Source organism: Kitasatospora sp. NPDC004289, assembly GCF_053602875.1.
Genome location: NZ_JBSGEL010000052.1, coordinates 1 through 55,993 on the forward strand (window position 1 = coordinate 1; position 55,993 = coordinate 55,993).

Consider the following 55,993-nt stretch of genomic DNA (forward strand, 5'->3'; position numbering starts at 1 on the left):
CAGACCATACATCGATTCCGAGGTATCACGGAAGCGATATAGCCGGGCGCTCGGCATGGCAGCATGGGCGCATGCTGAAGCTCGCCATCCTCGGGCTCCCGGACCGGCTCGGGGAAGGACTCGCCGAGCTGCGGCGCGGGCTGCTGGATGTGCTTGAGCACGATCTCCAGCACCGTCTCGCCGGTGAACGGCAGCTGCCCGGTGAGGAGTTCGAAGGCCACCACGCCGAGCGAGTACAGGTCGGAGGCCGGCGAGGACGAGCCTCCGTCGGCCTGCTCGGGGGCGATGTAGAGCGCGGTGCCGAGCACCGAGTTGGTGGTGGTGATCTTCGTGCCGGCCATCGCGTGGGCGATGCCGAAGTCGGTCACCGTGACCCCGCCGTCGCTGCGCAGCATCAGGTTGGAGGGCTTGATGTCGCGGTGCACGATGTCCCGCTGGTGGGCGGCGTGCAGCGCGTCCAGGGCGTCGGCCATCAGGCCCAGCGCCTTGGCGGGCACCATCGGGCCGTCGGCGGTGAGCACCTCGTTGAGCGGCTTGCCGTCGATGAACTCCATGACGATGTAGGCGATCCGCTCGCCCTCGCCCTCACCGGGCTCCCCGTAGTCGTGGACGTGCACGATGCCGGGGTGCTTGAGGGTGGCGAGGATGCGGGCCTCGCGGCGGAACCGCTCGGTGAAGTTGCGGTCCTCCAGCAGGCCGGGGTGCATGATCTTGACCGCGACCTCGCGCTCCAGCACGGCGTCCTCGGCCCGCCAGACGTCGCCCATCCCGCCGCCGCCGACCCGTTCGGTGAGCTTGTACCGCTCCCCGAGCACGGTCCCCCGACCCCACATGCCGCCCCCTTGTCATGGCCGGTACGGACTACTGACCGACCGTCAATTCGCGCACAGTCTGCCAGAAGCCCCTCCGGCCTCAACCCCCCAGGAGCCCCCGCAGTGCCAGGGCGTCCGGCGCCACCGCCGTGACCAGCGAGGACGCCTCCCCCGGCAGCACCATCAGCACCGCGTCCACCCCCTCCGGGACGGCCGGGGCGGGCAGCCCGACGGTCAGCAGCTGGCCCGCCGTCCGGTGTCCGCCCAGGCAGGCCGGACCGTCCCAACCGGGAGCGCCGGGGCCCAGGTCGGTCTGCTGGTCCAGGACCGTCCGGCCCGCCTGACGGACGGTCAGGCGGGAGGTGAGACGGCCGGGCGGGGCTCCCCGGTTCCAGTCGTGCGCCCGGCCGAGCACCTGCTCCTCCCGGTAGCGCAGCCGGGCCCCGGCGGCCAGCTCGACCACCGTGGTCAGCACCAGGTGGCTGCCGCTCGCGGCCACCACCGGCTCCGGCCGCCAGTCCAGCAGCGCACCCTCTCCCACCGTCAACTCCACGGCGTAGCGGGCCTCACCGCCCTCCCGCCCTGGCAGGCTGACGGTCGCGGCGGCGCTGGTGACGTACAGCGCGGCGCCCGGCCGGACGGTGGCCCGCACCGCCAGCCGGTCGCCGCCCAGCGGCGCGGCCATCGCCCCGACCAGCACCACGTGCGCACCGGGCGCGGCGCCCAGCGTGCGGCGCACCGCGATCGGGCCGCTCCCGGCCAGCTCGGGCAGCGCGGTCCCGCCCCGGCCGTCCGGCTCGGCGGTGATCCGGGTGACCGCCGAGCCGGCCAGGACGGCCCCGGCGGTCACCGCCGCTGCCACTCGGCCAGTCGGGCCCGGACCCAGGCCGCCACCGGTGCGATCCCGTCCGGTGCGGTCAACGCCGTGAACAGCGTGGGCAGTTCGCCGCGCTGCGCCTTGGCGTCCCGGGCCATCACCGCCAGGTCGGCGCCGACCAGCGGGGCCAGGTCGGTCTTGTTCACCACCAGCAGGTCGGAGGTGGAGACGCCGGGGCCGCCCTTGCGCGGGATCTTGTCACCGCCGGAGACGTCGATGACGAAGACCTGGTGGTCCACCAGGCCCCGGCTGAAGGTGGCCGTCAGGTTGTCGCCGCCGGACTCCACCAGGATCAGGTCGAGCGGGCCGAGGGCGGCCTCCAGCTCCTCCACCGCCTCCAGGTTGGCCGAGATGTCGTCCCGGATCGCGGTGTGCGGGCAGCAGCCGGTCTCCACCGCGGTGATCCGCTCCGGCGGCAGCACCGCGTTGCGCAGCAGGAACTCGGCGTCCTCGGTGGTGTAGATGTCATTGGTCACCACCGCGAGCGAGAGCTCCTCGCGCAGCTCGCGGCAGAGCGCGGCCACGGTCGCGGTCTTGCCGGAGCCGACCGGGCCGCCGAGGCCGATCCGCAGCGCGCGAGGGGTCCGGGGCCGCTCCGACACGGCGGAGTGGGTGTGGTGGACGGAGACGTCGTAGGGGTCGACGTGGTCACGATGCAAAGAGACGCACCTTCCAGGAACTGTGCCGCTCGGCGTAGACGTCGAGCAACGGGGCCGAAGCGGCCGGGAGTTCCCCCCGGCCGGCGGCCGCCACCGCGGCTGCGGCGACGGCGTCGAGGTCCGGCGCGAGCCGGGCCAGATGGGCGGTGACCTGGTACGGGTCCAGTCCGAGCAGTCGGACGCAGGCGGTGGCCGGCCCGTTGACGCTCTCGTACGCGGCCACCGCCGCCGCCTCCCGCGGGCCGAGGCCGGCCGCGTGGGCGGTGGCACCGAGCACCACCGGCTGGTGCACGCCGCCGGGGTGACGCTCCCGCAGGCCGTCCAGCACCGGGTGCGGCCACGCCGCCCGGGCCGCCCGCAGCAGCTGCCGGCCGAGCTTGCGGCTCGCCGCCCGCTGCGCGGGCGAGGGGGTCCGCGCCTCGGCGGCCTCGTCCCACGCGTCCACCCGCCCCGGCTCCAGCGCCGCGGCGGCGGCCAGAGCGGCCGAGGTCAGCCCCGCGGTGTGCAGCCGGCCCAGCAGGAAGGCCGCCATGCTCTCCGCATCGCGCACCCGCCCCGCCCGCACCGCGGCCTCCGCCCCGCCGGAGTGCGCGTGCCCCCCGGCGGGGAACCGCCCGTCGGCGAGCAGCAACAACGCGGCGACGCCCCCGCCCGGGCCGAACCCGCCCGCGAACGGCGGCCCGGGGCGGGTGTCCGTGTCCGTCATCCCGCCCTCCCCTAGAACAGGAAGTACCGCTGGGCGAGCGGCAGTTCGGTGACGGGCTCGGACGTGACGGCCTCGCCGTCGATGGTGACGGTGAAGGTGTCCGGGTCGACCCGGACGTCCGGCCGGGCGGTGTTGTTGACCAGGTGGTCCTTGGTGACGCCCCGGGTGTTGCCGATCGGGACGAACGCCTTGCCCAGGCCCAGGCGTTCGGCGATGCCGTCCTCGACCGCCGCCGGCGCCGTGAAGTTGACCGAGTTCGCGGCCGGCGCCCGGCCGATCGCACCGAACATCGGCCGCGGCAGCACCGGTTGGGGCGTCGGGATGGAGGCGTTGGCGTCCCCCATCTGGGCCCAGGCGATCTGCCCGCCCTTGACCACCAGCTCCGGCTTGACCCCGAAGAAGGCCGGCGACCAGAGCACCAGGTCCGCCAGCTTCCCGGTCTCCACCGAGCCCACCAGCCCGTCCAGCCCCTGCGCCACCGCCGGGTTGATCGTGTACTTGGCCACGTACCGCCGCGCCCGGTGGTTGTCCGCCCGGCCGTCCCCCGGCAGGGCGCCCCACCGCGCCTTCCCGACGTGCGCGGTCTGCCAGGTCCGCAGCACCACCTCCCCGATCCGCCCCATCGCCTGCGAGTCGGAGCTGATGATGGAGATGGCGCCCAGGTCGTGCAGCACGTCCTCCGCCGCGATGGTCGACGGCCGGATCCGCGACTCCGCGAAGGCCAGGTCCTCCGGCACGTGCGGGCTGAGGTGGTGGCAGACCATCAGCATGTCGAGGTGCTCGGCCACGGTGTTCGCGGTGTGCGGCCGGGTCGGGTTGGTCGAGCTGGGCAGCACGTTCAGCTCCGACACCACGCTGATGATGTCCGGGGCGTGGCCACCGCCCGCACCCTCGGTGTGGTAGGCGTGGATGCCCCGCCCGGCGATCGCCGCCAGGGTGTCCCCGACGAACCCGGCCTCGTTCAAGGTGTCCGTGTGGATGGCGAGTTGGGCTCCGCTCTCCTCGCACACCCGCAGACAGGCGTCGATCGCCGCCGGCGTCGCGCCCCAGTCCTCGTGGATCTTGAATCCCAGGGCGCCGCCGCGCAGCTGCGCGCGCATCGCCTCGGTGTTGACGGTGTTGCCCTTGCCGAGCAGGCCGACGTTGACCGGCAGGCCGTCCATCGCCTCGAACATCCGGGCCAGGTGCCAGGAGCCCGGGGTGATGGTGGTGGCCTTGGTCCCTTCGGCCGGCCCGGTGCCGCCGCCGACCAGGGTGGTGATGCCGGCCGCCAGCGCCTCGTCCGCCAACTGCGGGCAGATGAAGTGCACATGGGCGTCGATCGCCCCGGCGGTGAGGATCTTCCCGTTGCCGGAGATCACCTCCGTCTCCGGACCGATGACCAGCTCCGGGTGGACGCCGTCCATGGTCTCCGGGTTGCCGGCCTTGCCCAGGGCGGTGATCCGGCCGTCCCGGATGCCCACGTCGGCCTTGACCACGCCCCAGTGGTCCAGCACCACGGCACCGGTGATCACCGTGTCGGGGGCGCCCTCGGCCCGGGAGGCCCGGCCCTGGCCCATCGACTCCCGGATCACCTTGCCGCCGCCGAAGACTGCCTCGTCGCCGCCGGCGCAGCGGTCCTCCTCGACCTCGATCAGCAGATTGGTGTCGCCCAGCCGGATCCGGTCCCCGACCGTCGGCCCGTACAGGGCGGCGTACCGCTCCCGGCTCAGCCTCAGCGCGTACCCGCTCATCCCAGCGCCCCTCCGACCTCTCCGCGCAGTCCGTGCACCTCGCGCCGCCCGCCGATCGGCACCAGCTCCACCGCCACCGGGATCCCCGGCTCGAAGCGGACGGCCGTCCCCGCCGGTACGTTCAGCCGTAGGCCGTAGGCGGCCTGCCGGTCGAACTCCAGCCCCGGGTTGGCCTCGGCGAAGTGGTAGTGCGAGCCGACCTGCACGGGCCGGTCGGCGACGTTCAGGACCGTCAGCCCGCTCACGGGAGCACCGGCGTTCAGCCCGATCTCCCCCTCCCCGTACAGCACCTCACCAGGCGTCAGGGCCTCGGCCGCCGTCGTCACCGGCGCGGCCACCCGCGCGGCCACCGGCGCGCTCACCGGATCGGCCCGTGCACGGTGACCAGCTTGGTGCCGTCCGGGAAGGTGGCCTCCACCTGGACGTCCGGGATCATCTCGGCGATCCCCTCCATGACGTCCTCGCGGCCGAGCACCTCGCGGCCGGACTCCATCAGCTCGGCGACGGTCCGGCCGTCCCGGGCGCCCTCCAGCACGTGCGAGGTGATCAGGGCGACCGCCTCGGGGTGGTTGAGCCGAAGGCCACGGGCCCGCCGGGAGCGGGCCACGTCGGCCGCGACGTGGATGAGCAGGCGTTCCTGCTCATGGGGAGTGAGCCTCATCTGCACACACCTCGGAGAGATTTTTCGGCACACCGTAGCGGACCTTCGGAGCACGCACCACCCGCTCCCACCAGGGCATCTGACGCTCTTTTAGGGGAATTTACGATCAGATTTCCAAGCGATTTCCAGACCCTCTCAACGCCATTCCCGAGGCGATTGCGAAGCTTTGACCCGGACCACGGATCCTCCAGCCGCCCCGCCCTCCCCACCGGCCCGTCACTGGAGCTTTCCACAGGGTTCGCCCGGTGGGCACCGACAGGGCGACGCCCGCCTCCTACCGTACGGACGGACACGACACCGACCGGGGAGACGACATGACGGACCTTCACAGCTCAGAGACCTCGCGCCGCTGGTTCCTCCGGGCGGGCGGAGCGGTCGGCGTCGGCGCCGCCGCGTTCGGGTCCGGCATCGTGCCGGCCGCCGCCGCGGACGGCCAGGGCCACCAGGGCGCGGAGGAGGCCCCGGAGGCCCTGCGGACCCCCGGCACCCGCCCCGCCGTGCGCACCGGCACCGGCCTGGACCGGCTCCCCCACCCCCTGGTGGTCGCCCACCGCGGCGCCAGCGGCTACCGCCCCGAGCACACCATCGGCGCCTACGAGCACGCCCTCGACCTCGGCGCCGACGTGATCGAGCAGGACCTGGTGCCCACCAAGGACGGCCACCTGGTGGTCCGTCACGAGAACGAGATCGGCGGCACCACCGACGTCGCCGACCACAAGGAGTTCGCGGCCCGCAGGACCACCAAGACGATCGACGGCAAGGCCGTCACCGGCTGGTTCACCGAGGACTTCACCCTCGCGGAGCTGCGCACCCTGCGCGCCAAGGAGCGGCTGCCGCTCCAGCGCCAGCACAACACCCTCTACGACGGCCGCTGGGCCATCCCCACCTTCCGCGAGGTCGCCGAGTTCGCAGCCCGCCGCGCCCGCACCACCGGCCGCGAGGTCTGGCTCTACCCCGAGACCAAGCACCCCTCCTACTTCCGCTCCATCGGCCTGCCGCTCGAGGAGCGCCTCGCCGCCGAGCTCCGGCGCGCCGGGCTGGCCGGCCGCAACGGGCGGGCCGTCCTGCAGTCCTTCGAGCCGAGCAGCCTCCAGCGCCTGGCCAAGCTGGTCGACAACCCGCGCATCCAGCTGCTCAGCGACGCCGGCACCCAGCCCTACGACTTCGTCCTGGCCAAGGACCCGCGTACCGTCGCCGACCTGGTCACCCCCGCCGGCCTGTGCTGGATCGCCGGCTACGCCCACGGCATCGGCCCGACCACCAACCTGATCGCCCCGGTCGACCCCGCCACCGGCAAGCTCCGCCCGGTCACCACCCTGGTCGCCGACGCCCACGCCGCCAGGCTCCTGCTGCACCCGTACACCCTGCGCAACGAGAACGCCTTCCTCCCCGCCGACTTCCGCCGCGGCACCGACCCCAACGCCTACGGCGACTCCATCGCCTGGGCCCGCTTCCTGATGGACCAGGGCGTCGACGGCTTCTTCACCGACCAGACCGACACCAGCCGCCTCGCCCGCGCCGACTTCTGGGCGGCGAAGGGAATCCCCTCCTGACCTGGCGAAAGTGGTCAACCCGGGGGCGCGAGGAACTCTGCGCGGGGGAACGGCAGCACCTGCAACCGGCTGACGGAGCTCGGGTTGCAGGTGCGTCGCCTCCCGAACCGCGCAGTTCCTCGCGCCCCTGCGGGGCGCATCCCGGCACCACGGCCCTCCCCCACTGGACGCGAATATGACGACCGGTCTACTCTGCTCCGCATGGGAGCCAAGGGCGAGGAGACGCGGGCGCGGCTGGTCCGCGCCACCCGGGACCTGATGGAGGCGCACGGATACTCGGGCACCGGCCTCAACCTGGTGCTGGCCGAGAGCGGAGCCCCCCGCGGCTCGCTCTACTTCCACTTCCCGTCCGGCAAGGACCAGTTGGTCGCCCAGGCGCTCACCGAGGCCGGCCAGGAGATCGGCGCCATGATCGAGGCCGTCGGCGCCTCCCACCCGGAGAACGCCGCCGCGACCGTGACCACCCTGGTCGGCCTGCTGGCCGAGCGGATGGAGCAGTCCGACTACCGCAAGGGCTGCCCGATCGCCACCGTCGCGCTGGAGGTGGCGGCCACCAACGAGCCGCTGCGCCGCCTCTGCGCCGACACCTACGCGGACTGGCAGTCCACCCTCGCCGAGCTGCTGACCGAGGAGGGCCGGGACCGGGCCGCCGCCGACGCGACCGCCGGAGCCGTCCTCGCGCTGATCGAGGGCGCCCTCCTGCTGGCCCGCGTCCAGCACAGCCGCCTCCCGCTGGACCAGGCGGCCCGCTCGGCCGCCCTCCTGCTGGCCTGATCCACCCTCAGCACCGACCCGCACCCACTCACGTCTACGTCCACCACGTCGTCCTCCACATCCACAGAATATGTAGACCGGTCCACTCATAAGGAGTACCCATGTCCACCCTCGTCCTCGGTGCCAACGGCTTCATCGGCCGCTGGCTGGTCCTCGAACTCCTCACCCAGGGGCGCCCCGTGGCCGCCGCCACCCGCCCCGGCCGGGCCGCCGCCCTCCGTGGCTGGCTCGCCGCCCACGACGCCCCGGCCGACCGCCTCACCACCGTCACCGCCGACATCACCCGCCCGGACCTCGGCCTCTCCCCCGCCGACGAGGCCCGCCTCCACGACGTCCGGGACGTCCACAACCTCGCCGCGCTCTACCGCTTCGGCCTCGGCCGCCCCGAGGCTCGGGCCGCCAACCACGACGGAGCGCTGCACGTCGCCCGCTGGGCGGCCGCCCGCCCCGGCCTCCGCCGCCTGGTCCACCTCTCCGGCTACCGGGTCGGCGACCGCCCCGTCCCGCTGCCGCCCGCCGAGGCCGACCGGCTCTACCGCACGCTCGGTGCCTACGAGGCCTCCAAGTCCGAGGGCGACTCGGCCCTGCGCGCCCTGGCACCGCACCTCGGCCTGCCGCTCAGCGTGGTGAGCCCCAGCGCGGTGATCGGGCACTCCGCCACGGGGGAGGCCGGGCAGTACCTCGGCCTGGCCACCCTCGTCGACCAGCTGCACCGGGGCCGGCTGCCCGCCCTGCCGGGCAGCCGCCGCACCTTCGTCCCGGTGGTGGCCGTCGACCACCTGGCCCGCTTCCTGGCGGCCACTCCCGAGCACGACCGCGAACCGCTCACCCGGCACACCGTGCTCGACCCCACCACCCCCGAACTCCCGGAGCTGATCGGCCTCCTGGCCGCCCACCTGGGCGTCCGCCCGCCCCGGCTGCGGATCCCGGTCGGCCTGGTCCGCCGCCTCCCGCAGGCCCTCACCGGCGCCGATCCGGAGACCCTGTCCTTCCTCTCCGAGGAGCGCTACGACACCGCCTCCGCGGACCGGCTGGCCCGCGCCGCCGGCCTCGCGCAGGCACCGGTCGCGGACGTCGTGCGCCGCTGGGCGGACCGCCTGGTCGCCGAGGACTTCGGCCGCCGGCCGGGCGCCTGACGGAGGCTCAGGGCAGCGGGACCAGGAAGGTGCCGTTGCGCTGGACGGCCTCGACCGTGACCTGCTCGCGGCGGGGCCGCACCACCTCCAGCGTGCGGTCCGCCGGCGCCTGCTCCACCCCCCAGCCCGGGCCGCTCAGCCGGATCCGCTCCACCCGCCGGCTGGCCGCCGCGATCACGTACTCCACGCCCTGCGGCGAGCGCCACCAGGTCCACCCCAGGGTGTCCTGCTCGTAGCGGCTGCAGGCCCGCCCCTCCGCCCGCCCGGTCCGCTGCGCCGTCTTGGCCCCCGGCAGCAGGACGGCGGTGGCCGCGCTGCCGTCCCCGCCCCACCGGTCGGCCCGCAGGCAGAGCCACTCCGCCCGCCCGGCGTTCTCCGGCAGCGCCTGCCCGGCGAACGCCCACAGGTTCAACTGCCGTACGCCCGCCGTGACATCGGGTGCCACACAGCCGGCCGACGCCCACAGCCGCAGCGCCTCCGCGCTCACCGCCTCCCGGGGCGACCGCGCCGGTCCCTGCTCCGGTGGCGGGGTGTAGCTCAGCCGGGCCGGCCGCAGTCCCCCCAAGTCGGCCAGCAGGAAGGCGTGTTGCTCGGCCACCACCGGGGTCGAGCTCAGCTGGAGGACCACCGGCGCCGGGCACCCGGTCGCCACCGCGACCACCGGGACCGGCCCGGTGACCCCGTCCGCCTTCGCCAACGGCTGCGCCGCAAGCGCCGGTTGGTCGATCCGCCGGGTCTCGCTGCCGTCGATCCACGGCGCCAGCAGGTACCGCACGCCTGCGGCCGTCCGGGTCAGCACCACGGCCGCCGCGCTGGTCACGTCGGAGTCCTCGGCCCGCCCCAGCAGCAGTCCGCCGCGCGGCCCGTCGGTGTACCGGGCCAGCCGGGCACCGTCGAACAGCAGCACCACCGTCGTGCCGTCCACCGTCCCGGCGTACAGCAGGTGCGGTGCCTCCACCGGCGGCCGGGCCACCGTACCGGCCTCGACCGCCGTCCCCGGGCCCGCCGCCCGCCAGGCGGCGACCGCCCGGTCCACCAACGCCCCGTCGGTCCGCCGGTCCCCCCGGCCGGGCCAGGCGGTGAAGTCGACCCGGGCGGTCCGCCGCCACAGGTCGTCCGCGACCCGCACCACCTCCGTCCGGGCCGCCGCCGCGGCCATCGGCGGCGGGGCGGACGGCGGACGCACCGCCGTGGTCGACGAGGGCGCCGCCACCCCGAACCCCGCGGCGGTCAGCACCAGGACCCCGGCCACCCCGCCGGCCACCCGGCGTCGGCGCAGCAGGTCGCTCGGCTGCACCCGTACCCGGCAGGCGTCGAACCCCGGCCAGTGCTCCGGCCCGTCCCCGCGCGCCCGGGCCGCCGCCAACGCGGGCCCGGCCGCCCGGACGGCCCGCGCCGCCTCGTCCTCGGCCACCCCGGCCTCGACCAGCAGCCCGGCCGCCCGATCCGGCGTCAGACCGTCCACCAGCCCCAGCGCGAACGCCGCCCGGGCGGGACGGGGCAGCGCCCCCAACTCCCGGTCCAGCATCAGCTCGTCCGGGTCGCCGCCCATGCTGAACAGGCGCAGCCCCAGCACCACCGGCCCCGGCCGCAGCCGGTCCCGCCGTCGCGGCCGCAGCACGCCCCGGAGCAGCCGCAGCCGCAGCACGGCGTACGTCTGCGCCGGGTTCTCCGTCTCCGGGCCCCGCAGCGGCAGCGCACGCTGCACGGCCGCGTGGGCCGCCAGCACCCGCCGGTGCCGCGTCCTGCCGTCCGGCAGCACGAACCGGGCGATCCCGACCAGCCGTGGGTAGTTGGCCACCAACGCCGCCTCGGCATCGGTGAGGCGGACCGATTCTCCGCTCAGCCCCAGCACCCTCAGCTCCCCACGTCGCACCGTCCCTGACCTACTTGTCCAACGACACGGATCATCCGACGGTTACGCCAACCGGGGCCCGAAGGGTCACCGGGGCGCGAGGCGCTGCTGCTCGGCGGCTCCGCCGCGCGTGCCCCCCGGCGCTACTTCCGCACCTCCACCGTGTCCCCGACCGCCACCCGCTCGTAGAACCAGCGCGCGTCCCCCCTCCCCAGACCGATGTCCCCGGCCGTGGACCCGCCGGCGCCCGGCGCGCGCCAGGGCATCTCGGCGATCCAGACCGAGGTGCCGTCGGGGGCGGAGAGCTTCACCGCCCAGTTCAGTTCGAGGTGGTACGTGCTCCTGTCACCCACGGTCAGGAACGGGCCGGTCTGCGAGTCCATCACCACCACCGCCTGACGGGAGATCACGGTCATCCGCCCGGACGGGGTCGGGGAGCCCGGTCCGCCCACGCTGCACGGCCGGGCGGCGTCCGTCCCGTTGACGCGCACGTCGAACGAGGAGAGGTCGACCACCGCGCGCACCTGGCCGGGCGGCAACGGCTCCGGCCCCGGGTCCTCGGTCGCCGACGGGACCGGCTGGGCCGCCACCTCCAAGGGCCGGTCGGCCGGCGGCGGCGTGCCGAACGCCGTCGAGACCACCGGCGCCGGCCGCCCGCTCAGCTCCTCGACAGCCGGTCCGCTCCCCGGCCAGAGCACCGCGCCCCCGCCGATCGCCAGCGCCGTGCCGAGGGCGGCCATCCCGGTCCGCCGCCGTCGCCGCCTGGCCCGCCCGGCGTGGCGCAAGGCCTCGTACGGCAGGGGCAGCGCGGTCGGCGCCTCGGCGGCCATTCCCCGGATCAGGACGGTCAGTTCGTCGAGCTCCGGCGTCGCGTCGCTGTCATGCACAGTGGTTCGCCTCCGTCCGGCGGCCGCCCTCGACCACGGTCAGTTGGTCCGGCTGTTCGCGCAGGTGCTCGGCCAGCGCCGCCCGGCCGCGGGAGAGCCGGGCCTTGACGGTGCCGAGGGCCGCTCCGGTCTCCGCGGCGATCTGTTGCAGCGACAGGTCGCAGAGGTGGTGGAGCACCACCGCCTGCCGCTGCGGCGCGGGGAGCCGCCGCAGCGCGGCGACCAGTTCGGTGTGCTCCAGGCCGGGCGCGGCGGCGACCTGCGGGGCGAACCGCATCCGCTCCTGCTCCAGCTCGCGCCCGCGCCGGGCCCGCCGCCAGCGGCTCACCGCGAGCCGCCAGGCGACGGTGCGGATCCAGGCCTCCGGGCCGCCCTCGTCCCGGCTGAGCTTGGACCTGCGGTCCCACCCCCGGACGAAGGCCTCCTGGACGGCGTCCTGCGCCTCCCCGAAGTCGCCCGTCATCGCGTACAGCTGACGCACCAACAGGGCGAAGGAGGCGCGGTAGAACGCGCCGTACTCCTCGTCCGTCATCTTCCGTCCCGCCCCGTTCGTTCTCTCCGACCTGCCTGCACACCTGTCTACGCACGGCCCCGGAGGAAGGTTGCACCGGCTTCGAACGGATCGGCAGATCGTTCGTACTGGACAGTAGGTCTAGTTCCAGCCGAGTTCATCTGATGCTCTCCCGGCGTCTTGCCGCCGGTGACCGGCCACAAGTTGACTGCACAACACCTCGTCCGTTGACGAGCCCCCGTCACCCTCAGACCCTCTCACCACGGAGCCTCGATGCCCCACCGGTCCCTCCGCCGTGCCGTCACCGCCGCCGCCGCTGCCGCCGTGCTCGGCACCCTGGCCGTCCCCTCCGCGCACGCCGAGTCGGCGCCCGTCACCGTCGCCCCGCTCAAGGTGCTGACCTACAACGTCTTCCTGATGAGCACCAGCCTGTACCCGAACTGGGGCCAGGACCTGCGCGCCAAGGAGATCGCGGCGGCCTCCTTCTTCCAGGGCAACGACGTGGTGGTGCTCCAGGAGGCGTTCGACAACGCCGCCTCCGACAAGCTCCAGTCGCTCGCCAAGGCGGCCTACCCGTACCAGACCCCGGTGGTCGGCCGCTCCACCTCCGGCTGGGACGCCACCTCCGGCAGCTACTCCTCCACCACCCCGGAGGACGGCGGCGTCACCCTGCTCAGCAAGTGGCCGATCCTGCGCAAGGAGCAGTACGTCTACAAGGACGCCTGCGGCGCCGACTGGTGGTCCAACAAGGGCTTCGTGTACGCCGTGCTGAACGTCAACGGCCAGCGCACCCACGTGGTCGGCACCCACCTGCAGTCCACCGACTCGGGCTGCTCCAGCGGCCAGCCGGCCACCGTCCGGGCCGCCCAGCTGACCGCGATGAAGAACTTCATCGACGCCAAGAACATCCCGGCGAGCGAGCCGGTCATCGTCACCGGCGACCTGAACGTCAACTCGCACGACTCCGAGTACCCGTCGATGCTGGCCAACGGCAACCTCGCCCCGGCCACCAGCCGCACCGGCTGGGTCAACTCCTTCGACACCGCCGACAACTCCATCGCCGCCTACCGCTACCCGGGCGAGCCGAAGGAGGACCTGGACTACGTCCTCTACCGGGCCGACCACGCCCGCCCGCAGAGCTACACCAACGACGTGGTCCGCTTCCACAGCAACCCGTGGACCGTCTCCAGCTGGGGCAAGAGCTACACCTACAACGACCTCTCCGACCACTACCCCGTGGTCGGCGGCTGAACGGCCCCGCCCTCGGCCTGACCTGACCAGGCCCTCAGCCTGAGCTGACCGCCCCCGGAACCGCCTGCACGCGGCTCCGGGGGCGCAGCAGTCCGTCCGGCGTGACGAAGCGGTAGCCCCGCCGCCGCAGGCCGTCGACCACCAGCGGCAGCGCCGCCACCGTCTGCGAGCGGTCGCCGCCGCCGTCGTGCATCAGCACCACCGAGCCGGGCCGCACCTGCCGCAGCACCCGCTCGGCGATGACCTCCGCCCCGGGCCTGGCCCAGTCGTTGGTCTCCACGTCCCAGAGCACCGTGGTGAGCCCCAACTCGGCCACCCGCTCCATCAGTTCGGGGCTGCGCCCACCGTAGGGCGGCCGCATCAGGGTGGGCAGGCCGGCCCCGGAGGCCTCGGCCAGCGCCTCCCCGGTCGAGCCCAGCTGGTGCCGCAGCCCGGCCGGGCCGAGGTCGGGCAGGTAGGCGTGCGACCAGGTGTGGTTGCCCAGTACGTGGCCCTCGGCCACGATCCGGCGGACCAGCTCAGGGTGGGCCAGCGCGTGCAGGCCGATGCAGAAGAACGCCGCCCGGATGCCGTACCCGCCGAGCAACTCCAGTACCTGGGGCGTGTGTTCGGGGTGCGGTCCGTCGTCGAAGGTGAGCGCCACCGTGGGCTCGGCCCCCTCGCCCTCACCACCCAGGAGACAGCGACCGGCCTCGACCAAGGCCCGCTCGACCGGCCCGGAGGCGGCCTCCGCCTCGGTCATCTCCCGTTCCCGGCCGCTCATGATCCAGCTGCCCAGCCCCAGCGGCACCAGCTCGCCGAACCGCGAACTCCCCAGCCTGGCAAGCTCGTCGGCCGAGTCCCGGCCGTCCGCCAGCAACGGCGGATCGGCCCGGTAGACCGCCACCCCGGCCTCGGCGAGCAGGCCGTCCAGCAGCCCGTTGGCGCTGTCCACCACCACCGCCAGACCCTCCGGCGCCCGTGCCGCGAGCTCCGCCAGCCGGGCCACCGGACGCTCCGGCCCGCACCGCCCGTACAGCTCCTCCGGGCCCACCGGGCGGCCGGCGCCGTCCGTCAGGGCGATCCGATAGCCGTCCCGGGCCAGGCCCACACCGGCGAACCACATCCGACGCCCTCCCGGGGCTCCGCCTACCCCGGCACCCCCGGGCGATCCCGATCATAGGAGCGAGTGGCCGGATACCGCCCCTCCCGGAACATCACGATCCGGTCCAACTCACCCACCCCGCACACGAACTGACGACTCACCAACAACACCCAATTCGCTTGCGACGGCCCCCTGCCGCCGTCCTACAGTGCCGCTCATGCGCCTCGGACCGAGCGCCGCGCCCCGCGCGGTGCCGATCCGCCGCGCCCTCCCCCGGCCCGTCCCACCCCCGAGGACCCCTCATGACCCGCGACAGTCCGTTCCCTGCCCCCGAACCCGGGCCCGACCGCAGACCCCTGACCAGCGTCCTCACCGCGGTGACGGCCGGGCACCTGGGCACCGCGCTCGCCCTGGTGACGCTCCCCTGGTTCGTCCTGGTCAGCACCGGCAGCGCCGCCGCCACCGGGCTGGCCGCCTTCTGCGAACTGGTCCCGTACGTGCTCTGCAAGGGCCTCGGCGGCGGCCTGGTCGACCGGCACGGCGCCCGCGCCGTCTCCTGGACCACCGACGCCGCCAGCGCCCTCGCCGCCGGGCTGATCCCGCTCCTGCACTGGCTGTCCCTGCTCCCGCTGCCCGTGCTGCTCGTCCTGGTCGCGATGACCGGCGCGGTCCGCGGGCCCGGCGACCTGGCCAAGGACGTCCTGCTCCCCGACACGGCCGACCGCGCCGGAGTGCCGCTCGAACGGGCCACCGGCCTGCTCGGCGCCGTCCACCGCCTCGCCGACACCGCCGGCCCCGCCGTCGGCGGCCTGCTCGCCGCCCTCACCGGCCCGCTCACCGGCCTGGCGGTCAACGCGGCCTCCTTCGCCCTCGGCGCCCTGCTGGTCGCCCTGCTCCCCGCCCCCGTCGGCCGCCCCATGCCCGCCCCCACCACGCCTCCGACCGCCACACCTCTGACCACCACACCTCCGACCACCGCACCTCTGACCGCCACACCCGAACGGCCCAGCCGCGCCCAGGGGTTGGCCTTCCTCCGCACCCAGCCGCTGCTCCTGCTCCTCACCCTGCTGGTCTCCTTCACCAACCTGGTGGACGCGGCGCTCACCGGAGTGCTGCTCCCCGTCTGGGCCCGCGAGTCCGGCCACGGGCCGGCCGGCATCGGCCTGGCCGGGAGCGCCTTCGGCCTGACCGCCCTGCTCGGCAGCCTGCTGGCCGCCGCCGTCGGGCCCCGGCTCCCCCGCCGCCCGGTCCTGTTCCTCGGCCACCTCCTCGCCGGCGCCCCGCCCTTCCTGGTGCTCGCCCTGGACGCCCCGCTCCGGCTGGTGCTCGCCGTCTTCGCGCTCGGCGGCTGCGGCGCGGGCTTCATCAACCCGGTGGTCGGTGCCGTCCTGCTCGAACGGACACCCCGTCACCTGCTCGGCCGGGTCCGCGCCGTCCGCGACTCCGTCGTCTGGGCGGGCATCCCCCTCGGTGGCCTCCTCGGCGGCCTGGCCGTCACCACCGCCGGCACCACCCCCACCCTCCTCACCGCCGCCGCCCTCTCCACCCTCGCCGTCCTCCTGGCCGCCCTCCACCCCGCCTGGCCGCACCTCGACCGCACCCCCTCCGACACCCCGCCCCGTCCCCACCCCTGCACCCGACCCCCCTACCGCCCCACCCGCCCCTCCGACCGCCGCACCCTCCCGGACCTCACTCCGATCCGCTGACCCCGACTCCCCTCCGACCGCTCGACCCCACGTCGGCCGTCGGGTCCGGGGCCGGTCGGGTTACGATCCACCCGTTGCAGCGCGGACGGTCATCGGTGCACGTGGCGGTGCTCGGTACGGTGCGTGCAGGCAGCGACACGCCTGGTTCGAAGAGCACGTCGCAGAGGGGGAAGTCGCGTGGATGTCAGCGGAGTTCCGAACGCCGTTCCGGCCGAGGGTGGTCAGGGGATCGAACCGTCAGAGCTGTTCGCCCGGCACCCGGCGATGGAGGAGCTGGCCCGGCTCCTCCAGACGCTGGACGCCGAGGGCGGCGCGGCGCCCGTCGAACGGCGGATCGGCGGCCCGCTGACCGGCTTCGCCCTCGGCCGGCCACCCCGTTCGGAGTCCCTCGGCGTCTGGGAGTTCGCCCCCACCGGGGAGAGCGGCGGCCCGGAGGAGGAGAAGACCGTCGCGGACCGCCGCCGCCTCGCGGCCCGGATCGCCAAGGCCACCCCCGCCCTCCCGCTGATGCCCCGTCTCCTGACGGTCCGTCTGCTGCTGGAGCTCGTCGCCCGCGGCACCTGGCCGCCCGGCGACCGCTCCCCCTTCGCCCTGCTCTCGGCCGCCGTCGACCCCCTCGGCCTGCTCGACCCGGACACCCTCCCGGGCGAGGAGCTGGAGGCCACCGCGAGCCTGGCGGTGCTGGTGCTCTCCGTGCTCGACTTCCAGGCCGCGGACCGCTCCGAGCAGGCCCGCTACGAGCACCTGGTGGAGTCCTTCGGCACCCTCATCCTGGCCGCCTCCCCCGAGCGCATCACCGCCTACGTCTCCCCGGAGCTCGCCAAGGCCTTCGGCGTGATGGTCGACGTGGACCACGTCATGGACCTCGCCAACCACACCCTCCTCGACCCGGTCACCCGCGCCGTCGAGGCCATCGCCGAGGCGGGCGACGCCAGCGCGCAGAAGCACTCGCGCCTGCTGCTCTCCGTCCACGGCCGCTTCCCCGACCTCACCCGCGCGGCCCTGGACGCCATCGGCCGCACCGAGCTCACCGGCCCGGTCGGCGCCTGGGCCGTCGACGAGGCCAGCGGCAACTGGACCTTCGTCGCCTGGCGCAAGCCCGACCTCTTCGAGGTCACCCAGAGCGGCCGCCGCCCCGGCTGGCGCCACTTCCAGCTCCCCCCGGTCACCAACCCGGCCGGCCTGGCCCGCGGCCTCGGCCTCAAGGGCCGCCAGCCCAAGGCCTCCGGCACCCTCACCCAGCCCACCCCGGTCGGCCAGGAGCTCCTCGACGCACTCGGCCTCAGCCACCCGTTCCCGCCCTCCGAGGACGACGAGCCCACCGCCTGATCCCCGCCCCCGCCCCCGCCACGACCCTCCCCGACCTGACGATCGAACCGGCCGACCTGACAGAGCATCAGGCTAGTCTCGGCCCATGCCCCTCCTGATCACCGACGAGCAGCGCCGCTCCCGGCTCGGCCACCGCCACCTCCTGCGGGCGGCCGACCGGGCGGCCACCGTCCCCCAGGTGGCCGACGCCCTCGCCGGCCTGCACTCCACCGACGCCGCGACGGTCTACCTCTCCGTCTGCGCCCGCCTCGCGGAGCCCTCCGCCGAGGCCGTGGACCGGGCCCTCTACGAGGAGGTCTCGCTGGTCAAGCTGCTCTCCATGCGGCGCACGATCTTCGCGGTGACCGAGGAGTTCGCCCCGTACGTCAACTCCTCGACGGCCAAGGCCATCGCGGTCAAGGAGCGGGCGACCCTCCTCAAGCACCTGCGGGAGGGCGCCGAGGGCTGGGACGAGGCCCGGCTCGCCGCGACCGAGCGCGACGCCTTGGCCGCCCTCGCCGCACGCGGCCAGGCCACCACCTCCCAGCTCGCCGAGGACCTCCCGGCCCTGCGCGAGACGATCCTGATGAACCCCGGCAAGTCGTACGGCGGCCACCAGAGCATCGGCAGCCGCCTGCTGCGCCTGCTCGCCTCCGACGGGCACGTACGGCGCTGCCGCCCGCGCGGCTCCTGGCTGAGCAGCAGCTACGCCTGGGCACCGGTCCCGCAGCTGCCCGACGTCCCGGTCCGGGAGGCCAAGGCCGAGGTGGCCCGCCGCTGGCTGGCGGCCTTCGGCCCGGCCACCGAGGCCGACCTCAAGTGGTGGACGGGCTGGACCCTCGGCGACACCCGCAAGGCCCTCGCCGACCTGGCGGCCGTTCAGGTCCGGCTCGCCGACGGCACGGTGGGCCTGGTCCTCCCCGGCGACGAGGAGACCCCCGACCCCACCGGTCCCTGGGCCGCCCTGCTCCCCGGCCTCGACCCCACCACCATGGGCTGGCGCGGCCGCGACTGGTACCTCGACCCCGCGCACGTCCCCGCCCTCTACGACCGCGCCGGCAACGCCGGCCCCACCGTCTGGTGGAACGGCCGCATCATCGGCGGCTGGGCCCAACGCCCCGACGGCGAACTGGTCCACCGCCTCTTCACCGACCCCGGCACCGAGGCCCGCACCGCCATCGAGGCCGAGGCCACCCGCCTCACCTCCTGGCTCGGCCCCGTCCGCGTCACCCCGCGCTTCCGCACCCCGCTGGAGCGCGAACTGGTCAGCTGACACCACCGCCTGGGAGGATCACCCGATGCCCTCCCCCCTCCACGAGTCCTGGCTCCACGGCATCGCCGTCAACCCGGCCGCCCCCGCCGAGGTCCTGCTCCGCCTGCTCGCCGCCCCCGAGGCGGGCGAGGCACGCGTGACGCTCTGCGGCGAGGGGAACCTGCCGCCGGAGGTCTGGGAGGCCGCGCGCCACCACCCGGACTTCCGGGTCCGCCGGCACCTGGGCCGCAACCGCCGCATCCCGCCCGAGCTGCGCGGGTTGCTGGCCGACGACCCCTCCGCCATGGTCCGGGCCTGGATGGCCACCGGGCCGCGCGAGTGGGTCTGGCCCCGCACGCCCCTGCCTGAGGAGGTGGTGGTGAAGCTGATGACGGCCTCGACCGACCCGGACGACCTGGTGACCGCCGACGAGATCGCCTCGTCACTCCCCTTCTCCCGGCAGATCCCGGACTCCTACTACCGCAGCCTGCCGACCCACCCGAACCCCAAGCTGCGCATCCAGGCCACCTTCACCTGGCAGAGCCTCACCGACGACCAGCGCGAGGCCCTCCGGGCCGACCCGGACCCGGCCGTCCGGGCCTCCGCGCAGCGGGGCGACCGGGAGTACGACCCGGCCGCGACCGAGGCCGACCTCCCCGAACGGGACTGCCACGCCCGCGGCCACCTGCTGCTCAACAACGCACTCCCCCAGTCCGTGATCGACCGGTGCTTCGCCGATCGGCGCGACCTCTGGTCACTGGCCACCAACCGGCACACCCCCGCCGACGCGGTCGACCGCCTGGCCCGCGATCCCGACCGCACGGTCCGCCTCGCGGTCGCGCAGCGGAACGACGTCGGCCCCGAGGTGCTGGCCCTCCTGGCAGAGGACCCGGACGAGGAGGTTCGCGCCCACGCAGCGGTCCGCCCACTGTTCCAGGCCCGACCGCACAGCTCCCCCGGGTGGCAGCCCCCCGCCCCGGCCGGCCCCGAACTCACCGCCTGGTACCGGGCCTGCGCCACCTCACCCCACCTGCTGGCCCGTCAGGCCGTGGCCGGCTCCCCGATGCTCCCGCCGGAGCTGGTCCCGCTGCTGGCCGCCGACCCCGACCCGTCGGTCCGCCACCTGCTCGCGGAGTACCAGGAGAACGCACCCGCCGAAACCGTCCTGGAGGCGTTCGTCGCCCGGCCCGACCTGCGCGAGACCCTCCACCTGACGACCCGTCTCCCCCGCACCGGCCTGGCGCACCTCCTCGCCCACCAGGACCCCGGCGTCCGCGCCCTGGCCGCCGCCGACCCCACCCTCCCCGAGCCCCCGGTCGCCCTCCTCGACGACCCGTCCCCCGAAGTCCGCCGGGCAGCGGCCGCCAACCCCCTCCTCCCGGCCGACCTCCTGGAAACCCTCCTCCAGGACCCCGACCTCGCCCGCCCGGCAGCCGCGAACCCCTCCCTCACCGGCCCCCGCCTCCACGCCCTCCTCGACGCCGCCGGCCTCGCCCGCCCATGACCCGCCCTCAGAAGCCCCCGCCCCAGCCGAAGGTGAGCCCGTAGGCCCGCCCCATCGCGTGCCACCCCCGCCCACCGTCGTACCGCACCCAGGCCCGCGCGACGGCGAACCACACCGCGAAGACCCCGAGGACGACACCGACCGCGACGAACTTCCCGAAGCACGCCAGCAGCACCACCGCGACGACCACCAAACCCGCCCCGAGGTGAGCGTCCCCCAGCTCCAACGGCGCCTCGGCCCGCGCCACCTGCCGCGCCGCCCGCTCCTCGGCGAGCCGCCGCTCCCGCACGTCCTGCGGTTCGTCCTGGTCGAAGTACACGGCGCCTCTCGAAAACTCTGCTCGGGGATCGATCGCACACGAGGCTACCCCGCCCCGGACACCCGTCAGCGGGCCCGCCGCCGACCGAAGGTGGAACGGTACGCACGTCGGACGGCCACCGGCCACTCCTCCCCGTCGCTCCGCGCCACAGCGAGGTTGAGCACGTACACCAGCAGCATCACCGCGGCGAGCACCCACACGAATTCCAGCACGCCTCGATACGCGGAGAGGGCCATGGCCCCGGCCACCCCCACCGCCCCGACGTGCGCCCACCCGAGGTCGAGCGGCGCCGCGAGCCGCGCCGCCCTCCGCTCCTCCCTGACCGCGGCCCGCCTCTCCCGCGCCGCCACCTTCGCCGCAGCCCGCTCCTCCGCGAGCCGCCGCTCCCGCACGTCCTGCGGTTCGTCCTGGTCGAACTTCACGTGTCCCCCGATGGCTCTACAACTCACGACTCATCCGACCGCGGAGACTAACCCCCCTGACGCCCCGTCATCCGGGCGGGGCACCTCGGTCTCGCCGCCACGTGACATCCTGGCCGTCATCAACAGAGCGAGGAGGAAAACCTCACTTCATGTACAAGCCAACTGCAGCCCTGCGAACTCTTTCCGAGATCGTCATCAGCGCGAATGTGGGAGCGATTCACCTGAGGCGAGTCGGCGAACTACTGGTGGCGAGGGCCGAGCTGAGCAACCGGATTCTCTACTCAGACCGAAAAATCAATGTTCCTGATGAGTTCCTCGCTGATCTCATGTTCGGAACCACTGCCGTCGAGCAATCCTATGTGAGCGCCTGGGAGGCCTGCGAATCAGGCACCGATGAATGGCGCACGAGCGAAGGGCTTCCAGCTCTGGACAGTGCCTTGCGCCGCGCCGCCGAGTACTTTCTCGAGATCGCCGGCCAAGCATAGTCCGCCCCTGAGGTGAAGCCTCGACCTTCTGCAAGAAATCCAGCCATAGCCACGAAGGACGCTTTCAAGGGAGGGCCGTGAGACACATACTAAAAGGCATCCACGCAGTTCGATGGCATGAGCTCCAGGATGCCTGCGGGCCCGCCCGGGACGTTCCCGACCTGCTCTCACGGGCAGCCTGGGGCGATGGTCCGAGCTCTCGGGATGCAATCGATCGACTCAAGGACCATATCTGCGAACTCGGCTTCGTCGTGAGAGAGGCGACCGCTCCGACCATTCCCTTCCTGGTGGAATTGGCCGAAGCGCCACACATCCAGTGCAGGCCGGAGATTCTCGATTTGCTACTGAGCATCGCACGGGCCAATCAATGGAGCAATACAGCGGCAGCCATGCCGTCGGATCACGCCGGCGACTACGCGGAACCGTTGGACTGGGAACGTGCATGCCGCTCTGCGCTCCACGACGCCGCACCCTCCCTACAAAAGCTGGCGTCATCCCTGGAAGCCGAAGTAGCACAACCGGCCCGTGAAATTATTCAGCTCCTGAAAGAGTCCGACGATTCGCCTCGGCCGGGGTTCTCCAACCGAGCCTCCGGCAGGCCCTCCTGACGACCCGCCACCCGATCGGAGCGCTGCGGGTGCGGCGCGCCGACGGGCCGTCCTACGGTGCCGGGGTGGGGGCGGACCTACGAGAGGTGAGCAGTTCCATGGCAGCGAAGTTCGAGCTCTACACCGATGAGTCGGGTGTGCACCGGTTCCGTCTCAAGGCCAGCACGGGCGCCGTGATCATCACCAGCGAACCGTACGAGACCCAGGAACAGTGCATGAAGAGCATCGAGTCGATCCGCAAGGCCGCGCCGTACGCGAAGGTCTCCGAGGCCGGCGCGGCGGCACCGGCGTAGCCCGCCGCACCGGAGGCCGGCCCACGACGACGAGGTGGGCCGGCCTCCGGTGCGCGTGCGCGACGGTCCGTCAGTAGACGCTGACGCCGTAGGCGGCGAGCGCCTCGGTGACGGGCTGGAAGAAGGTGGTGCCGCCGCCGCTGCAGTTGCCGGAGCCGCCGGAGGTGAGGCCGTGGGCGGTGTTGCCGGAGAAGAGGGCGCCGCCGCTGTCGCCGGGCTCGGCGCAGACCGTGGTCTTGATCAGGCCGCGGACGCTGCCCTCGGCGTAGTTGACGGTGGCGTTGAGGGCGGTGACCTTGCCGCTGTGGACCTTGGTGGTGCTGCCGCTGCGGGTGACGGTGGTGTTGACCGTCGGGGTGGAGGCGGCGGTGATCCGGCGGGTGGTGCCGTTGTAGAGGTCCACGCTGGAGGGCGGCACCGAGCCGTTGGTGTACTTGACGATGGCGAAGTCGTCGCCCGGGAAGCGGGAGTTGGTGGTGTCGCCCAGCTTGGTGGTGTGCCCGGAGGTGGTGTACCAGGACGGGGCGTCGTTGCCGCAGTGACCGGCCGTCAGGAAGTAGTAGGTGGTGCCCTTGCGCACATTGAAGCCGAGCGAGCAGCGGAAGTTGCCGCCGTAGATGGCGTCGCCCCCGGCCAGCTTGATGCTCAGCGTCCCGGGTACCCGCTCGACCCGCACCGCCCCGCCGAGCTGCTCCGCCACTCCGGCGACCTGGGCCAGTCGTTCCCCGCCCACGCTGTCGTCCACCGTCAGCACCACCTGGTTGCTCACCGGATCGACCGCCCAGGCCGTCCCGGGCACGGTGGCCCGGCGGTCCAACTCGGAGGTGGCCGAGGCCAGTTCGGCACCACTACGACTCACCAGCCGGGGCAGCGCACCGGTCGCCCGCACCTGCTGCGCGGCGGCCGGGTCGGTGACGTTGACCACCAGGCGGCCGCTGTCGTCCAGGTAGGAGCCGGCCGTGCGACCCTCGCCCAGGCTCTGCTGCAGCCCCTCGGCGAGGGCGGTGACCTGGTCGCCGGTGGGGGCCGGGCGGGCGGTGGCGGTGGTGGGTGCGGCCAGAGCGGCGGTGGTGGCGAGCAGGGCGGTGGCCGCGAGCAGTGCGGCGGGGCGGCGGTTCCTCATGGGTCTCTCCGTGGGGGTTCAGGAGCCGGGGGAGGCGTTTCCTCTCCTCCACCATCCGACCGCCCCATGCACACGTCAATCCGGGCCGCCCTGCCAATCCGCCCGTCAACTCGCCATTGCCTCACGAGAGTTGACCTCCCGTCGCTACCCCAGCCGCTCTGCTCCGTCCGGGTGCAGCGTGGTCACACCGCCCCGGACCACCAGTGCCTGGCCGTCCCGCAGCGCACGGTGCGGCACACCCGTCCGGCGGTATTCCGCGGCCACCCGCCCCAGCGCCTCGCTCTCCGGATGCCCGGGGGAATCCACGTGCGGCACCACCACGTAGTCCAGCACCCCCAGCCCGTCCCACCGCACGGCCGCCCCGCCCCCGTACGCCACCGCCACATCCGCCGGGTCGTCGCACCCCTCCAGCCCCCGCAGGCTCCTCCCGAGCACCGCCGGCCCGGCGCTGTACCCGGCGTAGACCAGCTCGTCCCGCCGCACCATCCCAGCCAGCACCACGTCCGCCCCGCTGCGCGCCAGCGCCTCGCGCAGCACGAAGACGTTCCCACCCCTCACCCAAACCACCGGGTACCGCGCCAACTCCTCCGCGAGGGCGCCGGTTTCACCCCCGAACCACTCCCGCAGGTCCACCTCCACCGGCACCAGCCCCAACCCCGCCAACGCCGCGAACTCCCGCTCCACCCCGGCCCGCCGCACCTCCCCCGGCGCGGCATCCATCGCGTTCGCCACCACCCCCACCGGGCACCCGGCCCCCACCCGCCCGAGCAGCCCGACCAACTCCTCCGGGCGGTCACCGAGCCGGAACGAAGACAGATACAGTCGCATTCGCCCAGCCTAGCGACCTGTTCGGGAGCCCCCCGTGAGCACCTCGACCACCCCGATCACGGCGGGGCAGTACGACTCATGGCCCGAGGAGAAGTGCACGGGCATCGAGATCGTGGACGGGATGGCCGTCGTCAGCCCCAGCGCAGCCAAGCGCCACAACTCCCCGGGCTCCGAGACCACGGACCGCGTGGTCAAGCTCGACCGGTACGCCCGTGCGGGCATCCCCCTCTTCTGGCGCGTCGAGCAGGCGGCGACCGGCCTTCCCATCGTCTACACCTACGTCCTGGACCCCGCCGCCCGCACGTATCGCGACGGCGAGGTCTTCACCGGCACGATCCGCACCGACGCCCCCTTCCCGCTCGAAGTCGCCCTCGACTGACGGGCCGTCAGTGATCGCTTGACCTCAAGTGCACTTCACCTTGAAGGATGGTGACCACTCCCCCGGAGACACCGGGGCAGTCGAGGAGGGTTGTCGTCATGGAGCAGCCGCAGGTCACCGGGGTCGCCGTGCCGCAGCAGGACGTGGACGCGATCGTCGGCCTGGTCGCCGCCGTCGAGAAGGCCCAACAGGCCGCCGCCCCCGAGGACTTCCTCACGCACTTCCGGCCCGACGCGATCTGGACCACCGCGCACGGCAAGCTGCTGGTCGGGTTGGAGGAGATCGCCGCTTTCACCCGCGCCGTGCTGCCGCCCACCGCCACCGCCCCGGTCACCGCGAGCTACGACGTCGCCCACATCCTCTTCATCCGCCCGGACCTGGCCGCCGTGAAGGTCCGTCAGCGGCCGCTGAGCCGCGCCGACGGCCGCCACCTCGACGAGATCTTCCGCGGCCACCCGGACCCGGCCGCCCTCGCCCAGGAGCACCCCGAGGCGCGCCCCGGCAACCCGACCTACGTCCTCGCCAAGGACGACGGCGCCTGGCGTATCGCCGCCGCCCAGAACACCACCGTCCAGGACCCGGAGACCCTGGCCGCCCGCCCGTGAAGAGTCCCCGAGGTCCGGGCGAGTTGCCGTCCGGACCTCGGGGCACGGGCTCAGGCGCTCGGCTGCAGCCTGCCGATCCGGCCGAGGTGGCCGGCCAGGAGGTCCTCGTGGGCGATGGCGAAGTCACCGTTCGCCAGGCTCATGTACCCGGTGTGGGTGCCCATCACCGTGGGCGGGAGGTACTCGTGCAGCGCGGTCGGCATGTTGAAGGGGTAGCGCACGGGCGAGCCCCAGTCGTCCGGAGCCTCGTCGGTGCCGAACAGGAGCCAGTGGTCGACGGGTACGCGCGCGTCGAGGTCCGGGGCCCCACCGGTGTGACTGTCCAAGGACGGGGCCACGAGCAGGTCCGGGTCCAGGGGCTCGTACCAGAGCAGGAGCGGTTTGGCCTTCCTCGCCTCGGTGTTGTCGAAGCAGCACAGCGCGATCGTGTGGTCCGGGTAGTGGTCGGCGTAGAAGCGCAGCAGCTCGGGGTCGAGCGCGGGCCGTTTGCGCGCGGGCACCCGACCCAGGGCGGCACGGATCAGCGTCGGGTCGTCGGCGAGCACCACCGTGTAGATGTCGTGGTCGAACACCTCGACCGCCCCCCGCATCCGACTGTCCATCGGTACCGGCCCGACGCCCCGGCTGACCGGTAGCAACGCCTCCACCATGCTCTCCAGGATGGTGGAGCACCCGCCCGCCGAGAGGAAGTTCCCCTGGGTCACGGACCGCGCGGGCAGGTGGAGCAGCATGGCGTTGGGGCCCGAGGCGAGGTTGACCGCCGTGTTCTGGTAGCCCAGGACGTGGATCAGCCCGTGCAGCGGGTGGTTCCGCCGTCCGACGAAGAGGGTGGTGCCGGAGAACTCGGCCCGGGCCGAAGAGACGCACATGGGCTCAACCTAGCCGCGCCGTCCGCTCCGTAGAGGACCGATCCCGGAAAAACCTGGTGCCCCGGAAGCCTCCGACGGTCCACAATCCTCTCTGCGGGCGGGTGTAGCTCAATGCCAGAGCAGCTGACTCTTAATCAGCAGGTCGGGGGTTCAAGTCCCTCCGCCCGTTCCGCGCCCCAGGCGTCCGGCCCGAGGCGTCAGTCGCCCTGGGACCAGGCGGCCCGGGGCAGCGAGAGGTAGATCCCGAAGTCGTCGAGCCCGGTGGCGGCGGTGACGGCCTCGTGGAGCGTGTCGACCCGTTCCTGGCGGTCGGCGTCCCGGCTCGGGAACCACTTCGACCTGATCTCGATCACCACGGGCAGACCGCCACGGTCCAGCGGACCGAACGCGCGGAAGCGGACGTCCACGTCCCCGGGCTGGAGGTCACCGTCGTACGGCTCCTCCGGGCACTCCACGGCCAAGGACACCAAGTGCGGCAGCACTGCGGCCAGTTCGCGCAGCTGGGACTCCGGGACGGTGGGGGCGTGGGTCACGTCGACGATCGGCATGCCCGCACCCTAACCCGCTGACCCGCCACGCTCTCGCTCCCGGCCCGCTGCCCGCCCGCTTTCGGGTTCCCTGCCTCCTGCCCCCGGTGGAACCGGCCGGTCAGTTCGTGCCAGCGGTACGAGCCGGCCAGGGCTTCCTGCAGGGCCTCGACGAAGGCCACCGCGTCCGGCGGCACGGCCGCCGCCGCCCGGGCCAGGGTGTTCACCCGCGCGGTCAGCAGCGCGTCGACGAGGTCCTCGGCGCCGCGCAGGGGCATCCCGAGGGCCTTGCGGGTGACCTCGACGCCGTTGTTGCCGACGGCGCCTTCCTCGATCTCCCGCTCGTAGGAGACCAGGTCGTTGTGCAGGCTGACGGCGTCCACGAACGCGTCCAGGGCGGAGCGCAGTTCACGGTCGCGCAGCAGTTCCGGCCGGAGCTCGCCGCCCGCGTGCTCCATCAGCAGGGCGGTGAACTGCAGGCCGCCGAAATCGCGGCGGGCGCCGAGGTACTCGACCAGGTCGTCGACCGCGTGGTCGACGTGCTCCAGCTCCCACAGCACGCCCTCCAGGAAGCGCCGCACGCTCCCGACGAAACGCTCGCGCCAGAACGGGCTCGCGGCCGCGGCGGTCTCGGGCCAGAGCTCGGCGAAGGCCAGCTCCACCGGGTTGGCCGGGACGGGCAGGTGCGGCGAACCGTCGAGCGGCAGGAAGCGCATCAGCCGCTCGGCCCGGACCTCGGCCGGCACCCGGTCGTGGTCGCGTCTCGAGAGCGGGAGGAAGAGGTCGTCGACGAACCAGAGCGCGACGTGCCAGGCGGTGACCAGGTCCAGCTCGCGGGGGTCGGCGTCCGGGTGGGTCAGGGCGATGAACAGCGGGAAGTCGGCCCGCCGGAAGGTCTCCTCGCTCCACCGCCGGGGCCACGCCAGGTACTCCTGGTCGAACATGCCCATCCGCCGCGCCCACTCCAGAGCACGTGAACGGGCCTGGTCGACGCTCGGGTTGAGGCGGGAGCGGAACGGCATGTGGAACGTCGGCCGCGCGAGGATTTCCATGATCGGCAGCCTCCCGTACCGCCGCACTCCGTGGTCGACTTCGATCGAAGATCGGCCAGAAGTTGGCCTGAACACATCACAGAAGAGCCCGCACAGAGCACCTCAGGCCGCCGCAGCGGCTCCGAACGAGGCCCGGGCCCGCTCGATGAACTCCCCCACCCCCGGCTCCCGTCGCCACGGCCCCAGCGCCGCACCGAAGTCCCGGACGTAGTCGACCGCGCGGGCGGAGCGGACCCCGGCGAGGACGTCCAGCGCCTGGTGACCAACCGTCAGGCCCCGCTCCAGCTCACGTGATTGGAGGTGCGCGGTGGCGACGACCGTCAGGTTCAGGCCCACGGAGCGGGTGAAGGCGCCGGTGGGGATCGCTGCCGTGCGGTCGTTCCAGCCCAGAGCGGCGGCGGGGTTGCGGAGGTCGCGGAAGACCTCGACCGCGTCGGCGGCGAGCCGGGAGGGGCCGTAGAAGTCGATCCAGGACGGTTCGCCCGCACCGCCGCCCGCGCGGGACTGGTCGAGCAGCCGCTCGGAGGCCGCGAGCGCGGCGGAGGCGGCCCGGGCGTCCCCCTCCCGTGCGTGGGCCCGGGCCTCGATCAGCTTGGTGAAGGCCAGCACCCGCGGGGCCGAGCGGCCCTTGGCCCGTTCGAAGGCGCCCTGGGTCATGTCCACCGCCTCGCCCGCGAAGCCGCGCAGCAGGGTCTGCATCGCCATGGTGGTGAGCACGTAGCAGCCCAACTGGACGTCGCCGCCCGCCCGGGCGAGCCGCAGGGCCTGGATGAAGTGCCGCTGTGCGGCGTCGTGTTGGCCGGTGTCGAAGGCCGTCCAGCCGGCCAGCCGGGAGAGTTCGGCGGTGACGGAGAACAGCCGGCGGCCGACCCGGTCGTCGAAGGAGCCGTTCAACAGCGGGACGGCTCGCTCCCGCAGGCAGGCGGTCACGGAGCCGGCGCGCCAACTCCCGCCGCCGTACTTGGAGTCCCAGCGCCGCGCCTCCTCGGCGGCCTCGCCCAGCTCGGCGAGGTCGGCGGCACCGACCCGGCCCCGCGCCGTGTTCCGGCCCCGGTGGGCGGCGTCCTCGTCGGCGGGGTTGACCAGCCAGCGCGTCACGGGGGTGGCGAAGGAGGAGACCGCGAAGCCGGTGCCGGTGAGGAAGTCGCGCCGGTTGACCGAGCTCCAGAAGGCGGTGGCCACCCGGACGGCCTCGGCGGGGTCGCGCGGGAAGTCCAGTCCCGCCGCCGCGTCCGGCTCCGGCCCGGCCTCCGCCATCCCGATCTCGGCCAACGCGACCGGCCTGCCGAGCCGTTCACCGATCGCCCGGGCCAGCAGCGCCGGGACGGGCCACTCCGGCACCATGCCCCGACGGCACCAGTTGGCGACCGAGGTGTGGGTGTACCGGGTGGTCAGCCCGGCCCCGGCCGCCAACTGGTTGACCCGGTGGGCGAGCGCCTTGCGGCTGGCCCCGTCGCAGGCCTCGATCATCCGGGCCAGCGCCTCGTTCGGCGGCTTGGCCCTGCGCGCGGTCGTTCCCACGGTCGGTGCCTCCTTGCTCCGCCCCCGCCACACCCGGCACGGGGGTTGGTACGTCCGGCGGCTGATGCCGGATCACCGAGGTTAGGACCTCCGCGGGCCCGGTGAGGTTCCCGCGCACCGTGCGAGCCCCCGCGTGAGCCCCCTGCCGATCCGGCGGGTCCGGCCCGGTACGAGTGGCACCGTCCGCCACCACCAGGCGCACGCGGCGGGCCGCGAGCCGTGAGCCTCCCTGCGAGCCCTCCCCCGCCCCGCGCCCTCCGGGTTGGCTGAGGAGCGTCCGAGCCCCGACGGAAGGATCCACCCCGTGAAGCTCACCGTGATCGGCTGCGGCCACCTCGGCGCCACCCACGCCGCCGCGATGGCCGAACTCGGCCACCAAGTCCTCGGCCTGGACCTCGACCCCGACAAGGTCGCGGCCCTGAACTCCGGCCGCGCCCCGTTCCACGAGCCCGGCCTCGACGAGCTGCTGGCCCGTCACACCGCCTCCGGGCGGCTGCGGTTCACCACCGACCGGGACGAGGCCGCGGCCTTCGCCGAGCTGCACTTCCTCGGCGTCGGCACCCCGCTCGGCCCGGACGGCGCCTACGACCTCGCCGCGCTGCGCGCCGCCGTCCGCGGCCTCGCCGCCCGGCTGACCGGACCGGCGGTGGTCGTCGGCAAGTCCACCGTCCCGGTCGGCACAGCCGCCGAGCTGCTCGCCCTGCTCCAGGACGTCCCGCACCACGTCGAGTTGTGCTGGAACCCGGAGTTCCTCCGCGAGTCCCGGGCCGTCCAGGACACCCTGCGGCCCGACCGGCTGGTGCTCGGCTTCGCGGACCGCAGCGGGGGCACCGGACAAGGCCGCCGTGCCGAGGCGTTGGTGCGCGAGGCGTACGAGGCGGTCATCGCGGCCGGGACCCCGGTGGTGGTCACCGACCTGGCCACGGCCGAGCTCGCCAAGTCGGCGGCGAACGCCTTCCTGGCCACCAAGATCTCCTTCGTCAACGCGATGGCCGAGGTCTGCGAGGCGGCGGGCGCGGACGTGGAGGTGCTGACCGAGGCACTCGGGTACGACGTGCGGATCGGGCGGCGCGGCATGCGGGCCGGGCTGGGCTTCGGGGGCGGCTGCCTGCCCAAGGACCTGCTCGGCTTCGGCCACCGGGCCGCCGAACTGGGCGCCGACTCGGCGGTTTCGCTCCTGCGGGAGGTGGGCGCGGTGAACGCCCGCCGCCGCGAACGGACGGTGGCACTGGCCCGCGAGCTGCTGGACGGCACCCTCGCCGACCGCCGGATCACCGTCTGGGGCGCCGCCTTCAAACCCGGCACCGACGACATCCGCGACTCCCCCGCCCTCGCCGTCGCCGACGCCCTCCACCGTGCGGGCGCCACCGTCACCGTCTCCGACCCCCGCGCCCTCGACAACGCCCGCAAGGCCCTCCCCCACCTCGGCTACCTCGACGACCCCACCGAGGCCCTCACCGGCGCCGACCTCCTCCTCCACCTCACCGAGTGGCCCGACTACACCCACCTCGACCCGGCCGCCCTCGCCCCGCTGTTGGCCGCCCCCCGCGTCCTCGACGCCCGCCACACCCTCGACCCCGCCACCTGGCGCACCGCCGGCTGGACGTACCGCGCCCTCGGCCGCCCGTAGGGCCGGCCCCGCCCGCGGGAGCGGTCGTCGGAGGTGGCCGCAGACGGCGGCACCTGGCGTCCCGTCAGCAGTGGCAGGAGACGTCCAGCACCACGGACTCCGGGTCGAGGGCGTCCAGGTAGGCGTTGGCGTCCCGCAGGTAGCCGTCCTCGCGCATGTCGGTCCACCTCCCGTCGAGCCGCAGCAGCGCGTAGCCGGGCACCGCGTTGGCGCGGGCCAGGGCGAGGTTCCCGGCCCGGTCCTCGGTGAACCGGAACGGCCAGTCGGCCGGCTCCTCGCCACCGGCCACCCACGCGTCGTGCCGCTCCCCGGCGAGGCGCTCGTGCGCGGCGCGCAGCGCCTCGAAGTCCAGCAGTCCGCGCGGGCCGCCGTCGCAGCGGTTCGGCAGGCCGGCGAGGAGGTCGCGGTGCCGGGGCACCTCGCCGTACTCGTACCGGGCCAGCCGGGGATCGCCGGCGGCGTCCGGCCGGTGGAGCAGGCGCGGGCCCCCGATGCGCAGACCGCGGGCGTCCCATTCGCCCCGCGGGTTGCGGGTGGAGAGGTGGTACCCGCGCCCGGCCTCGTCGACGTAGAGGTAGCCGTCGTCCCCGGGAACCACCCCCGTCCAGGAGTTCATCACCTCCGCGACCTCACTCCACCCGAGGTCCGCCCGGTCCGGCAGGACGCCGCGCTCCTTGTTCACCCGCACCCAGTAGACGCTGTTCGGATCCGCCGCCTCGTGGTCCCGGTACTCGGGCACCTCGAGCTCGCTGTAGTAGGGCGCCAGGGCCGCGACGACCGCCTCGTCGTAGCGCTCGGGTGGCATCGTCGGTAAGACGACCAGCATGTCGTACTTCGACACCAGACATTCCTCTTCGTTCATCGAGCAGCTGAGCAGCTGCGGAACCGCATCCTGTCGCAGGGCGGCGCCCCGCCGCATCCGGGTTCCGGCTGGTGCCGTTCCTGCCGTCACGTACCGCCCCGACACCCTGGCATTTCGGTGGCCCCGGAGTTGACAGGGTGTCGGGGCACACGGGGTGGCGGCAGGGGGTAGCCTCCCGGGACTACGTCGAGGCAAGGCAGGTCGCAGCGGTGAGCACCGTGAGTTCCGCAACCAACGGTCCCGTGGTCAACGGGGGTGTGTCGTTCTGGTACTCGGCCCTCGGGCTGCCGGAGCAGCGGCCGCCGCTCGACGGCGACCGGACGGCGGACGTGTGCGTCGTGGGCGGCGGGTACACCGGACTCTGGACGGCGTACTACCTGAAGAAGGCCGAGCCGACCCTGCGGATCGTGGTGCTGGAGCAGCGGTTCTGCGGCTACGGCGCCTCGGGGCGCAACGGCGGCTGGCTGTACAACGGCTTCGCCGGCCGCGGCGCCTTCGCCCGCCGCTACGGCAAGCCGCGCGCGCGGGCGATGCAGCGGGCGATGGACCAGGCGGTCGACGAGGTGGTGGCGGTGGCCGCCGCCGAGGGCATCGAGGCGGACATCGTCCGCGGCGGCGTACTCGAAGTCGCCCGCACCCCGGCCCAGTTGGAGCGACTGGCGGCCTTCGCCGAGGAGGAGCACGGCTACGGCGAGACCGACCTCCAGGTGCTGACGGCCGGTGAGGCGGCCGCCCGGATCGGGGTGGAGGGGGTCCTCGGCGGGACCTGGACGCCGCACGGCGCCCGCATCCAGCCCGCCAGGCTGGCCCGGGGACTGGCCGCCGTCGTGACCGGCCTCGGGGTGGAGGTGTACGAGGGCACGACGGTGACCGCGATCCACCCGGCGCGCGGGACGGCCTCCGCGAGCGCCGAGACCCCGTACGGCACCGTCCGGGCGACCCACGTGCTGCGCGCGACCGAGGGGTTCACCGCCGGCCTGCGCGGCGAGCGCCGCACCTGGCTGCCGATGAACTCCGCGATGATCGCCACCGAGCCGCTGCCGCCGGAGTTCTGGGCGGAGACCGGCTGGGAGGGGCGCGAGGTGCTGGGCGACTTCGCGCACGCCTACATGTACGCGCAGCGGACCGCCGACGACCGGATCGCGCTGGGCGGGCGCGGCGTGCCGTACCGGTTCGGTTCGCGGACCGACAGCGACGGGAGCACCCAGCAGGAGACGGTGCGTCAGCTCCGCGAGGTGCTGGACCGCTTCTTCCCGGCCGCCGCCGGGGCCCGGATCGACCACGCCTGGGCGGGAGTGCTGGGCGTGCCCCGGGACTGGTGCTCCACGGTCGAGCTCGACCGCCGCAGCGGCCTCGGCTGGGCGGGCGGCTACGTCGGCTCGGGCGTGACCACCACCAACCTGGCCGGTCGCACCCTGCGCGACCTCGTGCTCGGCGAGCACACCGAGCTGACCTCGCTCCCCTGGGTCGGCCACTCCGTCCGCCGCTGGGAGCCGGAGCCCCTCCGCTGGCTGGGCGTGCACGGCATGTACGCCGCCTACCACGCCGCCGACCGCCAGGAGGCGGACGGCCGCACCACCACCTCTCCCATCGCCCGCGTCGCCGACCGGATCGCCGGGCGCTGACCGGATCGCCGGGCACTGACCCTCCGTCAGGCGCGCTGGCCCTCCTGACCTTCCGTCAAGTGCCTGTCCGGGGACCCGCTTCGGATCGTCCACGACCCGCCGCCTAGGCTGCGGAACGGAAGCAGGGACGACACCCCGAGGAGAGCACCCGATGGATCCGCGCCCGGCCACCCCCGCCGACATCCCCGAGCTGGTACGCCTGCGCGCCGTCGCCCTGGAGGGCCTCGGCGTGGACCCGGGCCCCGCCGACGCGCCGTGGCGGGCCTCGGCGCGCGACTGGTTCGCCGAGCGGCTGACCGGGCGGGACGACCTGCGCTGCCTGGTGGTGGGCGGGGACCCCGGGGAACGGCTGGCCGCGACGGGCCTGGCCTGGGTGACCTACCACCTGCCCTCCCCGCCCCGCCCGGACGGGCGCCGGGGCTACGTCGACGGAATGGTCACCGACGTCACCGCCCGGGGCCACGGCCACGCCCGCCGGATCGTCGACGCGCTGACCGCCTGGCTCGGCTCGCTCGGGGTGCACTACGTGCAGCTGCACGCCAGCGAGGCCGGCGCACCGGTCTACCGGGCGGCCGGGTTCGTGGACGGCGCCTACCCGGGCATGGACCTCACCCTCACCCCCTGACGCGCGGGTCGCACCCGTCACCGCTTCACCGGCCTCCGGCCCGGGTACGTGACCGGGAGGGGGCGGGGCATGACAATGGCCCCCTGTACGAGCGAGAGCCGGGGCGTGAGCGAGTGCCGGGAGGTCGGATGACCGAGTCGATCGCCGAGGCCCTGACGGGCCGTCGGGTGGAGCGGGTGCGCGGCGGCGGCCAGGTCAGACTCGACCTCGACGACGGGCTGACGGTGCTGGTGGACAGCGACTTCCGGCTGCGCACCCCCGGCGGGGTGGAGCACTTCTACCCGCACCTGGGCGCCGACGTGGCGGGCGGCCTCGCCGAGCTGGCCGGGGCCCGGGTCACCGACACCACCGTCACCCCGGCCGGGGGTCTGGAGCTGGCCTTCGACTGCGGGCGCAGGCTCTCGGTGCCCGCCGACACCGTGCACCGCCCGTGGCAGGTGTCCGGCCCCGCCGGACCGTTGTTCACCGCCGAGCCGGGCGGGTACCTTACGGGCTGAGGACGCTGACGGAGCGTCATCGCACGGGGTCAAACGGGGGAAGCACCAGCATGTTCGGGATCATCAGACCGTGCCGCCACAGCCTGTCCGAATCGCTGCGCACGGAGTGGCTGGCGCACCTCTGCGGCCTCTGCCTGGCCCTGCGCGACGACCACGGGCAGCTGGCCAGGACCGCCACCAACTACGACGGCCTGGTGATCTCCGTGCTGGTCGAGGCCCAGTCCACGGCCGGCCCGGACCGCCGCAAGGCCGGGCCCTGCCCGCTGCGCGGGATGCGCGGCGCCTCGGTGGCCAGGGGCGAGGGGGCGCGGCTGGCGGCGGCGGTCTCGCTGGCGTTGGCGGCGGTGAAGGTCGAGGACCACGTGCTCGACGGTGACGGTGCGTTCGCCCGCCGGCCGGTGGCGGGGGCCGCCGGGATGGTGGCCCGGCGCTGGGGGCGGCAGAGCGGGCGGACGGGCGAAGCGGTCGGGTTCGACACCGCCGTGCTGGTCCGGGCCGCCGAGCGGCAGGGCGCGTTGGAGCGCTCGGCCGGTCTCGGCAGCCCGGTGCTGGCCGTCACCGAACCGACCGAGACCGCCACCGCCGAGGCGGTGGCGCACACCGCCGTACTGGCCGGGCGTCCGGGGAACGCGGCCGCGCTGCACGAGGTGGGCCGGCTGTTCGGCCGGCTGGCGCACCTGCTGGACGCGGCCGAGGACCAGGCGGAGGACGCCCGTACGGGGGCCTGGAATCCGCTGACCGCCACCGGCACCGACCGCGCGGAGGCCGAGCGTCTCTGCCGCGACGCCGTGCACGGGATCCGACTGGCCCTCGCGGAGGTCGAGTTCACCTCCCCCGCACTGGCGCACCGGCTACTGGTGCACGAGACCGGCCGCGCGGTCGACCGGGTCTTCACGCCCACCGCGCACTCCCACCCCCACCAGGCCCCGCCGCAGGCACCCGGCCGACCGCCGCACGCGCCCGAGCCGCCCCGCCCGAACCGTTCCCTCCCCGCCGCCTGCGCGATGTGGGCCTTCATGGCCTGCACCTGCCAGCTGCTCTGCTGCGAGCACGAGGACCCGTTCAGCGGACAGCGCAAGGAGGGCGCCTGCGCCAACGCCGACTGCGGCAACTGCGACTGCAGCGGCTGCGGTGACTGCTGCAGCTGCTGTTCGGACGGGTGCTGCTGCGACGGGTGCGACGGCTGCGGCTGCGACTGCTGAGGGCCGACCGGATCGGGGCCCGCAGCCGGGAGCGCTCAGGCGGGGTGCGGGCCCGGCTGCGGGACCATCCGGTCCAGGCCCTTGCGGTCGTAGTACCGGGTCATCGCGAAGCCGAAGGCCAGGGCCACCACGAAGCCGATCGCGATCATGATCCAGCCCCGGGTCAGTCCGGCGTCGGCCCGGGCGTCGAAGTAGAGGATCGACCGGACGCCGGCGGCCAGTTGGCGCATCGGCTCGAAGACCGCGAGGAAGCGGTAGAAGCCGGGGACGGCCTCCAGCGGCACCGTGGCGCCCGAGGAGGGCAGGGCCAGCGCGATGAAGACGAACATCGCGACCAGCTGCCCGATGCTGCCGAAGGCCGCGTTGATCGCCTGCACGCCGAGCCCGACCGACAGACAGGCGCAGTAGGAGAAGAGCCAGAGCAGCACCCCGTGCGGGGCGTCCATGCCGAGGATCGCGATGGTGGCGAGCATGACCAGACTGGTCGTCAGCACCGAGAGCCCGGCGGTCATCGCCATCTTCAGCACCAGGGTCTGGGTGCGGCTGATCGGCACCGTCGGGCGGCGGGTGTGCCAGGGGCCGATCTCGGTGTCGGCGTAGCCGAGCGCGGTGTCGACGCCGCTGTGCACGATGTTGGCGCAGAGGAAGCCGGCCAGCACCAGCAGCAGGGTGTAGTAGAAGGCGCTCAGGCCGAGCCCGGTGTGGGCGCCGATCGGGTGGCCGACCTGGGTCCTCACCTCCACCGGGTCGGCGAGCAGCAGCTGCGTGGTGGCGCTCGCCCCGGCCAGGGCGGGCGAGGCGGTGAGCTGCTTGCCGACGGTCAGCGACACCTGGTGGGCGGACCGCTGGGTGATCTGGGCGGCCAGCGAGGAGCCGAGGCTGCCCATCCCGGGGTTGGTCAGCACGGTGAGGGCGGGCCGGGCGGTGGCCTGAGCGGTCGTCAGCCCGGCCACGGTGGCGGTGAAGTCGGTGGGGACGACCAGGGCGCCGTAGACCTTGCCCGAGTCCAGCTGGTCCTGGGCCTGGGCCCGGTCGAGCAGCCGCCAGTCGACCTGCCCGGCCGGGGTGCCGCCGGTGACGGCCGCGGTCACCTGGGTGCCGAGGTTGGCCTGCTGTCCGGGCAGCGGGGCCCCGGTGTCGGAGTTCACCAGCGCGATCGGCAGCCGGTCCAGGCTCTCCGAGGGCGTGAGGATGCCGCCCATGTAGAGCAGCGAGAGCAGCAGGGTGACCAACGCGCTCAGCACCCCGGGGGCGATCCAGAGCTTCCAGCGGCGCAGCACCCGCCCGGCGGTGGCCTGCGGTCCGGGGGCCTTCGGGGGGATCGCGCTGGACATTCCACTCCACGTGCTCGGAGGTCGACGGTCGCCGCTTCCCCTCGACCATAGGCCGCGGCCGGCGCCCTCCCCCGGCACGACACAGCCGCGCCCGGCGGCCGGTGCACGGGGCACCGACCGCCGGGCGCGGTGGGACTGAGGGGGTGTCGGGTCAGAACTGCGCGCTGACGGTGACGCCGCTGAAGTCCGTGACGGCGTGGAGGCTGACGTAGCGGTAGCCGGCCGTCGGGTTGTTCACGGTGATGGACTGGGTGGTGCCGGTCTGGGTCGACGAGGCCGTGAAGGCGCTCGGCGAGGCCCAGTTGTCGGCGTTGTAGTACAGCGCCGCGGTGCCGGTGCCGCCGGAGGTGGTGACCTTCAGCGTGGTGGTGCCGGCCGGCAGGTAGAGGTACATGTAGTCGGTGTTGCCCTTGGTGCGGGCGCGGTCGGACCGGGAGCAGTTCTTGCCGAGCTCGTCCAGCCGGGCCTGGGTGCAGGCCGGCAGGGTGACCGGGCCGCCGTCGACCAGGGTGGTGACGGTGGTCGGCGTGGTGGCCGAGCGGCCGGTGTCGTCGGTGGTGGTCAGGGCGACGGTGTAGGAGCCGGCCTTGGCGTAGGTGTGGCTCGGGTTGCGCTCCTCGGAGGCCGGGGTGCCGTCGCCGAAGAACCAGCTCCACTTCACGATCCGGCCGGAGCCGGTCTGCAGCGAGCGGTCGGTCAGCGAGACGGTGGCGCCGTTCACGGTCTGGTCGAACACCGAGGTCGGGCCGGGGGCGTAGCAGGCGCCGGCCGCGCAGGCGTCCAGCCAGGTGCTGAAGTCGGCGTCGTAGGAGGTGCCGAGACCGTTGTAGAAGGCGTAGGCGCCCTGGTAGTCACCGACCCGGAAGCGGTCCATGATCGTCTTCACGTCGGCGGGGTGCTTCTCGAGCATGTAACGGACCGCCAGGTAGCCCCAGGGGTAGACCCGGGTGGAGTCGGCGTTGCCGTAGGTGGTCTGGAAGAGCTCGCTCAGCTTGTAGGTGTGCTTGGCCGCCTGCGCCATCGCGTCGACGTCGGTCGCGCCGCGGTAGGTGTAGGAGGTGTACTCGGCCAGGCCCTCGACCCACCAGATGGTCGGGACCGACATCTGGGTGGAGAAGTTGCCCTTCATGTCGTAGATCGCGTCGAGGTAGTGGGTGTACTCGTGGTTGAGGTTCCACACCCGCGCGGTGTCGTTGACGTTCCAGGCCTTCTGGTACATCACGGTCCGGGCCTGGTTGGCCGGGTCGGTGGCGTCCATCACGGTCTGGCCGCCGTTGTCGGTGCCGTTGTTGAAGATCGGCCACGAGTAGGTGGTGTAGTCGGCCTTGTTGGCGAAGATGCCGAACACCACGGTCTTGGCGTACTGGTTCGGGATCGCGCCGCTGTCCTTGACCACGTTGTGGAAGAAGGCGTCCTGGCCGCGCAGGCTGGCGCAGACCGCGTCCAGCTCGGCGCGGGACAACGCCTGGGCCTTGAGGATGCGGTTGTCGCAGGTGAGCTGGTTGGGCAGGACCTTGGCGGTCATCACGGCCGGCAGGTCGCAGGTGCCGTAGGTGCCGCAGTCACCGGGCCAGCTGACGCTGATCTGGTAGGCGGTCTTCACCCAGAGGGCGCCGTACGGGCCGGGGATCGGGGAGGCGTCGAGCACCCGCTTGACCTGCGGGCGGGCGACCGCCGCGATGGTGGAGTTGAAGCCGGAGAGCTTGGCCAGGTTGTTGCCGGCGTTGGCGGTGATGCCGCCGTTGGTGCCGGCGAACAGGTCGCGGTGGTTGACGGCGAAGTCGCCCAGCGTGGTGAGCAGGCTGGTGTCCGCGGTCAGCGCGTTGGTGAACTGCGGGTTCCAGAAGCCGCGCCAGGTCGGGAAGCGCAGGATCGCGTTGACCGCGCCGGCCATCTTGGCGTTGGCGTCGTAGGACTTGTCGAACGCGTTGAGGTAGCGCTTGTAGACGTCCAGGTAGCTGCCCTGGAGGTTGATGCTGTCGGTGAGGACCAGCGTCTCCCGCAGGGTGTCCGCGTTGGCGTCGCTGACGTCGTTGGAGCGCGGGTTGGCGAAGTAGGCGTCCGCGCCGGCCTTGGCCGCGTTGACCAGGCCGGTGTCGTAACTGCCCACCGTGCTGGAGAAGTTGGACTGCGCGTACCAACCGGCCCGAAGGAACAGCACCAGCTGCAGGATGCCGTTGCCGTTGTTCCCCGCGTACGCGGTGGCCTTGTCCTTGTAGGCGGCGGCGACCGGCAGCATCTGGGACTGCTTGAAGACGCCCGGCGCGGTGGTCGCGTTGACGCCGTCGAAGAGCGTGGAGACGCAGTCGGTGGTGGAGGCCTGGATGAAGTTGACCAGGTCGGCACCGGTGCGCGAGCTGAAGTCGGCGGGGGTGCAGCTGGCCGCGTCGGCGGCGGCGGCCGCGAGCCCGGCGGTCTTGCCGGCCGGCTTGCCGGCGGGCTCGGGGGTCTTGGTGGCCGCGCCGGTGGCCTTCAGCTCGACGGGCTGGCTGAGCACCTCGGGGGACAGGGGGGCGTCCGACTCCTCGAAGCGCTCCGAGTCGGCGGCGCGGTCGGCCAGGGTGCCCGCGGGCTTGGGGGACGCGGGGGCGGTGACGGCCGACGGCTTGCCGCCGACCGCTGCGGGGGCGGCGGTCGCGGTGGCGGGCAGCAGGGTGCCCGCCGTGATACAGCCGGCCACCAGGCCTGCTGCGAGGGTGGGCAGGGGTATGCGCAGACGCACGGCCAAGTCCTCTTCTTGTGGGGGTAACTCACGGGACGTCAGGCGGGCCAAAGGGGGAATTGGCATGCATCCTGCCACCACCGGGGCCATAGAACAATGTCACAGTTCATATGACATACCCCGGACCTCCCCGGGATGGCCCCTCCACGGACACCCCCGTACGCTTCGGGTCACAGCCGTCCTGACCAGGCAGTCCTTACCGAACCCAGGGAGCAGTACCGTGACCGCAGCCTCCATAGCCGTCGTGACCAGCGGAATCGGCCTGGAGCTGGACGCCGACCTGCCCAAGGTGGTGAAGGCCCTGCGGGCGGCCGGCGCGAGCGCGGAAATTCTCATCTGGGACGACCCCTCGGTGGACTGGGGGCGGTACGACCTCGCGGTGATCCGTTCGACCTGGGACTACTCGGAGCGGCTGGCGGACTTCCTCTCCTGGACCGAGCGGGCCGGCCGGGCCACCCGGCTGCTCAACCCCGCGGCCACGGTCCGCTGGAACAGCGACAAGCACTACCTCGCCGAGCTCGCCGCCCGGGGCGTGCCGACCGCACCCACCCGCTTCGCCGAGCCGGGCGGGGAGTTCGGCCCCGAGGACCTCCCCACCGGGCGGGGCGTGGTGGTCAAGCCCGCCGTCTCGGCGGGCGCCGTGGACACCGCGCGCTACGAGGCCGGGCGGGCCGGGGACGCCCTGCGGCACGTGCGGATGCTCACCGGGCAGGGGCGCGCGGCCGTGGTCCAGCCCTACCTGCGCCTGATCGAGGAGGGCGAGCGCGCCCTGGTCTTCTTCGCGGGCGCCTTCAGCCACGCGATCCGCAAGGGCCCGGTTCTCACCGAGCCGAACGTCATCGACAACGACCGCACCGCCCACCCCGGCGTGAGCGCGTACGAGCCCACCCCCGAGGAGCTCGCCACCGCCCGCGCCGCACTGGCGGTGGTCCCCGCCCCCGGCGCCCCGCTGCTGGCCCGGGTCGACCTCGCGCTGGACGACGACCGCCGCCCGGTGGTGATGGAGCTGGAGCTGATCGAACCCAACCTCTTCCTCGCCCACCACCCCGACGCCCTCGGCCGCTTCGCCGCCGCCGTCACCTCCCTCGCACAGCACGGCGCCCCGTGACCGGGGCGGTCACGGGGCGCTGAGGGTGCGTCAGCCGGGCGTCGGCGGCGTCGGACGGGGTCAGACGGCGGCCGGCGCCGCCGCCTCGATGGTGCGGATGGTGCGGGTGGCCGGGGAGACCGTCAGGCGGACCACCGTGCCGGGGACGACGGTGGCGCGGCGGGCCGGCAGCGCCCAGGCCGTGGTGCGCTCGGCGTCGCCGGTGTCCAGGGCCAGGAACAGCGGGGCGTCCTCGTCCTTGCGCGGCTCCACCCGGAGCACCTCGCCGGTGAGCACCAGCGGAGCGCCCCGCTCCCGGACGGCGAGCACCAGGTACCAGACCGTCAGGAGCGAGAAGGCGGCGATCGCCACGCTCTCGCCGAGCAGCGGGCCGGGCGTCTCGAAGGCGTGCTCCATCCAGCCGTTGCCGCTGGCGAAGTTGCCCGGCATGGTCGCCAGGAAGGCGGCGAACAGCGTCCAGCGGCCGAACTTCTCGGCCACCGCGATCGCGGCCAGGGCGATCGCCACCCAGCCGAGGGTGAGCAGCAGGCCGGCCCGGCGCAGCGAGTGCTCCGCCTCCGGTCCGGTGACCGCCCACTCGGGGCGGCGCAGCGCCGCGAACAGCACCAGGCAGACCACCACCAGGGCGGTGGCGCCCGCGAGTTGGAGCAGCTTGCCGGTCCCGGCACCGAAGCCGGGGTGCAGCCTCGGGTAGCGGATCCGGACCGGTCGCCAGGTGCCGCCGTAGGAGGACCAGACCCGGCGCTTGTCGCCGGAGTCGAAGCCCAGCAGCCGGGCCGCGTCGCTGGTGACGCCGAGCGCGGCGCCGTAGCCGAGGTAGCGGTCCCAGACCGTGACGGCGGCGGGCGGCAGGGCGCCGAACTCCTCGTGGGCGCGCAGCCAGCCCTGGACGCCGGCCCAGTGGCCGGCCCGCTCCAGGCCGCGCGGGGTGGCGCGTTCGTGGCCCAGCACCCGGGTGAGCACCCAGCTGAACGGGACCAGTGGGAGCAGGGCGGCGGCGACCACGCCGCGGATGCCGTGGTGACCGGCCAGTCCGGCCCCCGCGAGCGCCGCTCCGGGGAGGCAGGCCAGCACGCCGAGCAGGCCGATCAGCACCGGGCCGAACCGGGGGCGGGAGATCCCGCGTTGCCAGGCCTCGGTGACGATCTCCTTGCGCAGCGCGGCGTTCCACGCCTTGGAACGCTCCTCGGCCCGGAAGGCGATGGCCCCGATCGGGGCGCCGTCGGCACCGGCCCGCTCGGCGGTGCGCAGCAGCACCCGGCGCTCGTAGGGGGTGAGGTCCTCGGCCGCCTTGCCGGTCAGGTGGACGGTGGTCCGCGCCGGCTCGTTGCCGGGCTGGCGCAGTTCGAGGTGGCCTCGGGCGGCCAGGTCGAGCAGGGTGGCGGCGGCCGCGTTGTCCACGGAGCGCCAGCCGTTGGCCAGCAGGGCGACCAGGGCGGGCCGCTCGGGGTCCTCGCCGAACTCCTGGGTGGCGGGGCCGGGCCGCACGGCGCCGTTCCGGGTCGCGGCCAGCGCGGCGGCGAGCACCGCGAACCAGAGCACGGCCAGCCCGAGCGACGCCCAGTAGAGCTGGGTCTCCAGGCTCACGCGAACCTCACCTCGGTGGGCGCGTCCGCGACCGGACCGGCCTCGAAGTACTCGCGGTGGCCGTGGGTGCCGCCGATGCCGGCGACCAGGTTGGCCGGGAAGCTCTCCAGCGCGTTGTGGTAGCTCTGGACGGCGCTGTTGTAGAACTGCCGGGCATAGGCGATCTTGTCCTCGGAGAGGGTCAACTCCGCCTGCAGGTTGGAGAACTGACGGTCGGCCTTGAGCTGCGGGTAGCTCTCGCCGAGGGCCAGCAGCTTGCCCAGCGAGGCGGTCAGCACGTCCTCCGCCGCCGCCTGGCCGGCCACGGTGAGGCCGCCGCCGGTGGCCGCGCCGCGGGCCGCGATGACCGCCTCGAAGGTGGCGCGCTCGTGCGCGGCGTACCCGCGGGCACCTTCGACCAGGTTCGGTATCAGCTCGTGACGGCGCTTCAGCTGGACGTCGATCTGCGCCCAGGACGCCTTGGTCTGGTTGCGCAGCCGAACCAACCGGTTGTAGGTCCGGACCACCCACCACACGGGGAGCACCACCAGGACCAGGACCGCGACGAGCACACCGATGAGGACACCCACGGTGTCGACCTCCAGAGGGGAAGAGACCTCGCACTCCGTGGAGGTCGGGCAAAGATCCCATGGATATCACGCCGGGGACACCGGCCCGAAGGGGGTTTCCTCCGGGCCGGTGCGCGGTGCTACTTGAGGCCGCTGTCGAGCGCGTTGATCAGGGTGCCCGACGGGGTGTCACCCGTCATCTCCCAGATCATCGCGCCGAGCAGGTTCTTGTTCTTGATGTAGGCCGCCTTCTTGCCGATCGACCAGGCGTCGTCGAAGGTCCACCACTGCCCGCCGGCCCCGGTGTAACCGAAGGTGGAGACGGACTGCTCGTCGTGGACGACCGTCATCCCCGGGAAGGTGGTGATCAGATTGTTGTAACCGCGGGTGCCGGCCTCCTCGGCGAACTGCCCCGGCGCCGCGCCGGTGGCGGCCTGCCACTCGCCCTTCACCCCGCCGTCGGTGACGCCCTGCCAGCCCCGGCCGTAGAACGGGAAGCCGATGGTGAGCTTGCGCGGGTTGACCCCGGCGTCCAGGTAGGCCTTGACCGCCGCGTCGGTGGAGAACTTCACCGGGTACGGGTCCTGGGCGTCGGCGTAGAGGTTGGCCTGGTGGCCGGCCCGGTTGGGCTCCCAGGAGTTGTCGCTGCCCGCGCCGTGGAAGTCGTAGCCCTGGACGTTGGCGATGTCCAGGTACTTGAAGATCTGCGACAGGTCCCAGCCCTGGTTGATCTTGGCCGGGTCGGCGGGGGTGAAGGCGGTGAGCAGCTTGTGCGAGCCGCCCAGCGCGTCCAGCTGCTTGCGGAACTCGGCCAGCAGCGCGGTGTTGTTGGCCTTGTCGTTGACGCTCCAGTGGTTGCCGGCGTGGCCGTCCGGCGAGCCGGGCCACTCCCAGTCCAGGTCGATGCCGTCGAAGATCCCGGCCGCCACCCCGGGGCCGCCGGCCCCGTTGTAGGCGGGCAGGTCGCCCTTGATCCAGACGTCCAGGCAGGACTTGACGAACTTCTGCCGGGAGGCGTCGGTGGCCGCCACGTCGGAGAAGTACTTGGAGTAGGTCCAGCCGCCCAGCGAGACCACAACCTTGAGGTGCGGGTACTTGGCCTTGAGCTTCTTCAGCTGGTTGAGGTTGCCGCGCAGCTTGCCCCAGCCGTCGTCGGCCACCCCGTCCACCGACTGGGCGGCGCTGAACGCACGGCCGTAGTCGGCGTCCGCGTCACCCGCACCGGTGCCCTGGTCCGGGTCCTGCGGATTGGCGGTGGTGCCCTTGGTGACGCCCGCCAGGCAGGTCAGGTTGACCGGGTCGATGTTCTCGAAGGCGTAGTTGATGACGTCGAGCTTGGCGGCCGAGCCGGAGGTGTCGAGGTTCTTGACGAAGTACTGGCGGCCGTAGATTCCCCACTGGGTGAAGTAGCCGACCCGGGTGTACTTGCCCGGCCCGGCCAGGTCACCGGTGGTGGCGGTGAGCGGGGCGGAGAGCGGGGAGAGGTTGTCCACCGCGTCCCGGGCCCGCACCGTGAAGGTGTACGAGGTGGCGGGGGCGAGCGAACTCACCGTCGCCGTGGTGCCGGTGACGCTCTGGGTGAGCGCACCGTCCCGGTACACGTCGTAGGAGACCACTCCCACGTTGTCGGTGGAGGCGTTCCAGGCCAGCGCGATCGACCCCGAAGTCACCGTGGTGGCACGGAGGTTGGTGGGCGCGGTGGGCGGCACGGGGTCACTGGCCGGGTCGGTCGTGGTGAACTGCACCACCGGGCTGACCGGTCCGGCGTTGCCCCGGGTGTCCTTGGCCCGGACGGTCAGGCCGTACGCGGTGGCCGGGGTGAGCCCGGTCGCGGTGCCCGAGGTGCCGGTCGAAGTCCCCACCACGGTCGAGCCGTTGAGGATCTCGTAGGAGGCGACGGGGTAGTCGCCCGGGGTGGCGGCGGGCCAGCTCAGCGCGGCGGACTTGGTGGTCAGCGCGGTGACCACCGGCTTGCCGGGAGCGCCCGGTGGCACGTCGGGGGTGCCGTCGCACTTGTCGCCGTTGACCGTGCAGCCGGTCGGCGTGCCGATCGGGCCGTTGGCGACGAACCAGAAGCTGTACGGCTCGGTGGTCGCGTTCGGCTGGACGGTGGCGTTGTAGTAGGCGTTCTTGGCCACCACGTGACGGCCCGTCACGGTGGCGTCGCCGTTGTAGCTGCCGCTGATGGTGACGCCGGCCGGGAGGTCGAACTCCAGGGTCCAGCCGGTGACGGCGGTGGTGGTGGCGTTGCGGACGATGAAGGTGCCCTTCCACCAGGAGCCGTTGTCGGCCGTGGTGAAGGTGGCGGTCAGCCGTCCGGCCGCGTGCGCGGGTGGGGCCGCGAGCGTGGCGAGGAGGGCGACCGGGAGCAGCAGCGCGGTGCTCAACAACGCGAGCAGCCTGCTCCTGAGATGGGTGGGCATGGTTCTCCTGTGGGTGTGGGGGTTCCGTACAGGGGGTTGCAGAACCGTGCTTGCCGTCCGGTCGGGTGACGGCCGAATCGCACTGGGCGATGTGAGGATGAATGTAGGAGGACTGGACCACAGCGTCAACAGGTCCATACCATTTGCGCGACGCCGTCAAGCCCCGGGGCGTGCACCGACCATGCCCCGGCCCCCCATGTCCTGACGGTCCGTCTGCTCGGTACCAACCATCCCCCACTGGAGGTACTCGTCTTGCGTACCCGTATCCGCCTGCTCTCCGTGGCAGGCGCCGGCATCCTGGCGGCCGCGGCGGCACTCACCGTGCCGACCACCGCCCAGGCGGCCAACCTGTTGACCAACCCCGGCTTCGAGACCGGGACGCTCTCCGGCTGGTCCTGCACCGGCGGCCTCGGCTCGGTGGTCTCCAGCCCCGTCCACGGCGGCTCCAAGGCCCTTGCCGGCGCGGTGAGTTCGAGCGACACCGCGAAGTGCACCCAGACCGTCGCGGTGCAGCCCAACACCGCCTACACGCTGAGCGGCTGGGTCCGCGGCAACTACGTCTACCTCGGCGTCACCGGTGGCACCTCCACCTGGACCCCGTCCGCCTCCGCCTACACCAAGCTCTCGGTCTCCTTCACCACCGGGGCGAGCCAGACCAGCGCCGAGATCTACCTCAACGGCTGGTACGGGCAGGGGACTTACAACGCCGACGACATCAGCCTGGACGGCCCCGGCGGCAGCAACGACACCCAGGCGCCGACCGCCCCCGGCACCCCGCTCTCCACCGGCAAGACCTCCTCCACGGTCTCGCTCACCTGGGGCGCGGCCACCGACAACGTCGGCGTCACCGCCTACGACGTCTACCAGGGCTCGACCCTGGCCACCACCGTCGGCGGCACCAGCGCCACCGTCTCCAACCTGAGCGCCAACACCGCCTACACCTTCACCGTGAAGGCCCGCGACGCGGCCGGGAACACCTCCCCCGCCTCCAACGCGGTGAGCGTCACCACCGACCCGGGCACCACCCCGCCGCCCGGCTTCAAGCAGGCCGCGCCCTACCTCTACAACGGCTGGGGCAACCCGCCGTCCCCGACCACGGTGATGAACGCGACCGGCATCAAGTGGTTCACCATGGCCTTCATCCTGGCCCAGAACGGCTGCAACCCGACCTGGGACAGCCAGCGGCCGCTGCTCGGCGGCGTGGACCAGACCGTCATCAACCAGATCCGGGCGGCCGGCGGCGACGTCGTCCCGTCCATCGGCGGCTGGAGCGGCAACAAGCTCGGCCCCAACTGCTCCACCCCCGAGGCGCTGGCCGGGGCCTACCAGAAGGTGATCGACGCCTACGGCCTCAAGGCCATCGACGTGGACATCGAGAACACCGACGAGTTCGAGAACGCCACCGTCCAGGACCGGATCATCACCGCCCTGAAGATCGTCAAGAACAACAACCCGGGCCTGCGGACCATCCTCACCTTCGGCACCGCCACCAGCGGCCCGACCTCCTGGGGCAACCGCCTGATCGAGCAGTCCAAGGCGCTGAACGCCAACATCGACGTCTTCACCATCATGCCGTTCGACTTCGGCGGCGGCGCCGACATGTACGGCTCCACCGTCAGCGCGACCGAGGGCCTGAAGACCAAGCTCAAGTCGGTCTTCGGCTGGGACGACGCCACCGCCTACGCCCACCTCGGCATCAGCGGCATGAACGGCCTGAGCGACCAGCAGGAGCTCACCAGCACCGACACCTGGACCAAGATCCGCGACTGGTCCAACACCAAGCACATCGCCCGCCTGGCCTTCTGGTCCGTCAACCGGGACCGGCCGTGCCCCGGCGGCGGCGTGCAGGAGACCTGCTCCGGCACCTCGCAGGCCGACTGGCAGTTCACCAAGATCACGGCCGGCTTCACCGGCTGACGCTCCGGACGACCGGGCCGCGCCTGCCGGAGCGTCAGAGCTCCAGCAGGCGCGGCTCGGTGGCCGCCACCGCGCCGACCACCGCGCCGCGCGCACCGTCCTCCCAGTCCAGCAGGTGCAGCCCGTCCCACCGGCCGCGCAGCGGCGAGCCGTCCAGCGGCAGGGCGGAGAGGTCCACTCCGGCCAGGGTGTCCAGCGTGGCGCGGCCGACCTTGATCAGCGCCTCCTTGCGCACCCAGAGCCGAAGGAACGCCCGCTCCGGTTCCGGGTGCTCCTTCAGCCGCGCCAACTCGGCCGGGGCCAGCACCCGTTCGGCCACCTCGGCGACCATCCCCCGGGACGGCTGCTCCACGTCCACCCCGACCGGGCCGGGGCCGGCCGCCGCGGCCACCACGCCCTTCCCGTGCGAGAGGCTCACGTGCACCTCCGGGTGCTCCGCCAGGTACGGCCGGCCGTGGCCCTCCTCCTCGCAGTCCGGGCAGCGCTGGAGCAGCGTCAGGGCGGCGGCCTCCGTACCGAGCAGCCGCGCGGCGCACTCGCGCACCAGCACGTGGGCCGCGACGAAGTCCTCCCGGGTCGACGCGTGCCGGAACCGCGCGGCCCGGGCCCGCTCCACTCCGGTCAGCAGCCCCTCCCCCGCACCGGCCCGCGCCAGCACCTCCGCACTGCCCGCGACCACCACCAGCGGCTCCACCACACGCCTCCCTCACTCGATCCGCCCGAGCCTACCCCCCGCCCACGCACCACCGGCCCTGGCCGGACGCAAGCGACCAGCAGCAGGACGCGCGACCCATGACGCAGACGGCAAGGCCCACGACGCGGCACGCGGCCGAGCACCGCCCCGCCCCTGCCGGCCGCGACCCGGCCCGTCATGCGCGGCCGCGTCCAGGCTGACACCGCCTCAGTCCCGCCCTCCCCTCCTCTCAACTCCCGTCCCGCCGACGGCGGTAGTGCCGGGCCACCCGGGCGCGGTTGCCACAGGTGGCCGGTGAGCACCAGCGGCGCCGGGGGTTCGCGGGCACGAACATCAACGCGCAGTCCTCGGCGGCACAGTCCCGCACAGCGGCCAGCACCTCCCCGCCGGTCACCAACTCGGCCACCGCCTCAGCGAGTTCACCCGCCAGCCGGGCCGAGGCCGGGCCGGTGCGGCGCAGCCGGTAGACCGGCCCGGCCGGGCCGGGGAGCAGCTCGCCCACCAACGGGGCCGCCAGCAGCCGGGCGTTGAGCGCGTCGAGCACCGCCCCCGGCACCGGCTCGCCCCGCCGGACCCTCCCGACCGCGACCACCGCCAGCTCCCGCACCTCACGGACGGCGGTCAGCTCGGCCGGCCCGGTCACCGCCGGGACCTCCAACAGCCCGCGGGCCTCCTGGAGTTCGAGCCAGCGCCGGAGTGCCGCCGGATCGGCGAGCTGGTCACCGTCCCGGGGACGGGTGTTGAGCAGATCCAGGGCGAGCGGTTCACCGATCAGTGGGTCAGCCATGTCACTAATGCTAAATCAATCCCTTGACACATTAGAAGAGCCTGCGAGAAGCTAACGCCATCAGCCACCAAGGAGGCATTAGAGATGATCGCCCGCGTCCGCCACCGCCACCTCGACGTCGACGGCCTGCGGCTCTTCTACCGCGAGAGCCTGCCCACCGATCCGGACGCCCCGGTGATGCTCCTGCTGCACGGCTTCCCCTCCGCCTCGCACCAGTACCGCCGCCTGATCGACGTCCTCGGCACCCGCTACCGCCTGATCGCCCCGGACTACCCGGGCTTCGGCCACAGCGACGTCCCCGCACCGGCCTCCGCCGGCGGCCCCTTCGCCTATACCTTCGACCACCTCGCCGAGGTCACCGAGCGCTTCGTCGAACTCCTCGGCCTGGAGCGCTTCGTGCTCTACGCCTTCGACTTCGGCGCCCCCGTGGGCTTCCGACTGGCGCTGCGTCAGCCGCACCGCATCGCCGGCCTGGTGGTGCAGAACGCCAACGCCTACACCGAGGGCCTCTCCCCGATGGCCCGCGACTTCATCGCCCTGCGCCCCGGGCAGCCCGGCGCCGAGCAGACCGTCCGCGAGCTGCTCACCCTCCCGATGACCAGGGGCCAGTACGAGGGCGGCACCGTCGACCCCGAGCTGATCGCCCCCGAGGGCTGGACCCTCGACCAGCACTTCCTCGACCTGCCCGGCCGCACCCGGCCCCAGCTCGACCTCGCCTTCGACTACCACTCCAACGTCGCGCAGTACCCGGCCTGGCAGCAGTGGCTGCGCGAGCACACCCCGCCCACCCTGGTCCTCTGGGGCCGCAACGACGCCTTCTTCCCCGCCACCGGCGCCGAGGCCTACCTGCGCGACCTCCCCGAGGCCGAGCTCCACCTCTTCGACACCGGCCACTTCGCCCTCGAGGACCACCTCCCCGAGATCGCCCCCCTGATCGCCGACTTCCTCGACCGCACCTGGAAGCCCTGACGACCGCTCAGCCCGTCCCCACGGTCCGCCGGTAGACCACCGAACCCCGCACCTCGAACCCCGCCCGCTCGTACAACCGGTTCGCCGCCGCCCGCGAGGGCCTCGAGGTCAGATCCACCGTCCGCGCCCCGCCCTCCTCCGCCAGCCGGACCGCCTCGGCGGTCAACGCCGCGCCCACGCCGTGCCCACGGGCCCCCGCGTCCACCACCACGTCCTCGATCCGGGCCCGCAGCCCGCTCGGCAGCGGGAGCAGTACGAGGGTCAAGGTCCCGACGATCCGCCCGTCCAGCCGGGCCAGCAGCACGGTGTTCGCCGAGCAGGCCAGCAATCCGGCCACCGCCTCGCGGTCCAACGGCTCGGCGCTGCCGGACAGTTGCGGCAGCAGGCGGGCGAAGGCCTCGACCAGCTCGCCGTCCGCCTCCCGGGCGATATCCACAAGAACGCTCATGACCGCACAGCCTAGGGGAGGCGCCCGGTCAGCGGCGGTGCGCGGCCTCGGCAGTGCCGGTGCGTCCACCGCCGCCGCCTGCCGCGCCGCCCCGTGCGCCGCTGCCGTCCGGATCGGCCGGGCTCTCCCGCAGGGCTACGACGCACGGCGTCCCGTGCCGCGCCGCGGGTGTCGTCCCGGAGGTCCGGGGTAGGTGCCCGTACACAGACCGAGGGAGGCCGCCATGACCGTGCCCGTGCCCCCGAACCCGGACACCCACCCGCCGTTCCCCGAGCCGCCCCGCCCGGACCCCTTCCCCGGGCCGCCGCCCGGACCGGGGCCGCGCCCGCCGCTGCCCGACCCGGACCCTGGCCCGCCCCCGGCACCCGATCCCGCACCTCCGCCCCAGGAGTGACCGCCCTCCCCCGGGAGTGGCCACGGCAAGGTGCGTGAGTACGCGACGGACCTGACCCACCCCTCCCCCGCGGGGTCGGCACCCGCTAGCCTCCGTCAGTGCACAGAACAGCGAAGAAGCAGAACCGGATCCTCGCGGTCTGTCTGGCGGGCGGCTTCACCACCATGCTGGACAACTCCGTCCTCAACATCGCCGTCCCCGCGCTGCGCAGCACCCTGGAGGCCTCGGCCACCCAGATCCAGTGGATCGTGGCCGGCTACTCGCTCGCCTTCGGCCTGGCACTGATACCCGGCGGACGGCTCGGTGACCTGCGCGGCCGCAAGCAGTTCTTCGTCGCCGGGATCGCCCTGTTCGTCGCGGCCGGCCTGCTCGCCGCGGCCGCCACCGACCCGTGGCTCCTGGTGGTCCTGCGGCTGCTCCAGGGCGCGGGCGCCGGCCTGGTCAACTCCCAGATGATCGGCACCCTCCAGGACGTCTTCACCGGAGCGGCCCGCACCAAGGCCCTCGGGCTCTACCAGGTGACCTGTGCGGTGGCCATCGCCCTGGGCCCGCCGCTCGGCGGAGCCCTGATCCCGCTGGCCGGGCCGGAGTGGGGCTGGCGGCTGGCCTTCCTGATCAGCGCCCCGTCCGGACTGGCCACGCTGGTCCTGGCGGTCCGTCACCTCCCGCGCCCCGCCCCGCGCCCCGCCTCCGCCGCCGGGGCGGCGCACGGCCTCTCCTCCCTGGACCCGCTCGGCCTGCTGCTCACCGCCGCCATCACCGTCGCGGTGATGCTCCCCTTCGTCACCTCCGCCGCGCTCCCCGCCCAGCTGGGCCTGGGCGCCGCCGCCCTGGCCCTGGCCGTCCTGCTGGCCTGGTGGCAGCGGCACTGCGCGGCGACCGGCCGTCAGCCGCTGATCCACCCCTCGCTGCCGCGCTCCGCGCCGTACACCCTGGGCACCCTCACCGCGATGGCCCAGTTCGGCGCCTCGCTGGCCGGCAGCCTGGTGCTGGTGATGTTCCTCCAGGACGGGCTGGGCCTGACGCCCCTCGCGGCGGCCGCCGTCACTCTGCCCTCCGCGGTGGCGATGGCGGTGGTCTCCTCCGTGGCCTGGCGCGCCGTCCAACGCTTCGGGGCCCATCTGGTGCCGCTCGGCCTCACCCTGGCGCTGGCCGCCGTCCTGCTCAGCGGTCTCGCCGCGCTCTGGACCTCGGGGTCCTGGCTGCCCGTGCTGCTCGGCCTCGGCCAGCTCTGCACCGGGGCCGCGGCCGGCCTGGTGGTCTCCCCCAACCAGGCCCAGGTGCTCCGCTACGCCCCCGCCGAGGCGGCCGGGGTGGCGGGCGGCATCCTCCAGATGTCGCAGCGGATCGCCGCCGCCGTCGGCATCTCGGCGATCTCCGGCATCTACCTCAACAGCTCCGCCGCCACCCCGGGCGCCGCCTACTTCCAGGCCGCCCTGGCCTGCACTGCGGTCTTCGCCGTGGCCCTGCTGCTCTCCGTCCTCGCCAACCGCAGCACCCCCGAGCAGCCGACCGCCACCCCGGCCGCCCGCCCCGAGGTCCGGGAGGGCGCGGCACGGGGCGACTGATCCCGGCCGGAGCCGGTGACCCGCCGTCAGGCGCTGGCCAGCGCCACCCGGACGGCCTCGGCCACCGGCTCCGCCCCGGCGGTGAGCTCCAGGGTGCGGCCGATCGCCGCATGGGCGTCCAGCAGCTCCAGCAGCACCCGGGCCACGTCCTCCCGGGGGACGGGCGCCAGCGGCAGCGCCGGCACCGCGAGCCGGACGAAGCCGCTGCCCGGCTCGTCCAGCAGCGGGCCCGGGCGCAGCACCGTCCAGCCGATCCGACGGGCCCTCAGGTCCTCCTCGGCCGCGCCCTTGGCCCGCAGGTAGTCGGTGAACTCCTGGTCCATGCCCGGCGCCCCGGCCCGTTCGATGCCCATGGTGGAGACCATCAGGTAGCGCGGCACCCCGGCCAGTTCGGCCGCGTCGGCGAACAGCACCGCTGCCGCCCGGTCGACGCTGTCCTTGCGGGCGCTGCCGCTGTTCGGCCCGGCGCCGGCGGCGAACACCACCGCGTCGGCCCCGCTCAGCCCGCCCGCCAGGTCCTCCAACGAGACGGACTCCAGATCGCAGACCACCGGCCGGGCCCCGACCGCCTTGAGGTCCGCGGCCTGGGCGGCGGAGCGGATCAGGCCGGTCACGGTGTCCCCGCGCGCCGACAGCAGCCGCTCCAGCTGGAGCGCGATCTTCCCGTGCCCACCGGCGATCACCACGTGCATGCCCCGACGCTAACCCGCCGCCGACGACGGCGCCCGCCCCCACGCCGAACGGCCGGTGCCCCGGCCCTCACGAGGAGGACCGGGGCACCCGGGGTCCGACGCCGTTTCAGCTCACTCCACCGGCGCCTTGTCCCGCAGGATCCGCACGAACTCCCGCATCCAGCCCGGGTGGTCCGGCCACGCCCGGGCGGAGACCAGCTGGCCGTCGACCACGGCCTCGGCGTCCTCGTAGACCGCGCCGGCCCCGGTCACGTCCAGCTCCAGCGCCGGGTACGCGGCCGTGCGACGGCCCGTCAGGGCGCCGCCCGGCAGGGTGATCAGCGGGCCGTGGCAGATCTGCGCGACCGGCTTGTCGCCCTCGAAGAAGTGGGCCACGATCCGCTTCACCTGCGGGTCGTTGCGCAGGTACTCGGGGGCGCGTCCGCCGGGGATCACCAGCGCCACGTACTCGGCCGGGTCGACGTCCTCGAACGCCACGTCGGCGGGCCAGGTGTAGCCGGCCTTCTCGGTGTAGGTGTCGAAGCCGGGCACGAAGTCGTGCACCACGAACTGCAGCGTCTTCTTCGACGGCGCGGCGACGACCACCTCGTAGCCCTCCTCGCGCAGCCGCTGGTACGGGTAGAGCACCTCCAGCGACTCCGCCGCGTCACCGGTGACGATCAGGACCTTCGCCGTCATTCCACGCCCTTCGCAGACCGGCCGCCCACCCACGTGGACGGTCCGCCCCCACCCTTCCGCGCCGGGCCGTCCACCGGCAACGGACCCTGGTGATCACGCCCGCTCCGTGCTTCCGCGCGCCCCCCGTGCGCTCCCTGTGTGCGCCCCCTCCTTCGCTCCCCGGGCACCCCTCTCGCGCCGCCCCCGCCCGGCCCGTACCGTCGGCAGCAGACCGACCGGAGGAGAACCCGTGCCGTACTCGCTGCCCATCGAGGCCGCCACCGTCCCCAATCTGCGCGACCTCGGCGGCATCCCCCTCGCGGGCGGACGCACCGTCAGACCCGGCCTGGTGCTGCGCTCCGGGCAGCTCGACCGCTTCGCACCCGGGGCCGACCCGCTCTTCGACGCCCTGGGCGTGCGCACCGTGGTGGACCTGCGCACCGACCGCGAACGCGCCGCCCGGCCCGACGTCATCCCGCCCGGCGGCCGCCTGGTGGTCGCCGACGTCCTCGCCGACCTGGTCAGCTCCGGCGCCGCCTCCAAACTCGGCACCGTGACGGCCGACCCGCTCGCCGCCAACCGCCTGCTCGGCGACGGCCGCGCCGCCGAGGCACTGATCTCCGACTACCGCTCCTTCGTCGCCGGCGACTCCGGCCGCGCCGCCTACCGCACCCTGCTCACCGAGCTCGCCTCGCCCGCCGACGGGCCCGTCCTCTTCCACTGCACCGCCGGCAAGGACCGCACCGGCTGGGGCGCCGCCCTCCTGCTCCTCCTGCTCGGCGCCGACCCCGCCACCGTCGAGGCCGAGTACCTCGCCGTCAACCCGGCCGTCCGCGCCGCCTTCGCCCCCGTCGTCGAGGCCTTCACCGCGGCCGGCGGCGACCCCCGGGTCACCGAGGAGCTGCTCACCGTCCGGCCCGCCTACCTGGCCGCCGCCCTGGAGACCCTCACCGACGGCTGGGGCGACGCCGAGACCTACGCCCGCACCGCCCTCGGCCTCGACGACGAGACCCTCGACACCCTGCGGACCGAGCTGACGGCCTGATCCGGCACCGCGTGGTCGTCCGCCGGCGGCCACACCCTCGGGGGCGCGAGGCTCTGCTGATCTGCGGCTCCGCCGCGCGGGCGCGAGTCGGAAGGCGGCCCACCTGCACCTAAAGCTCCGTCAGCCAGTTGCACGTGCTGCCGTTCCCCTACCTGTAGTTCTCCGCGCCCCGGGGTGGCCACTCTCCCTAGGTCACCGAGGTCCCCGCCACGGCGCCCAGGCCGTACGTGACCGCCGAGGCCAGTGCCACGATCAGCAGTTGCCGCCCCGCCGTCCGCCACGCACCCCGCCCCGAGCCGCGCCCGAGCGCCCCGCCGACCACCAGCGACGCCACCGCCGTGATCACCACCGAGGCCAGCACCGCGCCGTTGCCGCTCGCGAAGAACCACGGCAGCAGCGGCAGCAGCGCCCCGACCGCGAACAGCAGCAGCGAGGAGACCGCCGCCACCATCGGCGAACCGGCGTCCTTCGCGCTCACGCCGTACAGGATCCGGGTGCTCGTCTCCGAGGCCGACCGCCCCGTCACCACGCCCCGGCTGGCCCGCACCGCCGTCTCCCGGTCGAGCCCCCGCTCCCGCAGACTGGCCGTCAGGTGCCCCAGCACCACCGGCGGGGAGAGCCGCCACGCCTCCCGCAGCGAGCCCTCCATGCCCCGCGCCACCTCGGACTGGCTGCGCACCGAGACCCACTCGCCGGCCGCCATCGAGAGCGCCCCCGCGACCAGGCTGGCCAGCCCCGACAGCCGGACCGTTCCGGCCTCGGCCGCCGCGCCCGCCACCCCGAGGATCAGGCACAGGTTGGTCACCAGCCCGTCGTTGACCCCGAGCACCGCCGCCCGGATGCCGCCGCCGGCCAGCCGCTCGGCGGTGGCCCGCATACCGGCCAACTCCCGTTCGGCGGCCGCGTCGTCCCGCTCCGAGCGCAGCTCCGGCCGCCAGTGCGGCGCCAACACGTCCCAGTCCGGCCCCGGCACTGCCATCCCGGATCACCACCTCTGTCGTCCCGTCGCTCCGCAGCGTACGGTGACGCCCTGCTGACGGAGGGTCAGGACCCCCGTGTCGGTTTGACGTTCTCGGCATTCCGGGGATACCTGTCCATGACAATTCATTGTCAGACTCACACCCGTCGTTCACCCCCTCTTGTCCAGCGCTTGACCCTCCCGAGCACCTCGCACCCCAGCGTCCACCCCCATCCGTCCACCCCACTGGACACCCCCTGGACACCCCCACTGGAGGTCCCGTGTCCGTCGAGCTGCATCCAGCCGTCTCGGCCCGGTCCGACTTCGGCGCCCGGCTGCGCCACTGGCGCCTGCTGCGCGGCCTGAGCCAGGCCGAACTCGGCCGCCGCCTGGGCTACGAC

54 protein-coding genes and 1 tRNA gene (1 of these 55 cut by a window edge) are annotated in these 55,993 nt (G+C 73.7%); 24 read left to right on the forward strand and 31 right to left on the reverse strand.

What is annotated here, in order from left to right:
- The 7 genes from ACWEPF_RS28660 to ACWEPF_RS28690 all read right to left on the reverse strand — a co-directional run.
- The coding region (locus tag ACWEPF_RS28660; RefSeq protein ID WP_452174815.1) for a protein kinase domain-containing protein at positions 1–833 on the reverse strand (833 nt) is incomplete at its 3' end.
- 79 nt (positions 834–912) lie between these two features.
- Positions 913–1,674: an urease accessory protein UreD gene (locus ACWEPF_RS28665; protein ID WP_452174816.1), complete on the reverse strand. Its 762-nt coding sequence runs from the start codon at positions 1,672–1,674 to the stop codon at positions 913–915.
- Complete coding sequence (gene ureG, locus ACWEPF_RS28670) at positions 1,659–2,291, reverse strand: urease accessory protein UreG (RefSeq protein ID WP_380148683.1); 633 nt, start codon at positions 2,289–2,291, stop codon at positions 1,659–1,661. The genes ACWEPF_RS28665 and ureG overlap by 16 nt, the downstream gene beginning before the upstream one ends.
- Positions 2,292–2,337: 46 nt before the next feature.
- Entirely contained in the window at positions 2,338–3,054 is a 717-nt protein-coding gene (locus ACWEPF_RS28675) for an urease accessory protein UreF (protein ID WP_452174817.1), read from the reverse strand.
- 11 nt (positions 3,055–3,065) lie between these two features.
- Positions 3,066–4,787 (reverse strand): urease subunit alpha, encoded by a 1,722-nt coding sequence (locus tag ACWEPF_RS28680; protein ID WP_452174818.1) that lies wholly within the window; start codon positions 4,785–4,787, stop codon positions 3,066–3,068.
- The gene (locus tag ACWEPF_RS28685; protein WP_452174857.1) at positions 4,784–5,092 is read right to left on the reverse strand and encodes an urease subunit beta; all 309 of its coding nucleotides are present in this window, start codon (positions 5,090–5,092) and stop codon (positions 4,784–4,786) included. The genes ACWEPF_RS28680 and ACWEPF_RS28685 overlap by 4 nt, the downstream gene beginning before the upstream one ends.
- Positions 5,093–5,145: 53 nt before the next feature.
- Positions 5,146–5,448: an urease subunit gamma gene (locus tag ACWEPF_RS28690; protein ID WP_380148431.1), complete on the reverse strand. Its 303-nt coding sequence runs from the start codon at positions 5,446–5,448 to the stop codon at positions 5,146–5,148.
- A 314-nt stretch (positions 5,449–5,762) separates the two neighbouring features.
- Here ACWEPF_RS28690 and ACWEPF_RS28695 point away from each other — a divergent pair, with 314 nt between their 5' ends.
- The 3 genes from ACWEPF_RS28695 to ACWEPF_RS28705 all read left to right on the forward strand — a co-directional run bounded on the left by ACWEPF_RS28695 (position 5,763) and on the right by ACWEPF_RS28705 (position 8,911).
- Entirely contained in the window at positions 5,763–7,001 is a 1,239-nt protein-coding gene (locus tag ACWEPF_RS28695; protein WP_452174819.1) for a glycerophosphodiester phosphodiesterase, read from the forward strand.
- A 201-nt stretch (positions 7,002–7,202) separates the two neighbouring features.
- The gene (locus ACWEPF_RS28700; protein ID WP_452174820.1) at positions 7,203–7,775 is read left to right on the forward strand and encodes a TetR/AcrR family transcriptional regulator; all 573 of its coding nucleotides are present in this window, start codon (positions 7,203–7,205) and stop codon (positions 7,773–7,775) included.
- 101 nt (positions 7,776–7,876) lie between these two features.
- Positions 7,877–8,911 (forward strand): SDR family oxidoreductase, encoded by a 1,035-nt coding sequence (locus ACWEPF_RS28705; RefSeq protein ID WP_452174821.1) that lies wholly within the window; start codon positions 7,877–7,879, stop codon positions 8,909–8,911.
- 7 nt (positions 8,912–8,918) lie between these two features.
- Here the strand turns inward: ACWEPF_RS28705 and ACWEPF_RS28710 are convergent, their stop codons facing one another.
- From ACWEPF_RS28710 to ACWEPF_RS28720, 3 genes are all read right to left on the reverse strand, one after another.
- Positions 8,919–10,766, reverse strand: a complete 1,848-nt coding sequence (locus tag ACWEPF_RS28710; RefSeq protein ID WP_452174822.1) for a hypothetical protein — start codon at positions 10,764–10,766, stop codon at positions 8,919–8,921.
- A gap of 143 nt (positions 10,767–10,909) precedes the next feature.
- Positions 10,910–11,653: a L,D-transpeptidase gene (locus ACWEPF_RS28715; protein WP_452174823.1), complete on the reverse strand. Its 744-nt coding sequence runs from the start codon at positions 11,651–11,653 to the stop codon at positions 10,910–10,912.
- Positions 11,646–12,185: a SigE family RNA polymerase sigma factor gene (locus tag ACWEPF_RS28720; protein WP_345288715.1), complete on the reverse strand. Its 540-nt coding sequence runs from the start codon at positions 12,183–12,185 to the stop codon at positions 11,646–11,648. The genes ACWEPF_RS28715 and ACWEPF_RS28720 overlap by 8 nt, the downstream gene beginning before the upstream one ends.
- Positions 12,186–12,437: 252 nt before the next feature.
- Here ACWEPF_RS28720 and sph point away from each other — a divergent pair, with 252 nt between their 5' ends.
- Complete coding sequence (sph, locus tag ACWEPF_RS28725; RefSeq protein ID WP_452174824.1) at positions 12,438–13,415, forward strand: sphingomyelin phosphodiesterase; 978 nt, start codon at positions 12,438–12,440, stop codon at positions 13,413–13,415.
- A gap of 34 nt (positions 13,416–13,449) precedes the next feature.
- Here the strand turns inward: sph and ACWEPF_RS28730 are convergent, their stop codons facing one another.
- Entirely contained in the window at positions 13,450–14,520 is a 1,071-nt protein-coding gene (locus ACWEPF_RS28730; protein ID WP_452174825.1) for a polysaccharide deacetylase family protein, read from the reverse strand.
- A 281-nt stretch (positions 14,521–14,801) separates the two neighbouring features.
- Here ACWEPF_RS28730 and ACWEPF_RS28735 point away from each other — a divergent pair, with 281 nt between their 5' ends.
- The 4 genes from ACWEPF_RS28735 to ACWEPF_RS28750 all read left to right on the forward strand — a co-directional run bounded on the left by ACWEPF_RS28735 (position 14,802) and on the right by ACWEPF_RS28750 (position 20,269).
- Complete coding sequence (locus ACWEPF_RS28735) at positions 14,802–16,205, forward strand: MFS transporter (protein ID WP_452174826.1); 1,404 nt, start codon at positions 14,802–14,804, stop codon at positions 16,203–16,205.
- 177 nt (positions 16,206–16,382) lie between these two features.
- Complete coding sequence (locus ACWEPF_RS28740; RefSeq protein WP_452174827.1) at positions 16,383–17,534, forward strand: hypothetical protein; 1,152 nt, start codon at positions 16,383–16,385, stop codon at positions 17,532–17,534.
- Positions 17,535–17,619: 85 nt separating this feature from the next.
- On the forward strand, positions 17,620–18,786 hold the full coding sequence (locus ACWEPF_RS28745) for a winged helix DNA-binding domain-containing protein (RefSeq protein WP_452174828.1): 1,167 nt from the start codon (positions 17,620–17,622) through the stop codon (positions 18,784–18,786).
- 25 nt (positions 18,787–18,811) lie between these two features.
- Positions 18,812–20,269 (forward strand): hypothetical protein, encoded by a 1,458-nt coding sequence (locus ACWEPF_RS28750; RefSeq protein WP_452174829.1) that lies wholly within the window; start codon positions 18,812–18,814, stop codon positions 20,267–20,269.
- A 7-nt stretch (positions 20,270–20,276) separates the two neighbouring features.
- Here the strand turns inward: ACWEPF_RS28750 and ACWEPF_RS28755 are convergent, their stop codons facing one another.
- On the reverse strand, positions 20,277–20,588 hold the full coding sequence (locus ACWEPF_RS28755; RefSeq protein ID WP_452174830.1) for a hypothetical protein: 312 nt from the start codon (positions 20,586–20,588) through the stop codon (positions 20,277–20,279).
- A gap of 65 nt (positions 20,589–20,653) precedes the next feature.
- Entirely contained in the window at positions 20,654–21,010 is a 357-nt protein-coding gene (locus tag ACWEPF_RS28760) for a hypothetical protein (protein ID WP_452174831.1), read from the reverse strand.
- A gap of 149 nt (positions 21,011–21,159) precedes the next feature.
- Between ACWEPF_RS28760 and ACWEPF_RS28765 the strand changes: the two genes are divergently transcribed.
- Positions 21,160–21,495, forward strand: coding sequence for a hypothetical protein (locus ACWEPF_RS28765; protein ID WP_452174832.1), 336 nt, complete (start codon positions 21,160–21,162; stop codon positions 21,493–21,495).
- Positions 21,496–22,201: 706 nt separating this feature from the next.
- A complete protein-coding gene (locus ACWEPF_RS28770; protein ID WP_345281106.1) occupies positions 22,202–22,396 on the forward strand; it encodes a YegP family protein in 195 nt (64 codons plus the stop codon).
- A gap of 70 nt (positions 22,397–22,466) precedes the next feature.
- Here ACWEPF_RS28770 and ACWEPF_RS28775 read toward each other — a convergent pair whose 3' ends face one another.
- Positions 22,467–23,519 (reverse strand): S1 family peptidase, encoded by a 1,053-nt coding sequence (locus ACWEPF_RS28775; protein ID WP_452174833.1) that lies wholly within the window; start codon positions 23,517–23,519, stop codon positions 22,467–22,469.
- 144 nt (positions 23,520–23,663) lie between these two features.
- Positions 23,664–24,347, reverse strand: a complete 684-nt coding sequence (locus ACWEPF_RS28780) for a Type 1 glutamine amidotransferase-like domain-containing protein (protein WP_452174834.1) — start codon at positions 24,345–24,347, stop codon at positions 23,664–23,666.
- Between the two features lie 34 nt (positions 24,348–24,381).
- On the opposite strand from ACWEPF_RS28780, the gene ACWEPF_RS28785 reads away from it, so the two are divergent.
- The gene (locus tag ACWEPF_RS28785) at positions 24,382–24,726 is read left to right on the forward strand and encodes a hypothetical protein (RefSeq protein ID WP_452174835.1); all 345 of its coding nucleotides are present in this window, start codon (positions 24,382–24,384) and stop codon (positions 24,724–24,726) included.
- A 98-nt stretch (positions 24,727–24,824) separates the two neighbouring features.
- Positions 24,825–25,331, forward strand: a complete 507-nt coding sequence (locus ACWEPF_RS28790; protein ID WP_452174836.1) for an SgcJ/EcaC family oxidoreductase — start codon at positions 24,825–24,827, stop codon at positions 25,329–25,331.
- 50 nt (positions 25,332–25,381) lie between these two features.
- Here the strand turns inward: ACWEPF_RS28790 and ACWEPF_RS28795 are convergent, their stop codons facing one another.
- Complete coding sequence (locus ACWEPF_RS28795) at positions 25,382–26,200, reverse strand: hypothetical protein (protein ID WP_452174837.1); 819 nt, start codon at positions 26,198–26,200, stop codon at positions 25,382–25,384.
- Positions 26,201–26,297: 97 nt separating this feature from the next.
- On the opposite strand from ACWEPF_RS28795, the gene ACWEPF_RS28800 reads away from it, so the two are divergent.
- A tRNA-Lys gene (locus ACWEPF_RS28800) sits at positions 26,298–26,369 on the forward strand.
- Positions 26,370–26,397: 28 nt separating this feature from the next.
- Here ACWEPF_RS28800 and ACWEPF_RS28805 read toward each other — a convergent pair.
- The 3 genes from ACWEPF_RS28805 to ACWEPF_RS28815 form a co-directional block, all read right to left on the reverse strand.
- Positions 26,398–26,748 carry a hypothetical protein gene (locus ACWEPF_RS28805; protein ID WP_452174838.1) on the reverse strand — a complete coding sequence of 117 codons (351 nt, stop codon included), beginning with the start codon at positions 26,746–26,748 and terminating at the stop codon, positions 26,398–26,400.
- A complete protein-coding gene (locus ACWEPF_RS28810) occupies positions 26,730–27,779 on the reverse strand; it encodes a terpene synthase family protein (protein WP_452174839.1) in 1,050 nt (349 codons plus the stop codon). The genes ACWEPF_RS28805 and ACWEPF_RS28810 overlap by 19 nt, the downstream gene beginning before the upstream one ends.
- A gap of 102 nt (positions 27,780–27,881) precedes the next feature.
- Entirely contained in the window at positions 27,882–29,300 is a 1,419-nt protein-coding gene (locus ACWEPF_RS28815) for a sporulation protein (protein WP_452174840.1), read from the reverse strand.
- Between the two features lie 304 nt (positions 29,301–29,604).
- Here ACWEPF_RS28815 and ACWEPF_RS28820 point away from each other — a divergent pair, with 304 nt between their 5' ends.
- Positions 29,605–30,930, forward strand: coding sequence for a UDP-glucose dehydrogenase family protein (locus ACWEPF_RS28820; protein ID WP_452174841.1), 1,326 nt, complete (start codon positions 29,605–29,607; stop codon positions 30,928–30,930).
- Between the two features lie 64 nt (positions 30,931–30,994).
- Here the strand turns inward: ACWEPF_RS28820 and ACWEPF_RS28825 are convergent, their stop codons facing one another.
- A complete protein-coding gene (locus ACWEPF_RS28825; RefSeq protein WP_452174842.1) occupies positions 30,995–31,771 on the reverse strand; it encodes a hypothetical protein in 777 nt (258 codons plus the stop codon).
- 239 nt (positions 31,772–32,010) lie between these two features.
- On the opposite strand from ACWEPF_RS28825, the gene ACWEPF_RS28830 reads away from it, so the two are divergent.
- The 4 genes from ACWEPF_RS28830 to ACWEPF_RS28845 all read left to right on the forward strand — a co-directional run bounded on the left by ACWEPF_RS28830 (position 32,011) and on the right by ACWEPF_RS28845 (position 35,741).
- The gene (locus tag ACWEPF_RS28830; RefSeq protein ID WP_452174843.1) at positions 32,011–33,417 is read left to right on the forward strand and encodes an NAD(P)/FAD-dependent oxidoreductase; all 1,407 of its coding nucleotides are present in this window, start codon (positions 32,011–32,013) and stop codon (positions 33,415–33,417) included.
- 151 nt (positions 33,418–33,568) lie between these two features.
- Positions 33,569–34,042, forward strand: coding sequence for an N-acetyltransferase family protein (locus tag ACWEPF_RS28835; protein WP_452174844.1), 474 nt, complete (start codon positions 33,569–33,571; stop codon positions 34,040–34,042).
- Positions 34,043–34,170: 128 nt separating this feature from the next.
- Positions 34,171–34,539, forward strand: coding sequence for a DUF6188 family protein (locus ACWEPF_RS28840; RefSeq protein ID WP_345281085.1), 369 nt, complete (start codon positions 34,171–34,173; stop codon positions 34,537–34,539).
- Between the two features lie 50 nt (positions 34,540–34,589).
- Positions 34,590–35,741, forward strand: coding sequence for a DUF5685 family protein (locus ACWEPF_RS28845; protein WP_452174845.1), 1,152 nt, complete (start codon positions 34,590–34,592; stop codon positions 35,739–35,741).
- A gap of 35 nt (positions 35,742–35,776) precedes the next feature.
- Here ACWEPF_RS28845 and ACWEPF_RS28850 read toward each other — a convergent pair whose 3' ends face one another.
- Together ACWEPF_RS28850 and ACWEPF_RS28855 are read right to left on the reverse strand one after the other, a co-directional pair.
- Positions 35,777–37,075 carry a YhgE/Pip domain-containing protein gene (locus ACWEPF_RS28850; RefSeq protein WP_345281082.1) on the reverse strand — a complete coding sequence of 433 codons (1,299 nt, stop codon included), beginning with the start codon at positions 37,073–37,075 and terminating at the stop codon, positions 35,777–35,779.
- Between the two features lie 151 nt (positions 37,076–37,226).
- Positions 37,227–39,797 (reverse strand): collagenase, encoded by a 2,571-nt coding sequence (locus tag ACWEPF_RS28855; protein ID WP_452174846.1) that lies wholly within the window; start codon positions 39,795–39,797, stop codon positions 37,227–37,229.
- A gap of 220 nt (positions 39,798–40,017) precedes the next feature.
- On the opposite strand from ACWEPF_RS28855, the gene ACWEPF_RS28860 reads away from it, so the two are divergent.
- Positions 40,018–40,905 carry an ATP-grasp domain-containing protein gene (locus ACWEPF_RS28860; RefSeq protein WP_452174847.1) on the forward strand — a complete coding sequence of 296 codons (888 nt, stop codon included), beginning with the start codon at positions 40,018–40,020 and terminating at the stop codon, positions 40,903–40,905.
- A gap of 60 nt (positions 40,906–40,965) precedes the next feature.
- Here ACWEPF_RS28860 and ACWEPF_RS28865 read toward each other — a convergent pair whose 3' ends face one another.
- The 3 genes from ACWEPF_RS28865 to ACWEPF_RS28875 all read right to left on the reverse strand — a co-directional run bounded on the left by ACWEPF_RS28865 (position 40,966) and on the right by ACWEPF_RS28875 (position 45,463).
- Positions 40,966–42,492, reverse strand: a complete 1,527-nt coding sequence (locus ACWEPF_RS28865) for a DUF2207 family protein (protein WP_452174848.1) — start codon at positions 42,490–42,492, stop codon at positions 40,966–40,968.
- Positions 42,489–43,061, reverse strand: coding sequence for a LemA family protein (locus ACWEPF_RS28870; RefSeq protein ID WP_452174849.1), 573 nt, complete (start codon positions 43,059–43,061; stop codon positions 42,489–42,491). Before ACWEPF_RS28870 ends, ACWEPF_RS28865 begins: the two co-directional genes overlap by 4 nt.
- A 119-nt stretch (positions 43,062–43,180) precedes the next feature.
- The gene (locus ACWEPF_RS28875) at positions 43,181–45,463 is read right to left on the reverse strand and encodes a glycosyl hydrolase family 18 protein (RefSeq protein WP_452174850.1); all 2,283 of its coding nucleotides are present in this window, start codon (positions 45,461–45,463) and stop codon (positions 43,181–43,183) included.
- Between the two features lie 252 nt (positions 45,464–45,715).
- Between ACWEPF_RS28875 and ACWEPF_RS28880 the strand changes: the two genes are divergently transcribed.
- Positions 45,716–47,380, forward strand: a complete 1,665-nt coding sequence (locus ACWEPF_RS28880; protein ID WP_452174851.1) for a carbohydrate binding domain-containing protein — start codon at positions 45,716–45,718, stop codon at positions 47,378–47,380.
- 34 nt (positions 47,381–47,414) lie between these two features.
- Here ACWEPF_RS28880 and ACWEPF_RS28885 read toward each other — a convergent pair whose 3' ends face one another.
- On the reverse strand, positions 47,415–48,074 hold the full coding sequence (locus tag ACWEPF_RS28885) for a 4'-phosphopantetheinyl transferase family protein (RefSeq protein ID WP_345281040.1): 660 nt from the start codon (positions 48,072–48,074) through the stop codon (positions 47,415–47,417).
- A 229-nt stretch (positions 48,075–48,303) separates the two neighbouring features.
- Positions 48,304–48,861 (reverse strand): CGNR zinc finger domain-containing protein, encoded by a 558-nt coding sequence (locus ACWEPF_RS28890; RefSeq protein WP_449795143.1) that lies wholly within the window; start codon positions 48,859–48,861, stop codon positions 48,304–48,306.
- 84 nt (positions 48,862–48,945) lie between these two features.
- Here ACWEPF_RS28890 and ACWEPF_RS28895 point away from each other — a divergent pair, with 84 nt between their 5' ends.
- Complete coding sequence (locus tag ACWEPF_RS28895) at positions 48,946–49,830, forward strand: alpha/beta fold hydrolase (protein WP_452174852.1); 885 nt, start codon at positions 48,946–48,948, stop codon at positions 49,828–49,830.
- Positions 49,831–49,837: 7 nt separating this feature from the next.
- Here the strand turns inward: ACWEPF_RS28895 and ACWEPF_RS28900 are convergent, their stop codons facing one another.
- Positions 49,838–50,278, reverse strand: coding sequence for a GNAT family N-acetyltransferase (locus ACWEPF_RS28900; protein WP_345281035.1), 441 nt, complete (start codon positions 50,276–50,278; stop codon positions 49,838–49,840).
- 492 nt (positions 50,279–50,770) lie between these two features.
- On the opposite strand from ACWEPF_RS28900, the gene ACWEPF_RS28905 reads away from it, so the two are divergent.
- Positions 50,771–52,240 carry an MFS transporter gene (locus ACWEPF_RS28905; protein ID WP_452174853.1) on the forward strand — a complete coding sequence of 490 codons (1,470 nt, stop codon included), beginning with the start codon at positions 50,771–50,773 and terminating at the stop codon, positions 52,238–52,240.
- A 26-nt stretch (positions 52,241–52,266) separates the two neighbouring features.
- Here the strand turns inward: ACWEPF_RS28905 and ACWEPF_RS28910 are convergent, their stop codons facing one another.
- Together ACWEPF_RS28910 and ACWEPF_RS28915 are read right to left on the reverse strand one after the other, a co-directional pair.
- Positions 52,267–52,932 (reverse strand): SDR family oxidoreductase, encoded by a 666-nt coding sequence (locus ACWEPF_RS28910; protein WP_380148396.1) that lies wholly within the window; start codon positions 52,930–52,932, stop codon positions 52,267–52,269.
- 111 nt (positions 52,933–53,043) lie between these two features.
- Positions 53,044–53,610: a DJ-1/PfpI family protein gene (locus tag ACWEPF_RS28915; protein ID WP_449795140.1), complete on the reverse strand. Its 567-nt coding sequence runs from the start codon at positions 53,608–53,610 to the stop codon at positions 53,044–53,046.
- Between the two features lie 229 nt (positions 53,611–53,839).
- Between ACWEPF_RS28915 and ACWEPF_RS28920 the strand changes: the two genes are divergently transcribed.
- Positions 53,840–54,634, forward strand: coding sequence for a tyrosine-protein phosphatase (locus tag ACWEPF_RS28920; protein ID WP_452174854.1), 795 nt, complete (start codon positions 53,840–53,842; stop codon positions 54,632–54,634).
- A gap of 187 nt (positions 54,635–54,821) precedes the next feature.
- On the opposite strand, the gene ACWEPF_RS28925 is transcribed toward ACWEPF_RS28920, so the two are convergent.
- A complete protein-coding gene (locus ACWEPF_RS28925; RefSeq protein WP_452174855.1) occupies positions 54,822–55,613 on the reverse strand; it encodes a VIT1/CCC1 transporter family protein in 792 nt (263 codons plus the stop codon).
- A 260-nt stretch (positions 55,614–55,873) separates the two neighbouring features.
- Here ACWEPF_RS28925 and ACWEPF_RS28930 point away from each other — a divergent pair, with 260 nt between their 5' ends.
- Positions 55,874–55,993, forward strand: the start of a protein-coding gene (locus tag ACWEPF_RS28930) for a helix-turn-helix domain-containing protein (protein WP_452174856.1). Its footprint extends 987 nt past the window's final position; the window shows 120 of its 1,107 coding nt (coding positions 1–120); the start codon lies at positions 55,874–55,876; its stop codon lies beyond the right edge, outside the window.

Bases quoted from the DNA above. Each gene is read 5' to 3' on its own strand.
- ACWEPF_RS28675 (WP_452174817.1), bottom strand. From the start codon at position 3,054: ATGACGGACACGGACACCCGCCCCGGGCCGCCGTTCGCGGGCGGGTTC.
- ACWEPF_RS28680 (WP_452174818.1), bottom strand. From the start codon at position 4,787: ATGAGCGGGTACGCGCTGAGGCTGAGCCGGGAGCGGTACGCCGCCCTG.
- ACWEPF_RS28690 (WP_380148431.1), bottom strand. From the start codon at position 5,448: ATGAGGCTCACTCCCCATGAGCAGGAACGCCTGCTCATCCACGTCGCG.
- ACWEPF_RS28695 (WP_452174819.1), top strand. From the start codon at position 5,763: ATGACGGACCTTCACAGCTCAGAGACCTCGCGCCGCTGGTTCCTCCGG.
- ACWEPF_RS28700 (WP_452174820.1), top strand. From the start codon at position 7,203: ATGGGAGCCAAGGGCGAGGAGACGCGGGCGCGGCTGGTCCGCGCCACC.
- ACWEPF_RS28705 (WP_452174821.1), top strand. From the start codon at position 7,877: ATGTCCACCCTCGTCCTCGGTGCCAACGGCTTCATCGGCCGCTGGCTG.
- ACWEPF_RS28720 (WP_345288715.1), bottom strand. From the start codon at position 12,185: ATGACGGACGAGGAGTACGGCGCGTTCTACCGCGCCTCCTTCGCCCTG.
- sph (WP_452174824.1), top strand. From the start codon at position 12,438: ATGCCCCACCGGTCCCTCCGCCGTGCCGTCACCGCCGCCGCCGCTGCC.
- ACWEPF_RS28730 (WP_452174825.1), bottom strand. From the start codon at position 14,520: ATGTGGTTCGCCGGTGTGGGCCTGGCCCGGGACGGCTATCGGATCGCC.
- ACWEPF_RS28735 (WP_452174826.1), top strand. From the start codon at position 14,802: ATGACCCGCGACAGTCCGTTCCCTGCCCCCGAACCCGGGCCCGACCGC.
- ACWEPF_RS28745 (WP_452174828.1), top strand. From the start codon at position 17,620: ATGCCCCTCCTGATCACCGACGAGCAGCGCCGCTCCCGGCTCGGCCAC.
- ACWEPF_RS28750 (WP_452174829.1), top strand. From the start codon at position 18,812: ATGCCCTCCCCCCTCCACGAGTCCTGGCTCCACGGCATCGCCGTCAAC.
- ACWEPF_RS28765 (WP_452174832.1), top strand. From the start codon at position 21,160: ATGTACAAGCCAACTGCAGCCCTGCGAACTCTTTCCGAGATCGTCATC.
- ACWEPF_RS28770 (WP_345281106.1), top strand. From the start codon at position 22,202: ATGGCAGCGAAGTTCGAGCTCTACACCGATGAGTCGGGTGTGCACCGG.
- ACWEPF_RS28775 (WP_452174833.1), bottom strand. From the start codon at position 23,519: ATGAGGAACCGCCGCCCCGCCGCACTGCTCGCGGCCACCGCCCTGCTC.
- ACWEPF_RS28780 (WP_452174834.1), bottom strand. From the start codon at position 24,347: ATGCGACTGTATCTGTCTTCGTTCCGGCTCGGTGACCGCCCGGAGGAG.
- ACWEPF_RS28790 (WP_452174836.1), top strand. From the start codon at position 24,825: ATGGAGCAGCCGCAGGTCACCGGGGTCGCCGTGCCGCAGCAGGACGTG.
- ACWEPF_RS28795 (WP_452174837.1), bottom strand. From the start codon at position 26,200: ATGTGCGTCTCTTCGGCCCGGGCCGAGTTCTCCGGCACCACCCTCTTC.
- ACWEPF_RS28805 (WP_452174838.1), bottom strand. From the start codon at position 26,748: ATGCCGATCGTCGACGTGACCCACGCCCCCACCGTCCCGGAGTCCCAG.
- ACWEPF_RS28810 (WP_452174839.1), bottom strand. From the start codon at position 27,779: ATGGAAATCCTCGCGCGGCCGACGTTCCACATGCCGTTCCGCTCCCGC.
- ACWEPF_RS28835 (WP_452174844.1), top strand. From the start codon at position 33,569: ATGGATCCGCGCCCGGCCACCCCCGCCGACATCCCCGAGCTGGTACGC.
- ACWEPF_RS28840 (WP_345281085.1), top strand. From the start codon at position 34,171: ATGACCGAGTCGATCGCCGAGGCCCTGACGGGCCGTCGGGTGGAGCGG.
- ACWEPF_RS28845 (WP_452174845.1), top strand. From the start codon at position 34,590: ATGTTCGGGATCATCAGACCGTGCCGCCACAGCCTGTCCGAATCGCTG.
- ACWEPF_RS28850 (WP_345281082.1), bottom strand. From the start codon at position 37,075: ATGTCCAGCGCGATCCCCCCGAAGGCCCCCGGACCGCAGGCCACCGCC.
- ACWEPF_RS28875 (WP_452174850.1), bottom strand. From the start codon at position 45,463: ATGCCCACCCATCTCAGGAGCAGGCTGCTCGCGTTGTTGAGCACCGCG.
- ACWEPF_RS28890 (WP_449795143.1), bottom strand. From the start codon at position 48,861: ATGGCTGACCCACTGATCGGTGAACCGCTCGCCCTGGATCTGCTCAAC.
- ACWEPF_RS28895 (WP_452174852.1), top strand. From the start codon at position 48,946: ATGATCGCCCGCGTCCGCCACCGCCACCTCGACGTCGACGGCCTGCGG.
- ACWEPF_RS28900 (WP_345281035.1), bottom strand. From the start codon at position 50,278: ATGAGCGTTCTTGTGGATATCGCCCGGGAGGCGGACGGCGAGCTGGTC.
- ACWEPF_RS28910 (WP_380148396.1), bottom strand. From the start codon at position 52,932: ATGCACGTGGTGATCGCCGGTGGGCACGGGAAGATCGCGCTCCAGCTG.
- ACWEPF_RS28915 (WP_449795140.1), bottom strand. From the start codon at position 53,610: ATGACGGCGAAGGTCCTGATCGTCACCGGTGACGCGGCGGAGTCGCTG.
- ACWEPF_RS28925 (WP_452174855.1), bottom strand. From the start codon at position 55,613: ATGGCAGTGCCGGGGCCGGACTGGGACGTGTTGGCGCCGCACTGGCGG.